Here is a 57,671-nt window from a genome sequence, read left to right on the forward strand (position 1 = left end):
TTACCTACCCCATTATCCGCGTACTTTTGCGCCCTAGAAATCAAGAAAGCCAGGTAGGAAACATCGTCCTACCTGGCTTAATTGCTCCTCCAGCTGGACTCGAACCAGCAACCCTTCGATTAACAGTCGAATGCTCTGCCATTGAGCTATGGAGGAATATCCACCGCACAGAACCGGCTAAACCGAACTTCGGCCATGCCGTTCCTTGCGACGGATAGATACTTTACCCAGACCCCTTGAAACTCACAAATCGCCAGGTCAAAGGTCAATTTAGACCTTCTTTTCCCACACGTCATGACACCGTTGTGAGTTCTCAGAGCCACGCAATCCACACAATCCACGCAACCTCGCACAGCGCCCACAAAGCTCCTACCAGTACTGAAAATGCTTTCCATCATGCACTTTTCATACCGCGTTCATACGATGGGGCTTATGTCTGAACAAACCAACGGAACCGAAAACACCGAGCAAACCGCACGCGTTGTTCGCGGCGTTATCGCCCGCGAAAAAGGCGCACCTGTAGAACTTACTGATATTCACATCCCGTCCCCGGGCCCGAACGATGTCATTGTTGACATCCAGGCCTGCGGTGTCTGCCATACAGACCTGGCTTACCGCGACGGCGATATCACCGACGAGTACCCGTTCTTCCTCGGCCACGAGGCCGCAGGCGTGATCTCCGAGATTGGCGAAGAGGTCACGCATGTTGCCGTCGGCGATTTCGTCGTCCTCAATTGGCGCGCCGTCTGTGGCGAGTGCCGCGCCTGCAAGCGCGGTGAGCCACAGTACTGCTTTAGCACTTTCAACGCCTCCAAGCCCATGACGCTTGCCGACGGCACCGTCCTCACCCCAGCACTTGGAATCGGCGCTTTTGCGGATGCCACCCTCGTCCACGAGGGCCAGTGCACCAAGGTCGATTCGGCAGCCGATCCGGCCGTTGCGGGCCTGCTGGGCTGCGGTGTCATGGCCGGCATCGGTGCGGCTATTAACACCGGCGAGGTCAAGCGCGGTGAATCGGTAGCCGTCATCGGCTGCGGTGGCGTTGGTACGGCCGCTATCGCCGGTGCCAAGCTGGCCGGCGCTAGCAAGATTATTGCCATCGATATCTCGAACGAGAAGCTGGACACCGCCCGCGAATTCGGCGCGACCGAGACCATTAACTCTGCGGAGCTGGCTAAGAGCGATAAGGGCACCGGGGAAGAGGATTCCGTCGTTAAGCGAGTGCGTGAGCTGACCGACGGTTTCGGTGCTGATGTCGTGATTGATGCGGTCGGCCGTCCGGAAACCTACAAGCAGGCGTTCTACGCCCGTGACCTGGCTGGACGCGTTGTTCTGGTCGGCGTTCCGGCGCCGACAATGGAGCTGGATATCCCGCTGGCGGATGTGTTTAGCCGCGGTGGTGCGTTGAAGTCGTCCTGGTACGGCGACTGCCTGCCAGAGCGCGACTTCCCGATGCTGGTGGATCTGTCGTTGCAGAACCGCCTGCCACTAGAGGGCTTCGTGACGGAGCGCATTGGCATTGAGGATGTTGATGAGGCCTTCGAAACCATGAAGGCCGGTAAGGTACTGCGATCGGTGGTGACGCTGTGAACAAGGATTTGAGGGTTGACCACGTTCTCACGTCGGGCACGTTCTCGCTCGATGGTGGCACGTGGGACGTAGACAACAACGTATGGGTGCTCGGCGATGACCGTGAGGTCATTGTCATCGACGCGGCGCATGAGGCGCAGCCGATTATCGATGCGGTGGATGGTCGCAAGGTAAAGGCCATCGTGTGCACCCACGCACACAACGACCACATCACTGTGGCCCCTGAACTGCAGGAGAAGCTCGACGCTCCCCTGCTCGTCCACCCGGGCGACCAGATGCTGTGGGAGCAGTCCTGGCCGGATCTGGCGCACGAGGATCTCGCGCATGGTCAGCGCCTGGAGATTGCGGGCACGGAGGTTGTCATTATTAACACTCCGGGCCACTCCCCTGGCTCGTGCTGTCTGTACGTACCGGAGGCCGCGGAGCTGTTCTCTGGTGACACGCTGTTTTCCGGCGGTCCGGGGGCGACCGGTCGGTCCTACTCGGATTTCGACACGATTATTAACTCCATCCGCGACAATCTGCTGACTCTGCCTGCGGAAACGACTGTCCGCACGGGTCATGGCGACCACACGACGATTGGCCGCGAGGCTCCGCACTTGGAAGAGTGGATTCGCCGCGGCTACTAGTCGCTAGCCACTAGCTACTCAAACACGACCTTGACCGCCTCTGCTTGCAGTTCGCGGCGGTACTGCTCCATCGCGAGCAGGTCCGCGAACAGCGAGTTGTAGGCGGTTTCGTCGTCTGAGGGGCGCATTCGTGAGAGCATCGCCTTCAGCTGTGCAATTTGGTCACCGACCCACACCTCCTGCAACCGCGCCAGAATCGCCTGCGCATACGGGCGCAGCGTCTCTGCATCGACGGCGATTTGCTCCACGCCCAGCTCAGTCACGAGATGCTTGACGACGTCCTCCCGCGCCTGATCCATAATTGCGGTCGCCCAACTATGTGGCTGTGTGGCCGCTTCCCCGCAGGCACCACCTGCAGCCATGATGGCATCGAATACCGCCCGGTAGGTCGGATGCCCAAAGGTCTCGGGTGCGAGCGCATCGAATACCGGGCCGGTGGTGGCGGGCTCTTGAATTGCCAACTTGAGAGCCTCACGCTGCGCATAGAGCACAGGGTCCCGCGGGTTTGGATACGGCAGTGCCGGGTTGCGCCGGCGCCGCGCTTCCTCTGCCTCTTCGCGGGCACGGGCCTCTTCTTGGCGACGCTGGTAGGGAGTGCGCTTTTCATTCTGTGGCCGACTGGCCTCCTCGCGGACGCGCTGCACCAGCTCGGCTTCATCATTCCAGCCAATCCAGCCGGCAACTTCGCGGGCATACTCATCGCGCAACGCCGCGTCCTTGAGCTGGGCCAGGACAGGCACCACTCGGCGCAGCCCGGAGACCCTGCCATTAGCGGTGGTCAGGTCATAGTCGGCCAGAAGTGTGCGGAGGACAAATTCGATCAATGGCCGTCGTGAAGCAACGAGATCGCGGACTGCGGCCTCGCCCTTCTTCTGGCGCAGATCACACGGATCCATGCCGTCCGGCGCGACCGCGACGTAGGACTGGCCGGTGAAGTTCTGCTCCCCCTCGAAGGCGCGCATGGCGGCCTTTTGCCCTGCCTCGTCGCCGTCGAAGGTGTAGATGAGTTCGCCGCGGAAGAAGTTGTCGTCGAGCATGAGACGACGCAGCAGCTGGAGGTGCTCCTCGCCGAAAGCGGTGCCACAGGACGCGACGGCTGTGGTCACGCCCGAGGCGTGCATGGCCATGACGTCGGTGTAGCCCTCCACGATTACAGCCTGATGACCAGCGGCAATGTCTTTCTTTGCCAGATCCAAGCCGAAGAGGACCTTGGACTTCTTGTACAGCATGGTCTCGGGCGTGTTCATGTACTTGCCCAGATTGTCATCGTCGAAAAGCTTGCGGGCACCAAAGCCGATGACATCGCCGGACATATTGCGGATCGGCCACATGAGACGACGGTGAAAACGATCGATCGGCCCCATGCGCCCCATCTTGGAAAGACCCGCCTTGTCCAACTCCTCGAAGCTAAAGCCCAGGCGCTGCAGGTGCTTGGTTAGTGTGTCCCAGCCGGCCGGCGAGTAACCACAGCCGAACTGGGCCGCGTGCTCGGCGGTGAAGCCGCGGTTTTCCAGAAACTCGCGCGCTGGCGCTGCCGCTGGAGTGGAGAACTGTTCGCGGTAGAACTTCTGTGCCTCGCGGTTTGCGGCGATGAGACGCTGGCGAGTTCCCGGTTCCTCGCGACGGCCCGTGCCGCCGCCCTCATAGTTAATGTGGAAGCCAATTTTCTCCGCACAGGCTTCGACAGCCTCCGGGAAAGACAGGTGTTCCATCTCCATGAGGAAGCTGAATACATCACCACCCTTGCCGGTGGAAAAGCAGTGGTAGTAGCCATGATTGGGGCGTACGTGGAACGACGGCGTGCGCTCGTCTTTAAAAGGCGATAGCCCTTTCAGAGAATCCGCGCCAGCCGGTTTGAGGTTCACGTATTCTGCAACGATCTCCTCAATCGGAGTCCGCTCGCGGATTGCCGCGATATCGGAGTCCGGAATTCTTCCCCTAGCCATGAAAATAACCTTACCCAACCCGTCCAATCGACTCCGCCGTAGAGGTTTCGCTTGCCGACGAGCCTCCCGCGCCCAACCCAAAAACGTGCCGGCGGCGACAGATATGGAAAGATACTAGCCATGGCTGAGTGGAAGAAGATTGCGAGCGGCGTAGGCGCTGCCGCCCTGGTGCTGGCTGGTAGTTATTTCGGGCTCGATGGCGGAGATCAGAACTCTACGGCATCCGAGAACTCACAGGGGTCGCAGGATTCCACTGCCTCCAGCGCGAAACCAGGCCCTAAACCTGGCCCCAACTCGGGCAGCAATAAGGCTGGCACCAAGGGTGCTACCTGCGCAGTAGATACCCTGCCGCAGGAGGCCGACGATGTTATCGACCGCATCCTGACCGACCAGGACCACATCTATTCGCGGCACGACGGCAAGCACTTCGGCAACTACGAGGGACGCCTGCCGAAGGAGCGCGGTGACTACTACCGCGAATACACCGTGACCACCCCGGGCAATTCCAGCCGCGGTGCACGCCGCATCGTTGTCGGCGGCGGTTCCGAAAACGATCCGGATGTCTGGTACTACACCGATGACCACTATGAGAGCTTCTGCGAAATTCCTGACGCGGAGGACTGAGCCAAAGTATTACTGCGGAATCAGCGCTACCCGATAAAACCGAGTTGATTTGCGCTTCGGGCAACAAGAACGATGCCAATTATTGCTGCCACCCACAAAACAGTGACCTTTGTTTCATATTCCAACCGGGGGATAACACTCACTACCCGGTTATAGACCTTGTCTCCGAAGGCCGCGAAGAGCACTCCAACAATGACTGCGGGCGAAATCATCACTACACAGTAGAGCGCAAGGATAAGCAGTTGCACTGCGAAAGGCACTGCCATCGATTCAATAATTCCGATTGCCGCCAAGTACGGCAACATCGTACCGACCTCGACAACTGCTGCCGCTAAGGCCAACCCCACCATCGCTGGGAGACCGGCAGAACCTTTTTTAGTGTCCTCCGACCGAGATTCAAGTATCTCTTCGACAGTCCGTTTCTTGGGATTCGGTGCCAGGATTCCGTAAGCAGCTAACAGAATACCCAAGACCATCATCACCCAACTGAACCAAGTGTTGGATGCAATGCCCGAGACTGCGTCTAAAGCCTGACGCAGGCCGAAAAAGAGCGCGATGCCAACCGCAAAGTAGGACAAGACAATTGTCCCTAAATAAGTAACGTATTCGGCACCCCTCATCCTCCGCCAGACGATGAGCAGCACTACTGGAATCAGCAGGGTTCCAGCACTGAGACTGTCAAGAAGCGCAAGCCCCACAAGAACAAGATAGTCCATCTCCATCACTCCCTCGTACATTCGTATAGTAAACTATCATACAGTCGTACGGGAAGTGGCGCGAATGAAACCCCAAAGGAGTTTTAGGATATGAGCATGATGTCACCTCAAGAAAAAGCCATTTCCGATGCAGCAATCAAAGTAATTGTTAACCAGGGGTTCGACGTTGTCAGCGTTCGAAAAGTGGCTCAACAGGCGGGCGTAGCCCCTGGAACAGTGCAGTATTTTATGGGCACGAAAGACGAACTACTCAGCAGGGCACTTCTGCGCTCGGCAGCACGACAGCATGAAAGAGTCTCGTCGCTACGCTTTCAATCGAATACCTCGCCGCTAGAACGGCTCCACCGCTCCCTGCTCGAACTACTCCCCATCGGCCCAATACAGCGCGAAGACGCAGCACTGTGGGTTATCCTCGGTGCCGCTGCATCAACACGCAAAGTCCTGGCCCAGGAGCACCAGAACGAACTCAGTAGATTCCAGGACCATCTCATTTCAGCACTGTCCGCCGCAGACGTCCCTGGAGATATAGCTCAGACGGCCCGGCTCATCACAGCTATCGTAAATGGACTAGCCCTCGATTACATGCATGCGAAGCCCGACGCAGAGACTACGAAGGCGCTTTCCGATGACCTCAGTAGTAGCCTTCAGCGGATACTTCAAAAATAGTAATCGCTGACAGCACTACCCCCACGCCGCAGCCACACCAGCAATCTGGCGATCAAGCCGCTCTACACGCGATTCCGTCATCGACGCTAGCTGATCAACGATAACCCGCAGCCGCGCTTGGTCACTCTCCGCCCGGGAATAGAGCCACTGGAACATCGGATCAAGCGTCCCTGGAGCACCTTCCTGCAGATACTCGGCCACCCGGAAAAGACGATCGCGTTCACGCTCCTGACGGCGAATATGACGCGGAAGATCCATCACATACAGCACGGCGATGGTCTTCAGCATGGTGACCTCCGCCAGAATCGAGCTGGGCACCGCGAGGTCCGCGTCGTAACGCCCGAGCGGAAGCGTCGACCCGGAGGCAGCACGCGTACCCGCGACGGAAGCCGTGACGAAACGGCCGACCAGCTCCGAAGTCATACGTTTCAGCGCTACCAACGAGCGCAGCGAACCATCATAGGACGCCGCAGCTGATACCACCGGCAAGCTGGCAAGACGCCCGGCAGCCTCGACGAGCTCCGCTGGATCGCCACCAAATGCGGCAGCACCCTTGTCAGCGAGCGCGGCCAGTTCCACCGTGTCCCACAGAACACCCAGGTCAACGCGGCCAGAGACGATGCCATCCTCGACATCGTGGACGGAATAGGCGACATCGTCAGACCAGTCCATGATCTGCGCCTCAAGACACTGCTTGCCGTGCGGAACGCCCTGGCGAATCCACTGCAGGATCGCAGCATCTTCCTGGTAGGCGCCGTACTTGTGGCGGAGCTGACCATCGGGACCGATCGGTGTCCACGGGTACTTACAAGCCGCATCGAGCGCCGCCCGAGTGAGATTGAGTCCACAGGGCTCACCTGTACCATCGAGCACCTTCGGCTCGAGGCGAGTGAGAATACGCAGCGTCTGCGCGTTGCCCTCGAACCCGCCGCAACCAGCGGCAATCTCGTTGAGGGCACGCTCGCCGTTGTGGCCATACGGCGGATGCCCGATGTCATGGGTCAGACCGGCCAGCTCTGCGAGATCCTCATCTGCACCCAACTCGCTGGCGATTCCGCGGGAAATCTGCGCGACCTCCAGCGAGTGAGTCAGGCGTGTGCGCGGAGTATCGCCCTCCCCTGGCCCCACAACCTGGGTTTTGTCAGCCAGCCTGCGCAGCGCTGCGGAGTGCAGGACGCGGGCGCGATCTCGCGCAAACGCCGCCCGGTGGGTTTCCAAGGACTGCACCCCGGGCAGCAATGACTGCTTCGGAGACTCCTCGACAATACGAGCGAGTTCAAAAGATGAATACGAAAATTTACCGGCCACGTAATTATTGTTACGTATCCTTGTAGATATGTCTGACAGGAATCGCGTGTTTCGCCCCCTTTACCTTGCCGCATCGGGTGCTTTCCTCGGCCTGAGCATGCCGCTAATTACTGCCGCACTACCGGCACAGCCACCGGTTCACGCACCTGCTTCGCTGCTGGCACTCGCACCGTCAGCATCCCTGGCGCACGCCGAGGCACCGGCGGATGTGTCGGGCGAGGTGGCTGATCTCGCAGGTGTGCTGAGCGGCGGCGATGAAGCTCGTCTGAAGGAGCAGATTCAGCAGCTCAAGACAGAGAAGCGACTCCTGTTCTCGGTGTTTTACATCAAGAGCTTCGACGGCATTCAGGGCGAACAGTGGGCGCAGCAGGCCTGGGAGCACCTCGGAGCTGCCGACAACCGCGGTGTCCTGGTCGTCGCCGTGGAAGACCGAAACCTCGGCGCTTTCGTCGGAGACTCCTTCCCCCGCAACGCGGAGGCCATCAACAGAGCAGCTCAAGGGCAGTTGTTAGAGGATGACAACTGGGCAGCTGCGGGTGAAGCTGCCATCGCCGAGGCAGGCGGTGGCAGCGGCTCCGCCGGTGGGTGGGCACTCGGCGCCGGCCTCGGTGGTGCCGCCGTTGTCGGTGGCGCCACCTGGGCCGTGGGCCGCCGCAATAAGAAGAAGCGCGATGAGGAGGAGATCGCTCGTGGCCGCAACATCGACCCCAGGGATGTCTCTTCGCTGGACTCGCTGAGCACCAGCTCGCTCGATGTTCTTGCGCACGATGAGATTGTCAGTACCGATGAGTCCATTCGCAAGGCCAGCACCGAGCTCGACCTCGCTCGCGCTGAGTTCGGCACCGAACGCATCCGCACCTTCGACAACGCACTGAAGCACTCTCAGTCCACGCTCGAGCGCGCGTTTGCACTTCGCCAACAGCTTGACGACGGCTCCGTGACCGACGAAATCGAGCGCCGCAGTGTCCTGCTGGAGATTATCTCCACCTGTGGTGTTGCGGATGACCAGCTCGACGGCGAGGCCGCAAACTTCCAGAAGCTCCGCCAGGAGTTAATGAATGCTGAAGCGACCATTTCAAAGCTCACTCAGCGAAGTGTCGAGCTGCGTTCACGTATGCCGCGTGCCGGCGAAATTCTCGATGGTCTGCGCGCACGTTACGAAGAGCAGATGCTCAGCTCTGTGACCGACAATATCGACATGGCCACGGAGCACCTGAATCAGGCTGACCAGTCAATGTCTGAGGCCCGCCGCATCGCGGACCTACCTGCCGGTGAGCAAGGTGGTCTGATTGATGCGCTGTCGGCCACCGACTTTGCGCTCACACAGGCAGAGAGTCTTCTGGAGGCCATTGAACACGCCGATAGCGATATTCACGCTGCAGTCGCTGGACTGGCTTCCCTTATCGCCGAGGTCCGCGGTGAAATCGATGAGGCCTCGCACCTGATGTCGGCACCGCAAGGCGCCAACATCAACCGCGAGCGTCTCAATGCGGCCATCGAAGCAGGCCGTGAAGCACTCGGTGTGGCAGCCAATAAGTCCGAAGTGGATCCACTGAGTTCCTGGACCGCACTGACCGATGCCGATGAGCTACTCGACGAAGCCCTCGACTCCGCTCGAGACAAGGCCGCGTCGTTCGCCCGCGCTACCGCTACTTTGCAGCACAGCATGCAGGATGCCGACAATCACATTCGCGCCGCGGCTGACTTACTTGCTACCCGCCGCCGTGTGGTTGGCGCTGAGGCTCGCACTCGCCTCGCGGAGGCGCAGCGTGCTTACGGCTCTGCTCAGGGCTTGGCCAACGACGATCCGCGAAAGGCGTTGGCCTACGCACGTCGTGCGCGCAAGCTCGCGGCTGAGGCCGCTGACTTGGCCCGCCGTGACATCCGCCGCTACCAGGATCAGCGCCGCGGTGGCGGCAGCAACGGATCGATGGTCGCCGGCATGGTGCTGGGAAGCATGCTCAGCAACAACAGCGGCTTTGGTGGCAGCATCGGTGGCTTCGGCGGTTTCGGCGGAGGTTCGAGCCGACCAGGCGGCTCCGGCAGCACAATGGGCTTCTAGATTCCCGCCTAAATTCGCATCTGGCGTGGTCCATCCACAGACCACGTCGCCAGAGCGGCGGCAATCAGCCAGTCTTCGAAACTCCCCCGGAAGTCTCCTTTCTGGGCATAGACACCAAATACCCCTCGGCCTAGACTGTCCTCTCTGACGATTCGGGCGAGCTCATAGCCTGGCCGTTCGATGTCGAAGACCGTGCGAATTCCCCGTCCTTCTCTGTTTAGGACGAAAGAATCCCCCTCATCCGGATTCGTCATCACTAGCGCGTTCGTGCTAAAAAAGCGGGCTTTCACCTGCCAGCCACGCCCTTGTGGCGAGGTGATCCAGAAAGCACTAAAGACCCCGTCCTGACAGCTCCAGCCGTCGGACAGGGTCTTTTTGTACTCGTCGTAAACGACGCCGTCTGCAATAGTTGCTACACGATCCACACCCAAATCATATAGGCAATCAGCAAGAGCAAGCAGACAGTGAGAATCCAGGTAGAGGAAACCATGCGGGACTCCAGCACTCGACGAGCACTGTAGACCAGGAAGATCTTCTCCTCTTCCGGCAGCGCACGGCCCTCATCGGTGTCGAACTGCACCTCTGCGTGGCGCACGCCACGGGACGCACCGGTAAACTGGCCCCACTTCTCGCCGGTCTTCGCATTCTCGATGACGTAGTTCGTCGATCCCTCGCACACCAGCTTGCCTTCAGGACGCTCCGGCCCAAAGGTCACTGAAAGCTGCTTGGCTCGCGAAATCTTGTCACGGTCAGCAGCAACGGTCGAGAACACGCGGCCGTCGGGAAGCGTGGCGGAAACACGGTGATTAGCAGAGGCGTCAATGACCCACTCCCCTTCCGGGGTGTTGAGGCGATCGCCCTGCTCATCACGGATGTACGTGCCGACTTCGGTGCTTTCCTTCAGAATCGGCCAGGTTTGCTCGGATTTTTCCCGAGAACCGTCGCCGAGACTATAGGATTCCCAAAAAACTTCTTCGGCCATTAGCAGCCCACCAGGCGAGCTGCGAGGTAGCCTTCCAGCTCGTCAATCTTGACGCGCTCCTGCTCCATGGTGTCGCGGTCACGGACGGTCACAGCGTTGTCCTCGAGAGTATCGAAGTCAACGGTGACACAGAACGGAGTACCGATCTCATCCTGGCGACGGTAACGACGGCCGATAGCACCGGAGGTGTCGTAATCGACGGCCCAGTACTGGCGCAGCTTGTCGGCGACAGCCTCAGCAGTCGGAGTCAGGGTGTCCTTCTTCGACAGCGGCAAAACAGCAACCTTAACCGGCGACAGACGCGGGTCCAGCTTCAGCACAGTACGGGTGTCGGTGCCGCCCTTTGCGTTCGGCACCTCTTCCTCGGTGTAGGCATCGCACAGGAAGGCCATCAGGGCGCGGGTCAGACCGAAGGACGGCTCAATGACGTACGGAACGTACTTTTCGCCGGTGACCTGGTCGTGGTAACGCAGGTCTTCCTTGGAGTGCTCGATGTGGCAGCCGAGGTCGTAGTCCGTACGGTTGGCGACACCCATCAGCTCGCCCCACTCGTTGCCCTGGAAGTGGAAACGGTACTCGAAGTCGATTGTGCGTGCAGAGTAGTGAGCGCGCTCGTCCTTCGGAACGTCGAACTGACGCATGTTCTCCGGGTTAACGCCCAGGTCAATGAACCAGTTCCAGCAGGCGTCGACCCACTCATCGAACTTCTCTTCCGCCTCGTTCGGTGCGACGAAGTACTCGATCTCCATCTGCTCGAACTCGCGGGTACGGAAGATGAAGTTGCCCGGGGTGATCTCGTTACGGAATGCCTTACCGGTCTGGCCGATACCGAACGGTGGCTTCATACGAGCCGTGGTCATAACGTTCTTGAAGTTTACGAAGATACCCTGAGCGGTCTCCGGGCGCATGTAGTGCAGGCCCTGCTCATTGTCGACCGGGCCGAGGAAGGTCTTCATCAGACCGGAGAACATCTGCGGCTCGGTCCAGTTGCCCGGCTGACCGGTCTCCGGGTCCGGAACATCTGCCAGACCATTGGCCGGCGGGTGACCGTGCTTGGCCTCGTAGGCCTCCAGCAGGTGGTCAGCGCGGTAGCGCTTGTGGGTGTGCAGGGACTCCACCAGCGGGTCGGTGAAGGTAGCGACGTGGCCGGAAGCTTCCCAGACCTGGCGCGGCAGGATAATGGAGGAATCCAGGCCGACGACATCCTTACGACCGGTGACGAAGGTCTTCCACCACTGGCGCTTGATGTTTTCCTTCAGCTCCACACCCAGGGGACCGTAATCCCATGCCGAGCGGGTACCGCCGTAAATTTCACCACACGGGTAAACGAACCCCCTGCGCTTACACAGGTTGGCGACGGTATCGACAACTGACTTAGGTGCCACGGTCTAGACCACTCCTTATAAATGGCTTCGCATCGCACACCACACGCCTTTTCCGGGCACACAATTCAGCCCGTTCCGTGCGGCGAACGACATAATGAAAAGCAAAATGTACTGACCTCAACAGGCCAGTTAAAAGTTCCCCTATACTCTAGCGCATCTTGTCCAACCGATACCGGGTAGTGTCGGTTACATGGCTGGCGAAGATATGCACGAAGTTAGTTCTGGCGAAAACCCACGTGGTACGGGCTCCCCCGCTAGCACCGGGGCACACGCCTCCGCGCGGCCGGCCGCAACCCGCATCGGCCAGCGCAGTACTCGCCAACGCCGCGCCGTCGTGTCGATTATGAGTGAGGCCCCTAATTTTCGCTCCGCTGCTGACATTCATAAGTCGCTGACGGAACGTGGGGACAAGGTCGGCTTGACGACGGTCTATCGGACGCTCCAGTCCCTTGCAGAAATGGACATTGTCGATGTTCTGCACAATGCCTCCGGAGAGGCTCTCTACCGGCTGTGCGGTGACCACCACCATCATCACCTTGTCTGCACCGATTGCGGCAGCACCGTTGAAGTCGCCGGCGGCCCTGTCGAGCAGTGGGCTCACAGCCTGGCGGAGGAGCACGGTTTTAATCTAACCGGGCACACTGCTGAGGTCTTCGGCCTGTGCAGGGACTGCCAGAAGAAGTAGCCCGGGCTCCCTCCCCCCCCCCAAAAAAAAATATCGGCTCTAGGCCTTGCCGAACCTACGGTCGCGCTTGGCGTACTCCACCACTGCGGCGCGCATGTCATCCCGACCGAAATCCGGGAAAAGCTTGTCCTGATAGACCATCTCCGCATAGGCGGACTGCCAGATCAAGAAGTTGGACGTGCGCTGCTCGCCCGACGGACGCAAGAACAGATCAACATCCGGCATAGTCGGCTCATCCAGGAACTGTGCGAAAGACTTCTCGGTCAAGTCATATTCGCTGAGCTCCCCCGCTGCTGCCTGACGAGCAATCTCTCTAGCAGCATCAACAATTTCAGCGCGACCACCGTAGTTGACGCACATATACAGAGTTAGCGCGTCATTGTCCTTCGTCTGCTCCTCGGCAATCTCAAGTTCCTTAATCACCGAGCGCCACAGTCGCGGGCGACGCCCTGCCCAACGCACGCGAACGTTCTTCGAATCCAGCTCATCACGACGTCGGCGCAGCACGTCGCGATTAAAGCCCATGAGGAATCGGACCTCATCGACCGAACGGCGCCAATTCTCAGTGGAAAATGCGTAAGCCGACAGGTGCTTGACGCCCATCTCCAAACAAGCATCGACGCACTCCATCAGCACGGCCTCGCCACGCTTGTGTCCCTCGGTGCGTTTGAGCCCACGCTGTTCGGCCCATCTACCATTGCCGTCCATCACGAGCGCGATGTGATTGGGCACGAATTGCTGCGGTACAGGAGGATTCAACACGCTTCCTATTGTGCCCCACCGCTACTGCTTACTGCCAAAAAGCATCCACATGTTCCAGCGCCGGCACCCGGCGGCCCAGGTAGTACTGCAGGTACTTCGCCGTTAGGGTACGCGCCGTCGCAATCCGCCCCTCAAAATCGCTTGACGACGTATCGATGCCCGCCCATTGCTCATGAGCAAGCTGCCACATCAGATGCAGAACCTCGGTCGGCGGAGTATCTGCACCCGGTGGCCTGCAGTTGGTGCACACTGCTCCGCCCAGTGCGGGAGAAAACGCGTGGTGAGGGCCGGCTTTGCCGCAGCCTGCGCATTCAAAGAGGCTTGGCTGCCAACCGGCCTGCGCCATTGCTCGCAGAATGTAGGAGGTCAGCAACAAATCGGGGCGATGGCGACCGGCCGCAACGTCGTCGAGCGATTGAGTGGTGAGATCCCACAATTCGGGAGCCGGCACTTGCTCCTCGCCGACAATGCGTTCGGCGACGTCCAGGACTGCACACGCACAGGTGTAGCGCGCATAGTCGTCGACAAGCGGTGCTGCCCACGTGCGCACGGTATCTGCGCCTGCGATAGTGGACAGTCCTCGGCGTGGGTAGATGTTGACATCCACGTCGACGAATGGTGAGAGGCGCGAGCCGAAGCGGCTCTTCGCGCGCCGCACGCCTTTGGCGACACCGCGGACTAAGCCGTGGTCGCGGGTGAAAAGGACGATGATGCGGTCGGCTTCGCCGAGGTCGTAGCGGCGTACGACCAGCGCACGGTCGCGATACGGCTCGACCAACTTTTTAGAATCCCAACTTGCCCAGCTGCTTCGGGTCCGACTGCCAGTCCTTCAATACCTTCACCCGCAGGTCGAGGTAAACATTCTGACCGAGCAGCGCAATGAGTTCCTTACGAGCCTTATGAATGGTGGTGCCCATGCGTCGACCGTCGCGCCCCATGAGGATGGACTTCTGCCCCGAACGCTCGACATAGATAACGGCGTGGACATCCAGGACGCCTTCGCGGTCCTGGTTTGGCAGCACCTCATCAATCTGGACTGCCACGGAATGCGGCAACTCATCGCGCAGACCGCCGAGGGCCGCCTCGCGGATGAGCTCTGCCATCCGGGTGTGCAGATCCTCATCGGTGATGTGCCCCTTCGGGTACAGGCGCGGTCCCTCCGGCAACTGGGAAGCCATGACATCAATCAGCGTGTTGATGTTCTCGCCGGACTTCGACGACAGTGGCACCAGCTCGGCATCCGGACCGAGCAACTCCTGCAGCTCGATCAGGCGCTCAATAATGGTGTCGCGCGAGACCTTATCCACCTTGGACACAATGCCCATGATGTTCTTGCAACCTTTGGAGACGTTCTCGTAAATCCAGCGGTCACCGGGGCCAATTTTCTCGTCGGCAGGCACGACCATCGCGACCAAGTCCACATCGGAGTAGGTCTCCTGAACCATGTCATTCAGGCGCTCACCGAGCAGCGTGCGTGGCTTGTGCAGACCTGGCGTATCCACGACAACAATCTGACAGTTCTCGCGGTGGACTACACCTCGGACTGGATGACGCGTGGTTTCCGGCTGGTTAGCGGTAATAGCGATCTTCTCGCCCACCAGGGAATTGGTCAGCGTCGACTTACCGGTATTCGGACGCCCCACGATAGAGACGAACCCAGAGCGAAAGCCCTCCGGCGCACTGTAATCATCAGCATCTCCGCCAAGTCCAGCATTGGCCAGCATGTCATCAAGATTGCCCATCAGTATCTTCTTCCTCGGAGTAAAACTCCGCAGTCGGCTCCACCACCACAGTGCGTACCCGCATACGACCACGACGGTCACGCGAGCCCTCGGCGGTAAACTTCAGTCCTGCATATTCTACGTACGAACCGGGCAGTGGCACACGTCCAAGCTCATATGCCAACAGACCGGAGACCGTATCCACCTCATCGGTGACCTCGTCATCGAAGACGAGTTGGCGCCCGTGGGCTTCGTCGTAAAGCTCTATGAGCTCGCCCAAGCTGAGGCGCGCCTGCACGCGGTAGGAGGCATCCCCCAGTGGTTCGATGGGGGCCTGCTCGGCCTCGTCGTATTCGTCGGCAATCTCACCGACAATCTCCTCGAGGATGTCCTCAATAGAGATAAGACCGGCGACCGATCCATATTCGTCGATGAGAATGGCGATGTGATTGCGGGTGCGCTGCATTTCATCGAGCAGGTCATCCAGTGGCTTGGAATCGGGCACAAAAACGCAGTCACGCATGACCTCGGAGACGCGAACACCGCGACCGCCATCAGTACGCGAGTACGTCTGCTGGACAATGTCCTTCAAGTAAATGACGCCGACGATGTCCTCAACGCTCTCGCCAATCACCGGCAGTCGCGAGTGACCCGACTTCACGCATAGGGCCACTGCCTGACCACAGTGCTTATCCGCCTCAATCCACACCATCTCTGGGCGCGGAACCATAACAACGCGTGCCGACGTTTCCGCGAGATCGAACACAGACTGAATCATGCGGCGCTCATCGTGCTCCACAATGCCGCGCTCCTGGGCGATATCGACCATCTCGCGCAACTCGACTTCAGTGGCGAACGGGCCATCGCGGAAGCCACCACCAGGGGTGATGATGTTGCCGAACCAAATCAGCAACTTTTCCAGTGGCCCCAACACCTTGGCCATAAAACTCAGAACGACCGCGGTGGCGAGGGAAATCGAGTACGGATTCTTCCGACCCATCGTGCGGGAAAACACCCCGAGGACCAGGAAGGTGAACAGAGCCAACAACACCACTGCAGCCACAATGGCCCAGCGCTCCGGCTCGAAAAGCTTAAGACAAACTGCCGCAAGCGTCACTGCACCGATTGACTCGCACAGCGTACGCAAAATCACCAGCACATTGACGTGCCGAGCGCGATTTTCTACGACCTTGAGAAGCGCATTAGCACCTGCGACCTCGTCACGCTGCAGCTCTGCCACGCGCGCACGGGAAATGCCTGCGACCGCAGTTTCGACTGTGTTAAGTCCGCCAGCGCAGATCATCGCCACAACGGCGACAATTATCAAAGTGATCATCGCTCGTTAGAACGCTCCGGGAACGCATTGGGGTTAATTGGTTTTTCGGAAAAGCTCACGCCACGACGATCGATGTCGTCGTACCAATCCGCCAACAGGCCATTCTGCAGGGAGAACATCTGGCGCTCTTCCTCCGCCGTGACATGGTCATAACCCAACAGGTGCAGTACGCCGTGCACGGTGAGCAGTACCAACTCGTGGCTCAGCGGATGGCCTGCACGCTCCGCCTGCCCCGCGGCAAACTCCGGGCACAACACAATGTCGCCCAGCATCGCAGGCCCTGGGCTAGCTGCATCTGGTCGGCCAGAGCCAGGAGTGAGCTCATCCATCGGGAAGCTCATCACATCAGTCGGCCCCGGCAGATCCAGCCAGCGCACATGGAGGTCTTCGATCGTCTTCAAGTCGACAATGTGAATGCTCAGCTCAGCTGCCGGATGCACGTCCAGGCGGCCCAGCGCATAACGGGCAACGTCGATAAGCGACTCTTCATTGACGCCCTGACCGGACTCGTTGAAAACTTCAATGCTCATGTAATTTCAGCGTCCTTTATCGCTTTGTGGCGGACTGTCGCTTTTGTGGGGACTCGGCGCCCTGTTCAATACCTTCGTCATAGGCATCGTAGTCATCGTAGGCCTCGACAATTGCGGTTACCAGCGGGTTGCGCACCACATCCGCAGCCGCCAGCGCCGGAAAAGCGATTCCCGGCACACCGCGCAGCACCTCACGGGCGACAGCTAGACCGGACTTCTGCCCCCGAGGCAGGTCGACCTGGCTGGCGTCACCGGTGATGACCATCTTCGAACCGAAGCCCAGGCGGGTGAGGAACATTTTCATCTGCGCCGGAGTAGTGTTCTGTGCTTCGTCGAGAATGATGAACGCATTGTTCAAGGTACGACCGCGCATGTACGCCAGCGGTGCGACCTCCACTACCCCAGTTTCCATCAGCTTTGGAATCAGCTCTGGCTCAAGCATTTCGCGCATCGCATCGTGCAATGGGCGCAGGTAGGGGTCAATCTTCTCGTGCAGAGTACCCGGCAGGAAGCCCAGGTTCTCACCCGCCTCCACTGCGGGGCGAGTCAGAATAATGCGTTCTACCTGCTTATTCTTCAGTGCAGCAACCGCCTTGGCCATGGCCAAGAAGGTCTTGCCCGTACCGGCGGGGCCGATACCGAAAACAACGTTATAGCGGTCGATGGCATCGACGTAGTTCTTTTGTCCCTCGGTCTTGGGACGCACGGTCTTGCCACGATGTGTCACGATGCCGCCACCGAGCACCTCGCTGGCGGACTTCTCCCCGCGATCCACAATGCCCACCGCGTGCCGCACCGACTCCGGGGAGAGCTCGTGCCCACGACGGGCCATTGCCTCTAGCTCCTTGAACGCGCGGACAGCCAACGAAACATCCGCCGGAGCACCCTTGATTGTCACAACTCCGCCGCGGACATGAATATCCGCTGCCAGCAGAGATTCCAGCAGACGTAGGTTCTGATCCGCATGACCGACCACAATCGGCGCGAGATTGTCATCGAGCTCGACGACGGCAGTGGTACGAGCAGTTACTGAATACTTTGTCATTATGCGTCTATCCTACTGACCAGGCGTGGGTGCGCCGCCCCAGCGCTTTGTCAACGGGCCCAGTGCGCAAAGAGCAGCAGCTCCCGCGAGGGCGCTGCGGAGAACTGTCGGGCCGAGTACTACCGAGCTAGCACCTGCGGCGCGGAAGGCCTCGAGTTCCCCAGGGCTGACTCCCCCTTCTGGGCCGACGATGAAAAGAACCTTGTCAGCGTTTGCTGCCTGCGCGGCGAAGTCCACGAACGGAGCTGTTTCCTCCTCGTGCAAAACTGCTGCCACACCACCTGCTGACGTGGTTTCCCGGATGAGTTGCTCAATATCAGCGGAGCTATGCAGGTCAGCGACCGGCGGAATCCATGCACGACGAGCCTGCTTGGCTGCCTCGCGCGCAGCCGACTGCCACTTGGCGCGGGCCTTAGTGACCTTCGCGGTACCCTGCCATCGGGCCACACAATTCACGGCCGCCCAGGGGATAATCTCATCGACCCCGGCCTCGGTCATCAAATCGACCGCAAGCTCAGCACGATCCGACTTCGGCAGCGCCTGCACCACAGTGACGTGCGGGCGCGGACGTGGACGTTCCTCAGCGGCAACCACACGAACGTGAACCTCACGAGGGTCTACGTGCATGAGCTGTGCTCGCACCACCTTGTCCGCACCATTGGCAAGAAGGATCTCCGAGCCCTCCTTCAGCCTGCGAACGCTGATGTGTTTTGCCTCCGACCCGAGGATTCGAATGATTTCTTCCGGGCGCGGCAGCTCGGTGAACTCACCGAGGAATACGGGCAAACTCATGCGTGTTTCACACTCACTGGAGGGGGCTTTGGGTGGCTGTTTTAACGGCGGCGGAAACGGGAGAAGAAACCGTTGCGCTCACTCGAGTCTGACACCTTGGCATCATCATCGCGGTGCTCGCGTAGCTTCTCCAGCAGCTCGCGGGACTTGCGGTCCAGCTTCGTCGGCACCGTGACATCGACGTGTGCGACCACGTCGCCGTTGCCCTCGCCGCGCAGATGTGGCATACCCTTGCCCGACAGGCGAATCTGCTCTGCCGGCTGGGTGCCCGAATCAACCTTGATGGTCATTGGCTCGCCGAGTAGGTCGTCGACCTCAAACTCGGTACCAAGTGCGGCATCAGCCATGGGCACCTGGACGTTAAAGTGCAGGTCATCGCCCTCACGCTCGAATACCGGGTGCGGGTCCATGGCAACTTCCACGTAGAGGTCACCCGCCGGGCCACCGCCCGGACCGACCTCGCCCTGACCTGCCATGCGAATACGCATGCCATCAGAGATACCTGCCGGAACGTTTACCGTCAGATCACGGCGAGCGCGCACGCGGCCGTCGCCACCGCAGTTGTTACACGGATCGGGGATAATTTCGCCGGTGCCCTCACAAGTCGGGCACGGCCGCGAGGTCATCACATTGCCCAGGAAGGAACGCTGGACCTGCTGAATCTCGCCAGTACCATCACAGCTGGTACACATCTTCGGCTTGGACTTGGACTTCGAGCCAGTTCCCTCGCACTGCTCACACAGCACCGCGGTGTCCACCGTGATGGGCTTGCGGACACCGGTGAATGCCTCATCGAGGCCCAGCGAAATACGCAGCAGCGCATCTGCACCTGGCTGCACACGCGAGCGGCGCTGGCGGGTCCCGCCGGCACCGCCGAAAAATGCTTCGAAGATATCGCCGACTCCGCCGCCGCCGAAACCGCCGAAGCCACCGCCTGGCATACCGGCCTGCGGATTGAGAGGATCTCCTCCCATATCCACAATCCGGCGCTTTTCAGGATCCAGGAGGACCTCGTTCGCCTCAGAGGCCTCACGGAACTTCTCCGCAGCTTCTTCATCACCCGGATTACGGTCTGGGTGGTACTTGAGCGCCAGCTTTCGGTACGCCTTCTTAATCTCAGCGTCCGTAGCGTCCTTCTCCACTCCGAGGATGCCGTAATAGTCGCGTGCCAACTTTAGCTACTTCCTTTCAATACCCGGCCAACGTACTGTGCAACAGCAGCAACCGAGGAAATTGTTCCCGGATAATCCATAAATGTGGGGCCAACTACGCCCATGCCACCCAAAATTTCGGTGCCGGTGCCATAGCCAGTTGAAACAACTGAGGTAGCGCGCAGCTCCTCGTCCTCGTTTTCCTCACCGATGGAAACGCGAACGTGGTGCAGATCCTGCGCGGCCGACAGCAGTTTCAGTACGACCACCTGTTCTTCGAGAGCTTCAAGAACCATGGGCAACGTAGAAGGTAAGCGACCGGCCATATTACCACGGGTCAAATTCGATGCCCCGGCCAGGATGAGTCTGTCATTCGGCTTCTCAATCAACGACTCCACCAGCACCGTCGAGCAGCGAATAAGCACATCCCGCAAATCACGCGGGGCGTTAGCCGCAAGATCGGAAATCGCAATCGACGCGTCGGCAAGCGTGTGCCCCGACATTGCACGGTTGAAATGCTCACGCAAGAGCGGCACGAGATCGGGATCCATCGGTGCTGGCAGCTCAACATTGCGCTGCTCCACGCGCCCGGTGTCAGTGATGACTACCAGCAACAATCGCGCGTCGGCGAGCTGGACAACCTCGCAGTGCCGGACGCGGGAGACCTCCAGCGTCGGTACCTGCACCACTGCGACCTGACGGGTTAGCTGGGCCAGCAGCTGCACACTGCGACGCAGAACGTCCTCCAAATCGACGCCGCCTTCGAGGAACTCGAGGATAGCTCGGCGCTCAGCCCGGGACAGCGGCTTAATCTGCGAAAGATTGTCCACAAAAAGGCGGTAGCCCTTCTCAGTCGGGATACGCCCGGACGATGCATGTTCCTGCTGGATATAACCTTCAGCCTCCAGCACCGCCATGTCATTTCTAATGGTCGCCGAGGACACACCCAGATTGTGGCGCTCCACCAGAGCCTTCGAGCCAACGGGCTCCTGGGAAGCTACGTAATCCGAGACAATTGCCCGAAGAACTTCCTGCCTGCGCTTATCCGTCTGAGATGACATGCGGATAGTTTAACTAAGGATGTCAACAATTATTGCGTCGGCCAGCAAACGACCGCGATTGGTCAGCTGAATCCGCTGGCCACAATCGACGGAAACAAACTCCACCATGCCCGCTTCCGCTTGCCGACGTGCCTTGCCCAGCTCATCCTCTCCGAGCAGATTGGCATCGATACCCTCGGCCAAGCGGAGGCCCAGCATAATCTTCTCAGTGTGCCGATTCTCGGCCGTTAGCCCTTCTGAATCCTTAATCGGCAACTCTCCGCCGGAAATGGTCGCCGCGTAGCGAGCCGGATGCTTGACGTTGTAAAACCTCGTGCCATCCAGATGCGAATGGGCACCGGGGCCCGCACCCCACCAATTTCCATCGCGCCAGTAGAGCATATTGTGACGACATTGGCCGCCCGGTTTCGCCCAGTTGGACACCTCGTACCAGGAGAAACCGGCTTGACTCAGTGCGGCATCGATGCGCTCGTAGCGGTCGGCGAGATCGTCGTCGTCAGGCATCGGCAGCTCACCACGACGGACCTTACGCGCCATCGCAGTACCCGGCTCGACAATCAGCGAGTACGCCGAAACATGATCGACCTCCGTGGCCAGGACCGCCTCCAACGTCGTATCGAGATCCGCCATCGACTCCCCTGGCGTGCCATAGATAACGTCGAGGTTGATGTGCTCAAAACCGGCAGCGCGTGCCTCCGCCACTGCCGCCGCAGGACGCCCCGGCGTGTGCGTACGATCCAGAGTGGCCAGCACATGCGGCACAGCCGACTGCATGCCCAGACTCACCCGGGTAAACCCTGCCTCGGCCAGGCCTTCGAAAAACTCCGGGGAGGTCGACTCGGGATTCGACTCGGTGGTGACCTCAGCGTCGTCAGCAAGCCCAAAGCTGTTGCGCACACCGTCGAGCAGACGACGAAGACCACTCGCCCCCAACATCGACGGCGTACCCCCGCCGACGAATACGGTATCGGCGCCACGCGCTAGTTCGGGGTGCTTTACGACGGCCATCTCGAGCTCAGCCACGATGGCATCGAGGTAGTCTCCCTGCGTTGCGCCACTGCCCAGCTGACCTGGCGTGTACGTGTTGAAATCACAGTAGCCACAACGGGTGGCACAGAATGGGACGTGTAAGTAGACACCGAAGGAATCGGTGTGTGCGGAGGCTTCGCTCACGCATGCTCCTTGGCTCGACGTTGCTTGACGCGGCGGACAATTTCATCGATGCGGGCACGTTCCATCAGGAACTCCGGAGGCCTACGGCCGCGCAGCGCATTGGCAACTGCCGGATGAGTCTCGGGAACAGCAACACACCAAGCGGCGGCAGCGGACAGTGCTCGGCGGCCAGACTGCGCGTAAAGCTGCGGAAGCACCACACTACCGAGCTTCTCCACGCCTCGGATGTTTTCGGCGGAAACCCAGTCGGCGAGTTCCTCCAGGTAAGAAGCCACGGCATCGGAGCGAGCAATCATTGCCTGCGTGACCGTAGGGACTGCAACCGGATGCTTCAAAGGAGCCGGAATGAGCGACAGTGACTGCACATCCGGAGACTTCGGTGCCGGATGCGGGTGTCGACGCGGTGTCGAAGCGGAGGAAAGAGTACCGATGCGCCCCGAGCGAATGCCGGAGGTAAACGCTTGGCGTAGACCATCAAGTTCACCAATCAGAGGGCGGCAGTCCTCAACGGCCTCGTCGACGATGTCAGCGAGCTCGAGAACACATTCGTCCACCAGCTCACGATCTACATCAGCAACCGCCTGAGCGAGGTGCTCGATGTGTTCGGCAACTTCGTCACCAATGTCGTAGAGCTCTTGGGTCACTTCGCGCAGGCGTAGCCGAGCATCGAAGTGGTTAATCATTGCCCGCCCTCCCACGACATCTTCGGTGTCGGTGACATCATTGCAGTTTTCCGCTTCCGAGTACCGACGAACATTGACGAATGCCAACTTTCGAAAACTGAAAACTCCTTAAAAATTTCTAGCGCCCCTCACCTTAATGGGGTGAGGGGCGCTAGCGCGGTAACAACACGCTGCCGTTTTCTATCGGCAGCGGGCAGAACGTGAATTAACGCTGGTAGAGAGCCTCAATGTCACGCGAGTAGTTGTCCATGACAATGTTGCGCTTGACCTTCATGGTCGGGGTCAGCTCGCCGCTTTCCTCGGTGAAGTCACTGTCCAGAATATGAAACTTCTTAATAGCCTCTGCGTGAGAAACCAGCTCGTTAGCGGAGTTGACGGCGTCCTGAATCTCGGCGCGCAAAACTGCGCTGGAGGCAGCGAGTTCACGGATCGAGGTGTGCTCGGGGACGGAGTGCTCAATCTTCCACTTCTCCAGTGCCTCCTCATCGAGAGTGACCAACACGGAGACGAACGGACGACCATCGCCGATGACGACTGCCTGGGACACCAGCGGGTGCGCACGCATGCGGTCTTCCATCGGACCCGGCGCGACATTCTTACCACCTGCGGTGACAATGAGGTCCTTCTTGCGGCCGGTGATCTTCAGGTGGCCTTCTTCGGTCAGCTCACCGAGGTCACCAGTCTTAAACCATTCGCCGTCGATGAAGGCTTCCTTGGTTGCCTCTTCGTTCTTCCAGTAGCGGTCGAACACAACCGGACCACGGAGCAGAACTTCGCCGTCATCAGCGATAGCGGCGGAGCAACCACCGACCGGACGACCAACGGTACCAATAATCTGCTCGCTCGGGTTGTTCACGGTGACGGCAGCCGTGGACTCAGTCAGACCGTAGCCTTCGTAGACAGGCACACCGAGACCACGGAAGAAGTGCCCGAGGTCAGAGGACAGAGCCGAACCACCGGAAATGGTGTACTGCACGGCCTCACCCATAGCTGCGCGAATTTTCGAGAACAGCAGGCGATCGTAGAGCTGGCGACGCAGCTTCAAGACACGCGACGGACCTGCCGGAGTATCCAGCGCCTTGGAGTACTCGATGGCGGTGGCCTCAGCACGCTCGAACATGGCCAGACCGAATGCGCCCTTCTCCTTAGCGGAGGCGTAGGCGGAGTCACGAACCTTCTCGAACACGCGCGGCACACCGAGAATCATGTGCGGACGGGAACGCTGGAACTCCAGGGTGACGGTCTTGGTATCGGCCCAGTGAGACTGGGTAGCACCGGAAATCATCGAAGCCAGGGACACTGCGTGAGCCAACACGTGCGCCAACGGCAGGAAGGTCAGAATGCGGTTACCCGGACGGGCAATCAGGCCAATCTCGTTGGTGAGGATGGCGCGGGCCTCCGCCAGCCAGTTGCTGTGCAGGAGCACGCAGCCCTTCGGACGACCAGTGGTACCGGAGGTATAGATCACGGTTGCCAGGTCGTCGGCCTTGGTGTCCTTGATGCGACGCTCGACCTCGTCGCCGTCGATGTCACGGCCTTCGTAGCTAATGGTGTCAGTAGCGGAAGCGTTAATCTCCAGTACACGACGCAGCTGGGACTCACCCTCCGGGTTCTCGGTGCCCTTTTCGACCAGCAGAGGCTTCATGCGGTCGGTGTGCTCACGCGACTCGGTAAATGCGAAAACAGCACCGGAGTTTTCAATAATCCAACGAATCTGGCCAGACGAAGAAGAGCCGTAAATCGGGACAACAGCAGCGCCTGCCATCCAGATAGCGGTATTGATCAGGTTCCACTCGTAGCGAGTCTCACTGAGCAGCGCTACGCGGTCGCCCGGCTGAACACCGTTGGCAATTAGCCCCTTAGCGACGCCCTTTGCCTCGTCATAGAACTCCTGAGCAGTGACATTTACCCACTCAAAGTTCTTGGGGCGGGTGAAAAGCACCAGCTTCGGGCGCTTCTGCACCAGCTCCTGCAGCGAGGTAATAATCGTTTCGTCCTCGCCGATGACGTATTTCGCCTCGGTAGTATATTCACGCATCGAGTTACAAACCCCTACTTTCGGTAGTTCTGTCCGTCGTTGGTTTCGTTAGGAATCAACTTAGAACATCAAACCCTGCGCCGTTGTGATTTCAGTAAATATTTCGATAATGAAGTGATTTACCTTACTACTGGCAAAGTTTTTCTAAACTGGCATGATGGAAAGGGTGACACAGGCAGCTTCCAATCCTCCCCTTTCCTCTCCACTCGCCGACCTCGCTAAAGATGTCGGAGTTGGGGTTTCCTACTACTCCACCGAGGGCCAACTCGTGCACGTCTCTCGTGAGACAGTGCTAAAAACTCTCGCTGCTCTCGACATCGTTCTGGGCCCAGATCCCAGCGATGCCGACATCAACGACGCCCGTCGTGAGTGGGCAGACACGCAGTGGTCTCGCCTTCTCCCGCCCGTGGTAGTTACCCGCCAGGGCATCTTCCACCGAGTTCTCGTTCACGTACCGCACGGCAGCAATGTCAGCGTGACTGTGAAACTGGAGGACGGCGCAGAATGGCCCTGCGCTCAGGTGCACCACTTGGTACCGCCACGCCAGGTCGGCGATGTGTTGATGGGTGAAGCCGCCTTCGCAATTCCAGAGGACCTGCCACTTGGTTGGCATCGCTTGCGCGCAGTCAACGACGACAACGTCGCTGAGTGCGATGTGGCCGTAACCCCCAACCGTCTCGCCACTGCCGACAAGTACGTGCAGAATCCTGCGCATGGTGTCATGGCGCAGCTGTACTCGGTACGCTCCAGCCGCAGCTGGGGTATCGGCGATTTCGCTACCCTCGGCGACTTGGCACAGGTCAGTGCAGAGCACGCGGGCTCTGATTTCGTCCTCATCAATCCGTTGCACGCCGCAGAGCCACTGCCTCCGGTAGAAGACTCGCCGTACCTGCCCACCACGCGCCGCTATGTCAATCCGCTGTACGCGCGCCCAGAGCTTATCGACGAGTTCGGGTACCTGGACAAGGACGAGGCCGATGAAGCCCGTGCGCTAGCGAACTCTTTCCACCAGCTCAATCACAGCCCTGATGAGATTGACCGCAACCCCATCTACGCTGCAAAGCTCAAGGTATTGCGGGCAATTCACAAGATCCCCCTGTCCAGCGCACGCCAGGCGGAATTTGACCGTTGGCTGGAGGCCGAGGGCCGTGGCATATACGACTACGCGTCGTGGTGCACCGAGCGCGAGCTCGCGGATCGCGCTGCTGCCCGCGATGCTGCACGCGCTGCCACTTCCGATTCTGGTGCCGTAACCGAGAACGATATCGAGTTGGTTCCACCGTTGGGTAACCACGCCAGTGTCGAATCTCTGCGGGAGGAAATCTTCCAGTTCCACCTCTGGGTGCAGTGGATTCTCGATCAGCAGCTCGGCCAGGCACAAGAGGCAGCCCTGGATGCGGGTATGCGCATCGGCATCATGGCCGACCTTGCCGTCGGTGTACACCCCGGCGGTGCGGATGCCGAGAACCTTGCGGATTGGCTCGCTCCTGCTATCTCTGTTGGCGCACCGCCAGACGGTTTTAACCAGCGCGGCCAAGACTGGTCGCAGCCGCCGTGGAACCCGCACAAGCTAGCCGAGGCCGGCTACCGCCCCTGGCGCGACATGCTGCGCACAATCCTTCGCCACGCAGGTGGCATTCGTGTTGACCACGTGCTGGGTATGTTCCGCCTCTGGGTCATGCCGCGAATGGAGTCCCCCGTCAATGGCACCTACCTGTACTTCGACCACGAGGCCATGGTCGGCATTCTCGCACTTGAGGCCGAGCTCGCTGGGGCCCTCGTCGTAGGTGAAGACCTGGGCACTTTCGAGCCGTGGGTGCAGGACTACCTGGCCTCGCGGGGCATCATGGGCACCTCAATCGTGTGGTTTGAATCCGAGGGCGACCAGCCGAAACCACCGAGCGCTTACCGCAGCCTGTGCCTGTCCTCCGTCACCACGCACGATTTGCCGCCGACGGCAGGCTACCTCGCAGGCGAGCACATCAAGCTGCGGGAACGCCTGGGGCTATTGCTTTCCGACGTCGCGGAGGAAGACCGCCGGGACTTCGAGTGGATTCGAAAGGTTCTGGGCGCTGCCAAGGAAGCTGGCTGCTTTGGTGACACGGCTGCGGCGGACATGGATGTTCATTCCCTTACCCGCGATAATCTGCCACCAATTGACGCACTGGTCACGGGGCTGCACCGCTTCCTCGACCAGACACCATCCGCGCTGAAGTGTGAGGCCTTGGTGGACATGGTCGGCGATCGTCGTACCCAGAACCAGCCGGGCACGAGCCACGACCAATACCCGAACTGGTGCATTCCGCTAACCGATGCCGAGGGCAAGGCCGTGCTTGTCGAGGACCTGCCTCGCTTCCCCGGATTTAAGCGTTAATTGGTTCGAGAACGCTTAGTCCCTCATTTTTGCTGTTCACCGATCTTTCAAGTTATGTGCCCGGCACTAAAACCGAGGCTAAAACTGGAAATCGGTGACTGCACCAGCGATGAGGATGAGAAGAAGCAAAACGATTAGGGCAAGTAGGACCTTCGAGTGCCTCGACCGATGCATGCTAACTCAGCTCCCTACTGCGAAATATTTGCGAACTACCCAACTCTAGCCTGTTGGGCAAATTTCCTAATACTTTAAGACATACCTTAGGGCAGCGATAGCGACCCAACACTTAAAGGGGGCTTGTCCCAGCTCAATTCATCGGGACTCCCGGTGAGCTATCTACAGGCCACTACCTCATCGGCTACTAGCTCTCGCTGCCCGCTCCTCGACGCTCCTGCGAACGCTCCCGCCAGCGCACTGACCTCTGCCACAGGCGACCGCTGACAACATCGATTGCGCCAACGAGAACGAAAGCAACAAACCCTCCGACTACCAGCAGAACCACGCATAGCACGCTGACCTGCGCAAGCAGTGGCAATTGGATAAGCCACTGCCCTACTCTGTCGAATACTTCTGCCATGAGTGTCAACCTACCCTGCCGGTGACCGGAATAACCAGTGGGCGGCGGTCGCGGCGCTCGTCGTAAAGCGTGAAGCTAGGCATCAGTGCCCGACAGCCCGCGGCGTTCGAGGAGCGGCTGGATGTCCTTGTCGCGGCCTCGGAAAGCGCGGTAGGCGGCCATAAAATCGATGGCGCCACCACGGGAGAGAATCTCCTCGCGGAAGTGGCTGCCGCCGCTGATTGTGGCACCGCCGTTGTCGGTGAACCAACCGAAACCGTCCGCGTCGAGAACCTCTGCCCACAGGTAGGAGTAATAGCCCGCCGAGTAACCACCGGCGAAGATGTGGTTGAAGTAGCGGGAGCGGTAACGCGGAGCCAGGTGGGGAACGTCGAGGCCGAGTTCGGCAAGTGCTTCCGCTTCGAAGGCATCAACATCAGTGACCTGAGCTGCTTCCTCCTCGGTGAGGCTGTGCCAGGCCAGATCGATGGCGCACGCGGCGAGGTACTCAACCGTGGCGAATCCCTCACCAGCGGTGCGGGCCTTCTTCACCGACTCGACTAGCTCGGCCGGGATCGGCTCACCGGTACGAACGTGGACGGCGTAATTGGCCAGAATGGACGGTTCAAGCGCCCAGTTCTCGTTGATCTGGGAGGGGAATTCCACGAAGTCGCGCGGGACGTTAGTGCCCGAGAAGGTCGGGTATGTGACGTCGGAAAGCAGACCGTGGAGGGCGTGCCCGAACTCGTGGAAAGCAGTGGTGACCTCGTCGAGCGTCAGTAGCACCGGGGTGCCCGGTTCGGTTTCGGCGATGTTCATCACGTTGACCACGACTGGCAGGCGCCCCAGCAGACGGGACTGGTCCCTAAACGAGCTCATCCACGCACCACCGCGCTTGGTCGGACGCGAGAAGTAGTCCGTAATAATCAGGCCGATGGTCTCGCCTCCGCCCTGGCGTACCTCCCACACGGTCGTGCCCGGCGCGTATCCCTGCAGGTCCTCGCGCTTGACTACCTCGATGCCATAGAGCTTGCGGGCAGCGTAGAACACGCCGTCTTCGATAACACGGTGGAGCTCGAAGTAGTTCTTGAGTTCCTCCGTGTCGACTGCGAATTCTTCCGCTTTACGACGGCGCTCCCAGTATGGCCAGTCAGCGCCCGTGACCGTCTCATCGCCAGCCAGATCAGCGACCCGCTTGTACTCGCCTTCAGCATTCGCAATGGCAGCTGGCGCCAGGTCTGCAATGAGCTTCCGAGCAGCTTCTGCGGTGGTTGCCGTCTCCTTGGCAATGACGTAATCCGCATGCGTGTCGTAGCCGAGCAGCTTGGCACGGCGGGCACGCAGGCGTGCCATTTCCAGCACAATGTCGGAGTTGTCGAACTTGCCGGAGGCAGCACCCGCACGCCCCAGTGAGGCTTCGTAGAGCTTGGCGCGAGTAGCCGGATTATCCAGGTCAGCCAGCTGTGCCGGAGTTGACGGTAGGTCCAGCGGAATCAGCCACGGCGCATCGGTGTCGGCCTTTTTCGCGTAGGCGGCGAAGGACGCAATGGCGTCGTCGGAAAGCCCGGCGAGCTCCTCGCGGTCGTAGATTTCCACGGCGCGCGCAACGGTGTCCTTCAGCAGGTTTTCGCCGAAAGCCGTGGAAAGCTCAGAGAGGCGGGAATTGATGCGGCTGAGCTCGGCTTTGTCCTCGTCGCTGAGGTCCGCACCGGCGCGCTGGAAGTCTTCGCGGACTTTCTTCAGCAGCAGCTTCGCCTCTTCCGGGGTGGCGGCATCGTCAACGCTGTCAATGGCATTGATGCGCTGCCACAGGTCACTGCGCATGCGAATCTGATCCAGGTGTGCTGTGAGCTGCGGGGCGATCTCGGCTTCAATTTCCATGCGGACGTCGGTGGCGTCCGTCCCGGCAACGTTGAAGAAATAAGCAGCGACGCGGTCCAGATCTTGGCCCGCCTTCTCCATTGCCTCGATGGTGTTAACGAAGGTCGGAGCCTCCGACGACGTGGCGATGGCGTCAATCTCGCGCGCATGGCTGCGCATTGCTTCGCTAAAAGCCTCGCGGACGTGGCTGTCATCGATTGCCGCAAAATCTGGCAATTCGCAGAACAATTCCGACGGTGTCAACAGTGGATTTCGTGCATCATTGGTCATAGTGAATTCAACTGTAGCGTGCTCGAAAAACCAGAGTGCGCCTACCGTCTGAAACAGACTCCCCGCCCTTCTGGCAGGACCAACCGTGACGAGGAGGCGTTTTCCGCCATGACAGAGACGACTATTTCCGCTCCCTGCGGGAGGCTAACCGGCCGTATTCACGATGGCGCAATACAAGTTTTCAATATCGATTACGCAGATGCTGCTCCGTTCGCCGCGTCGGCACCGGTGGCAGACGGCCCACAGTCGGGCACTCGGCGCTGTGAACCCGAGCGCGAATTAGTTCTCACCGTCACCGCACCGGCTGAGCCCGCGGACGCCTCCTATCCGGTATTGCTGTGGATTCACGGTGGTAGCTACGAGTTTGGGCATCCCTCCGAACCCTGGACGGACGCGACGGCCTTCGCACAGGCGGGCATCGTCACCGTTTCGCTTGGATACCGCAAGGGCCTCGAGGGCTTCTGGCGTGACAGTGAAACAGAGACCTACCGGGCCATTGATGACCTGTATCTGGGGCTGCAGTGGGCTCGTCGTAACGCGCCTGCCTTCGGCGGCGATATCGACAACATCACTATCTCGGGGCAATCGGCGGGTGCGGCGCTGGCGCTCACTCTGGCTGCCGACGATCGCACGCGCGGCCAGATCCAACGCACCATTGCCATGTCGCCGGCCTTCTCGCTGCTGTCGGGCTCGCGCCTCCGCCGCACGTTGGCCGGCATCGGCGTGGGACGTGTGCCGTCCACCGACGTCTTTTCGCGTGCCGACGAACGCAGGGTCGCTCGGGCCCAGAAATTGGTGTCGGCATCCTCGCCTTCGGATCCGGCAATTGGGCCTCGCTTCGACAGCTTTGCTCCCACACTGCCGACGATGGTGACCGCCACCAGCGAAGAGTTCTTCTCAGAACCGCCGGTTGTGGCGATGGACAAGTTGCCCATGCGAGAGTGGATGGCTCGGCGCTACGCCAAGGGGCATCGCGGCCACGGCGAATTTCCGGCCACCGCCTATGCCGAGCGTCCGATGGGGAATGTCATTTCTGACTCAGCGATTCGCTCATACGCTGTTAAAGTCGCCGAACGGTCCGTGGCGGCTGAGCTGGATGTGTGGGCGGCACAGTTCGAACCGGGAGAAGGGTTGGGCTATGCACCTGCTGGCCGCACCAGTGGTGCTCCGCACTGCATCGACATTGCACGCTTCTTCGGTATGAAAGAACCCAACCATCCATTCCACCAAGTGGCGGTCGAGTTCATCCGCGAAGGCACCTCACACATGCCCCGCTACAACGACGACCGCAAGGTGACCACCTTTGCTGGCGCTGACGCCCAGGCAGTCGAGGACATTGCCATCGATGCGTGGGCGGCTCCGCGCCAGCTCTTTGGCGCATAAGGCATAAGGCGGGTGAGGCTTGCGCTGGTTAGCGCTGTGCTGTTGTGCTCAACAACTGAGCCCAGCGACTTAAGCTGGCAAAGTCTGCATGTACCGATAAATCTCGACGCAGACCAAAATGGTGATCAGCGTGATAAGTACTGCTATGAGTTTCCTGCGATCCATAGCCACCGTTCTTACCGAAGCACCAGGCCAGACGCAAGCTTTACCCTCTGTGGTTAACTGTCAACTATGGAGCCGCTTGATTTATTAGTCCCCGAGAATTCCGCGCTGCAGCCGGTCGACCCCGCGCTGGCTAAGGTGAAGCGAGTCGCGCACGCCGCTCCCCTGCTAGTTATCACGATTGCATCCGTCGTCGCCGCTGTGATGTGGACTCCGTGGATGTGGTTGGGCGTCCTCGCCTGCGTGCTCTACTTCGCATATATCTACTGGCTCATCGGTCGACGAGTTCGTGCCCACCGATACCTCGAAGAGGACAACGACTTCATTGTTGCGTCCGGACGCTGGTGGCGCTCGGTCACTGTCGTCCCTTACGGACGAATCCAGTTCATCGACATCGATGAAGGACCTCTCCTTCGACTATTCGGACTGGCAACGCTGAAGCTCAACACAGCATCGGCGAGCTCGGATGCAGCCGTCCACGGTTTGCCACGTGAAGAAGCGCTCGCCCTGCGCGCTCGTCTATCTCAGCGCGCCCACGACCGGATGGCGGGTCTCTAAATGAGGCATAGAGTTCATCCCCTATCTCCGCTGCTCAAAAGCTTTGCCACAATCGCTGCGGTGACTGCATTCGCAGTCGCGAATCAGTGGCAGTTGGCCGTTGCGGTCGTGACTCAGCTCTACGACTGGGCATGGCTCGGTCTCCTTGTCGGTACCGGTGCGGTCGCCATAATTATTGGTCTGATTGCATTTTTCTCGTGGCTGTCCTGGCGGTATACGTTCTACGAGCTCACCGACGATGAGGTTCGCTACGGCTCCGGATGGCTACTGCGTTCTCGACGCGCGGCACGGCTCGACCGCGTGCAGGCGGTGGATATCAACCAACCATTGTTGGCGCGCATTTTCGGGCTCGCCGAAATTGTCATTGAAACAGCCGGCGGCTCCGATTCACACTTCACAATCAAATACCTCACTCCCCCGCAGTGCGAACAGTTCCGCGCTGACGTGTTGGGTGAGGTAGAAAAGCTGGACACCGAGCTGGCACGTTCGCTTTACGACGGCGACAGCTCCACCGCGCCCCTCGACTCCGGCGCTCACATGTCCTCTCGCATGCCCGAAGCGAAGACCATCTTTGGCCCGGTCGATGTCGGACGGCTGATTGCATCCGTGGCCATTGGACCCGGTCTTTTCGTCGGCATAGCTCTCATCCTCCTCGCCGTTGTCTCTGCGCTGTTTACCGACCTCATCGTAGAAATCCTCAGCGGAGTAACCATCACTACTCTGATTGTGATTGGCAGTTTCGCTGTCGGCCTTTTCGGGGTACTAAATCAGTCGTGGGATTTCACGCTGAAGGTATCGTCGGAAAGCAGGCGTCTGGCGATTACCGCCGGACTGTTGTCGACGCGCGCTCAGACCATTCCCATTGATCGCATTCATGGCTTTAAAGTGGTGCAACCGCTCTGGTGGCGTCCGTGGAGATGGTCCCGTGCGGATGTCTCGGTGGCGGGCTATGGCCTGGACAGCACACAGTCGAACAACACACTGGTGCCAGTGGCACCGGCACCGGAGACGGACGCGATTGTCGATTACCTGATGAATGAGATTGCGGGACCGTCCTCCGCGGATGACCTGTTGGGCTCCTGGCAGACTCCACGCACGGCATGGTGGCTCAGCCCAATTGACTGGAAATTCCAAAAGGTGCAGGCCACGCGGCGGGGTCTTTTAGTGACAAAGGGCCGGTTCTGGCATACGCGGTTCATCGTTCCCTGGCAGCGTATTCAAGGACATACACTGATTATTTCTCCGCTGAAGAAAGCGGCGGGAGTGGCAAACGTGCGAATCGACATGGTGCCGGGAGCGGTCACTCCGGTGGCAACGGAGTTGAAGTTGGATGATGCGTACCAGCTCACCGCGCTGATTCAGGAACACAAGGTTGTTTAGAATGCTATTTAATGAGGTCTCCCAGGACGGCCGTCTCGCGCGGTCTTGTGGGATCTCGCAGGAAAACTCTCTCTGCAGGCTAGTGGCATAGTCATTACGCTGGGATGCATGACTATCGCCAAGGAAGATTACGAGTGGTACCGCAGCGCGGTGTTCTATGAGGTGCTCGTCCGGGCCTTCTTCGACTCCGACAACAACGGCTCCGGCGACCTCAAAGGGCTGACGGAGAAGCTCGATTATCTGCAATGGCTGGGCGTTGACTGCCTCTGGCTGCCGCCTTTCTACGACTCCCCGCTGCGCGACGGCGGTTACGATATCCGCGACTTCCGCGCCGTGCTCGACGAGTTTGGCACGGTCGAGGATTTTAAGGTGCTTCTCGACGAGGCCCATGCGCGCGGTATCCGCGTTATTACTGACCTGGTGATGAACCACACCTCCGATACCCATGAGTGGTTTCAGCAGTCGCGCACTGATCCGGATGGCCCCTACGGCGGCTTTTATGTCTGGACTGATGACCCGGACACTTACTCGGGCGCACGCATTATCTTTGTCGATACCGAGGATTCCAACTGGACCTATGACCCGGTGCGTGGCCAGTACTACTGGCACCGCTTCTTCTCCCACCAGCCGGATTTGAACTATGACAATCCGGCGGTGCAAGAAGCGATGCTCGATGTGCTGCGCTTCTGGTCCGATCTCGGCATCGATGGCTTCCGCCTCGACGCTGTTCCCTACCTCTTCGAACGCGAAGGTACTAACTGCGAGAATCTGCCCGAGACCCACGCTTTTCTGAAGCGCTGCCGCAAGGTCATGGATGAGGAATACCCGGGTCGCGTCCTGCTGGCGGAGGCCAACCAGTGGCCCTCCGATGTGGTGGAATACTTCGGCGACCCGGAGGTCGGTGGCGACGAGTGCCACATGGCTTTCCACTTCCCACTCATGCCACGCATTTTCATGGCGGTGCGCAAGCAGTCCCGCTTCCCCATCTCGGAGATCCTGGAGTCCACGCCAGAGATTCCGTCTTCGGCTCAGTGGGGCATTTTCCTGCGCAACCACGATGAGCTGACGCTGGAAATGGTCACCGATGCCGAGCGCGACTACATGTACGCCGAGTATGCGCACGATCCGCGGATGAAGGCCAACATCGGCATTCGCCGTCGTCTAGCGCCACTGCTGCAAAATGACCGCACTCAGCTCGAGCTTTTCAATGCCCTGCTACTCTCCCTGCCAGGTTCGCCGGTGCTCTACTACGGGGACGAAATTGGTATGGGCGACAACATTTGGCTCGGTGACCGCGATGGTGTGCGCACACCGATGCAGTGGTCACCCGACCGCAACGCCGGGTTCTCCAAGGCCGACCCCGGTCGGCTCTATCTGCCGACCATTCAGGATGCGACCTACGGTTACCAGGCGGTCAATGTCGAGAACCAAGCGAGCTACTCCAATTCGCTGTTGAATTGGGTGCGTCGACTGATTCAGGTCCGCAAGCGCTATGAGGCTTTTGGCCTCGGTGATTTCCGCGAGCTGAATAGCGATACCGCCTCTGTTCTGACCTATCTGCGCACATACGGCGACGAAGTGCTGCTGTGCGTCAACAACCTGTCCTCTTACCCCGCGGCCGTCTCACTGGATCTGTCCGAGTTCGCCGGTGCCACCCCGGTAGAGCTCACGGGTTCGGTTCCCTTCCCCACAATTGGCACCGATTCCTACCAGATCACGCTTCCTGGCCACGGTTTCTACTGGTTCGAAATCCAGCTTCCACCTGAGACAAACCTCGAATCGAGCGCCTCGATGTCGGCACCGACAATCCCGGTTGCGCAGGCGATATCGGACGCGCCGGTGACGTCATCACGCGAGCACTCAGGCACCGCCGCCGATGCCGCCGCCGATGCCGTCACAAACGCCGATAATAAAGAGTGATCTTTTAAGTCCCGAAAGGCGAACGAACTAAAATGACTATTCCCACCGCCGAATTCATTGCCGAAGAGCTGGCAGACACACTGGTCAAGATGCGCTTTTTCGCTGACAAGGTCTCTGACATCGACCACGTCGAGATCCTCGCGCTTGACCCCGTACTGCGCGACAATCCCGACAGTCCCGATGTCGATATCGCATTGGTGAGGGTGCACACCGCACATTCTGCACCGACCTATCAGCTGCCCATCGCTTGGGCGGAGGACGTCCCCGATGGCCACGAGCAGTCCCTGCTGGTTCGCGCGGAGGGCATCGTCGGCTACGACGCTCTGATTGATTCGGATGCCATCACAGCACTCGGCCAGAAGCTTTCCGACGAAGGCAAGCTCGGCCGCATGGAACTGCGACGTGTGCCGGGCTCTGAACAGCTCCGTCCGGAATCCGGCCGCCCCATGGGAGTCGAACAGTCGAATACCTCGGTCATTTTCGACGACCGCGTGATGTGCAAGTTCTTCCGTCGCCTCTACCCCGGCACTAATGCCGATGTGGAGCTGCTGGCCGCACTCGCCCAGGCAGATTGCAAGTTCGTCCCTGAGCTCTACTCCTGGGTAGAGACCACCATTGGCGAAGACGCCTACACCACCGCCATGCTGCAGGAATTCGCACCGAACTCGGTCGATGGCTGGGAGCTGGCTCTTGGCGCAGTGCGCGATGCCATCCGCGACAGTCAGACCCCGCTGGAAGATTTGGGCACCGACTTTACATCCGAAGCGCGTGCGCTCGGCGAAGCAGTGGCCTCGGTACACAGCAGCCTCGCTGCCGCTGTCGCGGTAAAGAAGCGTCTGACCGGTGCGGAGCTGGTAGCCCCACTGCGAGCTCGCCTGGACTTCGTCGCTGGTGTGGTGCCACAAATTGCTGAGGTCAAGGATAAAGCGCAGGCTATCTTCGATCGCGCAGAGGCTGCGGTTCCGGAAGGTGGCGCCGTCGTCCAGCGAATCCACGGTGATCTGCACTTGGGGCAGGTATTGCGCACGCCGAGCTCTTGGCGCTTGATTGACTTCGAAGGCGAGCCGTCGCGCCCGTGGGAGGAGCGTCGTCTGCCGGATCACCGCCTACGCGATATCGCCGGCATGATTCGCTCCTTCGATTACGCCGCTCACTACCCGCTGCTGACCGGACGTGAAGACACCGAGGCGGCTACCGAGCGTGTTGAGCAGTGGGCTCGCCGCAATATCGATGCCTTCTTGGAGGGTTATGGCGATGCCAGTGACCCGACGCTACTGGAGGCCTTTGTACTGGATAAGGCCATCTACGAGTGCCTTTACGAAGCGCAGAACCGCCCCAACTGGCTGCCGCTGCCGCTTGGTGCTGTGCACTCGCTGTTAGGATAGGGCTTTTGTCGCAGTAATTTCATAGCGGGAGTGATCCTCCCGCAAGATAGAGGTCTTTCGTGCGTCTGCTCAGCAGAATCCTGTCCACTACACGAGTGCTCTGGCCTTTCTATATCGGGGTCATCATCTGTTCGCTGGCCACCGCCGCCGCGTCGTTGATTAGCCCCTTCCTCATCCGCGATGCCACCGACGCCATCGTCGGCGCGGTATCCAGCGATGAAGGCTTGAGCCAAGCGGCGATGTCCGACACCACTCGCACCGTAATCTGGCTGGTCATCGGGCTGCTAATCGCAGATCTGATGCAAACCATCGTGCATAACATCGGTGGTTACCTGGGCGATGTGATGACTGCGCGCATGCGCGAGATTCTGTCGACCCGCTACTATGCAAAGCTGCTGTCGCTGCCGCAACGCTATTTCGACAGTCAGGTCACCGGCACAATTATCGCCCGCCTGGAACGCTCGATTACCAATATCACGCAGTTCCTCCAGGCGTTTTCCAACAACTTCTTCCCGATGCTGTTGACCGTCGGCGCGGTACTGGGCATCACCGCCTGGCACTACTGGCCCCTGGCGATGCTATTAATTATCGTTTTCCCGGTCTACACCCTGCTGACCGCGCTGACCTCGAAGCGCTGGCAGAAGATTGAAGCGAAAAAGAACGAACAAATCGATATCGCCGGTGGCCGTTTTGCCGAGGTCATCGGCCAAGTCAAGGTTGTCCGCTCCTTCACTGCGGAGCTGCGCGAAATCGCTTTCTTTGGTTCCCGCTTCCGCCGCACCATCTCCCTGACCCGCGATCAGTCAACGTGGTGGCACCGCATGGATGCCCTTCGCGGGGGCATTTTGAACATCATCTTCGCAGGCATCTACCTGCTGCTTTTCCTGCGTACGCTGTCGGGAGAATTCTCCATCGGCACCATGGTCATGCTCATTCAGCTGATTAACATGGCGCGCCAACCAGTGACCATGATGAGCTTCCTGGTCGACGCTGCCCAGCGCGCAGTCGCCGGTTCGCGGGACTACTTCAAGGTCATGGAGCTTACTCCAGAGACCCGCACGCAGCCGGAGCTGCTCAGTGCAGCGACCGCGAATAACGGCGACTTCGACTCCGCGTCCGTTGGTTCCACCGCAGACGCAGAGTCCGTCGACAGCGCCCACCGTTCCTCCCTGGAACGCGCAGCCGAACAGGAGGCAATTGGCGCTCCCATTGTCGACTTCGACGCAGTGGATTTTGCCTACGAAGAGGACAAGACGGTGCTCTCCAATGTCAGCTTCCAGGCGTACTCGGGCCAGAAAATCGCCCTGGTCGGCGAGTCGGGTGGCGGCAAGTCCACCATCGTCAACTTGCTGCTCGGCTTCTACGCCCCGACCGCAGGCCGATTGAGCGTGCTGGGTTCGGATGTCTCCGAGGTTTCCGGTTCCACTCTGCGTGCTGGCTCTGCCGTCGTGTTCCAGGACTCGTCACTGTTCTCCGGCACGATTCGGGAGAACATCGCCTACGGCAAACCCAACGCCACCGACGAAGAAATCATTGCCGCCGCGAAGAAGGCCAACGCCGACGACTTCATCCGCAGCTTCGCCGACGGCTACGACACCACTATCGGCGAGCGAGGTCTGAAGCTCTCGGGTGGCCAGAAGCAGCGCATCGCCATCGCGCGCGCAATTTTGAAGGATGCTCCCCTGCTCATCCTGGACGAAGCCACTTCGGCGCTGGACACCAAGGCCGAACGCGAAGTTCAGCGAGGCTTGGACAAGCTGATGGAGGGACGCACAACGGTTATCATCGCCCACCGCCTGTCCACAATTTCCGATGTGGACACCATCGTGACGCTGCGTGACGGTCACGTCGACGAGGTGGGAGCACCCGCAGAATTGGCGCAGACTGACGGTATCTACGCCGAGCTGCTACGTCTGACGGCTTCGGCCTCGGCGGCGGATCGTCTGCGCCTGAAGAAATACGGCATCAAGGGGTAACGCGCCGTCGTCAAGCATGCAGGAAACGCTTGACGACGGGCACCCCTGCGCCCTTTTACGGACGGGGAACGATGTAGCGGCCAGCGCCCGGAACAATTTCGACGGTGACCGGCATCGGGAACATGAGGTCGCCGTCAGCGTAGGCATTCATCTGGCGTGGCGGGCCGATGTATTCCACGTAAGCCTTCTTGGCGCGGTAGGTGCTGACCTCCCCGATTTTTTCAACGGTGCCGTCGAACACGGACTTGAAGGCCAGGGCGGCCTTGATGCGCCCGGCTTTGCCGATGACAGTGATGTCCATCAGTCCGTCGGAGTGGTCTGCGGACGGGCAAATCTTCATCCCACCGCCGTAAGAACGGGTGTTGCCGAAGGCGGCCAGCGTGATTGGATCTTCGAGAACCCGATCGTCATCCAGCGTGATGCGGAATGGCAGCGAGTGGAAAGCCAAGAACTCGCGGACGATAGCCAGGTTGTAGCGGTTGCGGCCATGCGGCCAGGTCATCTGATTGACGCGGTCGGAGACAATCGAGTCGAAGCCGGCACACATGATAGTGCCGAACCAGCGCTGCTCCCCTGCCTCATTGATGATGCGGCCGAGGTCAGTGGTCGTCCAGAAGCCATCGGCGATAACGTGAGCGGCATCGCGAGCATTGCCACGCGGCAGATTGTATTCGCGACCGTGGTCGTTTCCGGTGCCGGCCGGGATAATACCGAGGGGGATGCCGGTCTGTGCCTGCTCCTGCAGTGCGAGGTTAATCATGCCGTCGCCACCACAGACTGCCAGGGCATCAATTCGGCCGTCAGCGATGACCTCACGAATGAGCTTGCGGGCGTCGTCGGGGTTAGCACCTTGGAGAGCGATGACATCGATGCCGCGATCCGCGAACACCCGGCTCGCCCGGGCAGACGCAATCTGCGAGGCGCCATGACCCGCGTGGGGGTTAGTGACCAGAGCAAGGGTACGAATCTCAGTTGTTCCCAGCGGGTAGTTGAGGTCCTTGTCGTTAGCGTTCATCGAAGAAATACCTACTTTTACGTGGGCTTTTGACCGGTCAATACTGGCCTTTATGGGAGTGCGTTAATGCATCTAACTAAAGCTTACCAAGATTGATTGACATTTTTTGAGAAAACGTAACGTAATACCGCTATAATAAAAGATGTAAAGATGTGCTTCCGCGCAAGTTACATATAATTCCGCAGTTCAGACTCGCAGCACCGATGCCCAAGGAGAAGCTCAGGATGTCTAACAAGCTCACGATTCCGTACCGCATGCGCTGGTGGGGCTGGGGTGTTGACGGCAACGACAAGCCAATCACCACGGCCAGCGAGAAGCTGCTGCAGCGCGAAATCGGTATGTCGTTGGACGCAAACAACCCGCCGCGAAACATCGCCGACGTCACCATTCCCGATAGTCGCCTCAGCGCCGAGGATATCGAAGCCCTGGGCGCTGTTGTCGGCGCGGATGCCGTCGCCACCGACCACGACACCCGAGTCAAGCACGCGGTCGGCCGGTCCTACCCCGACCTGGTTCGCCTTCGCGCAGCCAAGCTCGATGTCGCCCCAGATGCTGTAGTGCTACCGAAAACTGAAAAGCACATCGAAGACCTGTTCAAGGTATGCGCTGAGCGCAAGATTGCAGTCGTCCCCTTCGGTGGTGGCACCTCGGTCGTCGGCGGCGTGGAGGCTGTTGACGGAGGCATGGGTAAGGCCATCGCAGTGTCCATGACCGCCTTTAACAAGATCATCGACATCGACAAAGTCGCTGGCACTGTCACCGCCCAGACCGGCGTTTTCGGCCCCGACCTGGAAAAGGAGCTGTCCAAGGCCGGCTTCACCGCTGGTCACTTCCCGCAGTCCTTCGAGTACTCCACTGTCGGCGGTTGGGTTTCCTGCCGCTCGGCAGGCCAAGAATCCTCTGGTTACGGTCGTATCGACCGCAACGTGATTGGCATGCGCGTCGTCACGCCAGCCGGCACCATGGAATTCCGCGACATGCCGTCGTCGGCATCCGGCCCGAACCCGCGTGAGCTTTTCCTGGGTTCGGAGGGCACCCTGGGCATCATCACGCATGTGACGATTGCCCTGAATCAGCGTCCACAAAAGGAGATGCTCTTCGACACCTACTTCTTCAACTCCTTTGAGGAAGCCGCCGAGGAGCTGCGCAAACTGGAGCAGAGCGGCAATATCCCGCACCTAGCACGCATCTCCGACGAGAAGGAGACGCTGTTCGGCCTCACTCAGCTGGGCTCCGCCAGCATGTCTGAGAAGGTCACAAAGTACCTGAAGCTGCGTGGCATCGACACCCCGTGCATGGTGATTTTTGGCTTTGCGCAGACGGATCCGGTCGGCGCCCGCGTCACCCGTGAGCGCCTGGCCGCTCGCCTGCTGACCAAGAAGTGCGTCCGCATGGGCTCCATCCCGGGCATGGCTTGGGTTAACCACCGCTTCTCCTCGCCGTACCTGCGCGATGTCATGATGACTCGCCGCGTCGGCGTCGACACCCTGGAGACCGCCACCACCTGGGATAACGCCGCTACACTGCGCCGCGAAATCGCCTCCGCAATGGAAGCCGCTGGCGAGACGCACGGCACCCCGGTGTACGTCTTCTGCCACATCTCGCACATGTACGAATCCGGCTGCTCGCTGTACTTCACGTACTTCTTCCGCGAGACCGAGGGCGAGATTCTCCAGCAGTGGATGGACATCAAGACCGCGGCGTCGGAGGCCATGATGAACTTTGGCGGCACCATCACGCACCACCATGGCATTGGCCAGGATCACAGCCCGCAGTACTACGAGGAGAACACCGAGTTGTTCGCCAAGGTTATGCGTGCAATTAAGGACGAACTCGACCCTGCTGGCATCCTCAACCCGGGCAAGTTGGCTACCGGTCCGCGCTCCTTGGAAGAGCGTTACGACGGCAACATGATTTAACCCTGTTGCCGCCGGCTTCGGCTAGCGAGCTAGACTGACCAGTTCGCTGGCGTAGATTTCCGGCGACGTTGGGCCGTCATAAATAAACAGTGAAACGTAATCGTCAAGGGTAAAAGATTCAAGTGCTGCGGTCATTGTCGCTGTCGCTTCTTCCTGGGATCCCAAGCGAAGATGCCCGGATAGTGGGATGGTCGGCTCAATCGGTGCGATTTCGTCCGTGCGACCGCAAACAGCGTGGCGTTTTAAATACCTAAGCGTGCTTTTCTAGTTACGACCTGTCTGGGGTGGCACGGACTGGAGACAGCAGCAACACATCTGCAGCGATGGTGCAATAGCAGCGAAAGCTCGGTTCATGGACTCAGAGCGGTTGGACGCTGGGTGCATAGCCATCGAGGTGTCTCCTTCCTTGTAATCCCGGGAAATGATTCGCAACTAAGAAAGATCTCTTGAATCAATATCCGTGCCGGTCGTTGATAATGAACAACTTAGTCTATTTCTAAGCGCCTTGCAATGGGGTACGCCCGAAATAGTTCACACTCACTACGCACTCCACAACTTCATCACTTACGCCAGATAGTTTCATCACTATTACCGTCTCCGGGAAAGTCGAGGAAGAAAGACTATGACTGCCACGCACGCTCCTCAGCGCGATCGCTCAGCTGCGGTTTTGAACAAGGCTCGTCGGCAAGCGGACTTGAATCGTCTACGCGAAGAAACCGCTAAGGGCGATATCCCTGATCTGCTGGTCATCGGCGCCGGTATCACTGGTGTCGGCATCGCTTTAGATGCGGCGTCGAGGGGTTTGAAAACCGTTCTCGTCGAATCGAAGGACCTCGCTTTCGGCACCTCTCGTTGGTCATCGAAGCTCGCCCACGGCGGACTGCGCTATCTTGCCAGTGGCAATGTCGGTATCGCTCGCCGCTCAGCTATTGAACGTGGTGCGCTGCTCGACGTCACCGCTCCGCACCTGGTGCATAACCTGCCACAGGTTGTACCGGTGATGGACAAATTCGCACCGTTGACCCGGGTTTTGCCGCGTTTAGGCTTCTTGGCCGGTGACTTTCTACGCATTATCGCTGGTACCTCCGCCACTACTCTGCCGTTGTCCCGCACTGTCAGTTCCCGCCGAGTCAGCCAGCTTTCGCCGACGGTCCGTAAGCGCGACGTGAAATTCGGCTACGTCAACTACGACGGTCAGTTGCGTGACGACGCACGCTTGGTCACCGCTATCGCTCGAACTGCCGCCAGCTACGGTGCAACTATTCTGACCCGGGTGCGCTGCGAGAACGCCTCTGGAACGAGCGCCACACTAATCGACGAGCTCACTGGCGATTCCTTCGAGCTGCCGGCTCACGCTGTGGTCAATGCCACTGGTGTGTGGGCCGCAGACCTAGCGACGAACATCAAGATTCGCCCATCTCGCGGCACGCACCTGGTTCTTGACGCCGCGAAGCTAGGCAACCCTACCGGCTCTCTGACGGTACCGGTTCCTGGTCACACCAACCGTTTCTGTTTTGTCCTGCCCGCAGAGCACAACCGCGTCTACATTGGCCTGACCGACGAGGATGCACCGGGCCCGATTCCGGACGAGCCGGAAGTACCGGAGGATGACATCGTTTTTCTGCTCGATGTCATCAACCAGGCCCTCGAGGTTCCGCTCACTCGCGACGATGTCATCGGCGCTTTCGCCGGTCTGCGTCCTCTCATCGACACCGGCGAGGCGCATACCGCGGATCTCTCCCGCGAGCACGCCTTATTGGAGGCCCCGAACGGCCTGATTTCCATTACTGGGGGAAAGCTCACCGAGTACCGTCTAATGGCGGAGCAAACCGTGGACAAGGTTGCGGAAAAGCTCGGTGTTTCGCTTGCTCCGTGCTCCACCCGCACCATCCCTGTGCTGGGCTCCGAGCCAGAGGAGCTCGACCGCGCTCGCACCGCTGCCGCTGCCGGCCGTATCCCGATGCCGCTGTTTAACCGCTACGGTGCCGAATCCTTCGAGGTCATCGAATCCTGTCCGCTCGACCGACCGCTCGACCCGGTAGCGGAGGGTCTCGATGTCACCCGCGCCGAGTTCGCCTGGCATGTGACGCACGAGGGAGCTCTCAGCGTCGACGATATTCTCGATCGCCGCACACGTCTGGGGCTGGTCAAGGCTGATCGCGAAGCTGCCCTGCCAGCTGCTCAGGAGGCACTGGGGCTGGCCTAGCGCTGGCCATTGCCGCGGCTGCTTCTGATGCGGCCGTAGCTACTGGTTAAAGCAGAGGTCTTCGGACTTCCCGCTTTTTCTGTATACACGGAAACTATGAGTGTAAATAACGCTGTCACTTTCCCCTCCCTCGATGAACTCCGCTCCCGCAGGACAGTCAAATGGACCGCATATTCACCGGACGTGCTGCCACTGTGGGTCGCCGAATCCGATGCCACAACCTGCCCTGCCGTCAGTGCCGCAATCGACGAGGCGTGTCAGCGCGAACAATTCGGATACCTCTCGCAGGACATCACCGCGCTTACGACCGCAACCGCAGACTTTTCTGCACAACGCTACGGATGGCGCCCGAACCCCGACAATATCTTTGCCGTCGCTGACGTCGTCCGCGGTGTCACACTCGCGGTTGAACGCTTCACCCGCCCCGATTCCGCAATTGTCGTCCCCACTCCCGCCTACATGCCGTTTTTCCAGGTAGGTCCCGCGCTGGGACGCGAGACAGTGTGCATTCCCACGCTTGCCGACGGCCCGGATCTCGGCGCCCTCGAACGCGCCTTCGCCGACGGTGCCGGTTGCCTAATCTTGTGTAACCCGAATAATCCTCTCGGCTTTACCTACTCCCCCGAAAAACTGCGTGAGATTACCGATTTAGCCGCTCGCTTTGGTGCGCGCGTTATCTCAGACGAGATTCACGGCCCAGTTGTTCTAGATGGCACTCACACTCCAACCGCGTCGGTGTCGGATACCGCGGCGGCCGTGACTATCACGGTGACTGCTACCTCGAAGGGCTGGAATACCGCCGGCCTCAAGTGTGCGCAAATCATCTTTAACGACGAAGATGCCAAAACCTGGCTGGAGCTGCCCTTCATTGTTCGCGAAGGCGCTTCTATTCTTGGTGTCGCCGCGACCACCGCCGCCTACCGCGATGGCGTGCCCTGGCTGGACAATTTTGTCGATGTCCTGCGCACCAACCGTGAGACTCTGCGAACACGTTTGTCCACTATTGCGCCACAGGCTCGCTTTACCCCACCGCAAGCATCATTTTTGGCGTGGTTGGACTTGGGTGACGTGCCTGGTGTTGACAGTGAGGACCCAGCTGCGTGGCTGGTTGAAAACGCCAAAATAGCACTCAACCCCGGCTTCGCATTCGGCGAAGGCGGGGTTGGGCATGTGCGGCTTAACTTTGCGACCTCCCCGGAAATCCTCGGTGAGGCCCTGGACCGTCTTGACGCGGCCCTGCGCTTGTAGTTGACGTTTTAGTTGGTGACAGTGACGCTGCCGTCGGCGTTGACAACAACGTTGGAGGCCAGAGCGCGAGCCAGGTTCATGCGAACGTGCTGGCCCTCACCGTCAGTGCGATCGAGCGGGTAGCCGGATGGGATTGCGGTCTGAGCGAGGACGGAGCTGCGCTGTTCCTCAGTCAGCTGCGGGAAGCGGGTCTCCAGCAAACCTGCGTAACGCTTCGGAACAACAACTGGCTCGTTAGCCGGGCCAACCTGCTTGAAGTCGTAGGTCATGCGTTCGGTGTACTGCTGAACGGCAGCTGCGGTGCTCATGTACGGAGTGTCCTTGGCAACGCAGTTGGCGATGGTGTCGCTACAGCGGTACTCGAGCTCCGTACGCAGCTCATCCATGGCTTCTTCGATGAGTGGGCGGAACTCTGGGTCTGCCCAACGATCAGCTGCGGCCTGGTTGCCCATCATGCGGCCGCCCATAACGTCCAGCGGGTAGTGGACGCCCATGACAAGGCGAGAATGACCAGCCTCGGACGCACGCGCCTGAATCTGCGGTGCAACCTCCGGCAGCATCATAGCCAGCATGGTTGAAGTCCATGCAGCCTTGTTGGTGTGGCCCGACGGGTAGGACGGGGTGGTCGAGTACGGGTCGTCCTGACCTTCGCGGTAGTAGCGCTCGATGCGCTCCGGCGCCACCACAAATGGGCGATCGTAGCCGTAGACGTACTTCTCGAAGAAGGTCGAGCTGACCAGACCGCCGCCGCGAGCAAGGTTGCCGGACAGCAGGGCCTTTACCTTCGGCAGGCGATCCTCGTCGTAGGCATCACGGAAGTGCTGGCCCAGGTTTGCACCGAAAGCAGTGGAAATATTGGCCAGTGGGTCCAGGTAGTCGTCATCAAGAGCGAGTTCCTGTGCCTGCGGGTCATTCTTGGCAGCGTTGTTAATGCGGACGACCGTTTCGAGGTTCTGGTCCATAACCTCTGGGTGGTTCTTCTCCAGCTCCACGAAAGGATGCACAACGTAGAAGTAGAACCAGTTATCGGTGGCGGCATCCGACGGGTACGCGCGTGCAATCTGGTCCGGGCGATACGAGGTTGGCTTCGGCGCATTCGGGTCGGTGTTTTCACCGGAAGATGACGGCAGCGAGATGGAATCCGGGACCTCGAAGCCACCGCCGGGGAGCTTGATTCCATCTGGAGCTGCCACATTAGCTGGAAGATCAGAAACAGAGTCCAGGCGGTTGCCGAGCTCGGCCAACGGGTTGACCGGAGCTGCCACGGCCGTTGCCGGTGTAAGCCCCATTACAACTGCCATTGCTGCGGTAGCAGCGCCGACGCGAGTACGTGTTGCAGTGCGCTTGTGCGGCTTCAAAGAAGACACTGAAGCATTCCTTTCCAGATTGCTGCGTGGGAGGCACCAGTTGTGAAGTGCTCTATAAGCCAAGGTCTGACAAAATCTTCACTTATGTTAAGCGCACTGTGAGGTTTCGGCGCGTTGAAAAGAAACAAGTTTTCAAAATGCTAGGGCCAATCGTGGGAACTTTCCCCCTTAGACTCCGGGTTTTCACTGATAAATGCATAAAAGAAACCGGTTGGCGGGACAAAAGCCCGTCAACCGGTAAGAATTCAATACTCGCCCCAAACGGGGCTAAAAGCGTGGACTACTTGGAGTAGTCGTAGAAGCCACGGCCGGACTTGCGACCGAAGTGACCCGCCTCAACCATGCGCTTGAGCAGCGGAGGTGCCGCGTAAGTCGGCTCCTTGTACTCATCGAACATGGCATCGGCAATGAACTTGATGGTGTCCAGACCAACCATGTCGGCCAGAGTCAGCGGACCCATCGGGTGCGCACAGCCATTGACCATTCCGGCATCGATGTCTTCTGCAGTAGCAATGCCGTCCTGCAGCATGCGAATAGCGCCGAGGATGTACGGAACCAGCAGGGCGTTAACAATGAAGCCCGAGCGATCCTTAGCGCGAATGACGGTCTTGCCCAGCGCCTCGGAAGCGTACTCGTACGCACGCTCCGACTGAACATCACCGGTCGTCAGAGTAACGACATGCTCTACCAGAGGCAGAACCGGAACCGGGTTGAAGAAGTGCAGACCCATGACGCGCTCCGGGCGCTTGGTAGCTGCAGCAATGGACTGAATCGGCAGCGAGGAGGTGTTGGAAGCCAGGATGGCATCTTCCGACTCAACAATTTCATCGAGCTGCGAGAATACGCTGGCCTTTACTTCTGGGTTCTCCACGATGGCCTCGATGACCAGCTCACGGTCAGCGAAGTCTTCCAGCTTGGTGGTGAAGCTAATACGCCCCAGAATCTCATCACGTGCAGACTGCTCTAGCTTGCCACGGGAAACGGCCTTATCCAGCGACTTTTCAATACGGGCGCGACCGGACTCAAGGAACTCCTCCTTGGCCTCCCAGACCTTGACATCGCTACCGGCCTTCGCACAGACCTCAATAATTCCGGAGCCCATCTGACCGGCGCCGACGATACCTACTCGCGAGATACTATTTGCCATTGGCGTGTTTTCCTACCTTCTACTCTGGGTTATTAGTCAGCATTGTGCTTCATCCGAGTGCGCATTCGCTTGACGACGATCACAGCGCACTGGCTTTATCTACACGCTACTCACTTCCCCGGTTCCCCGGGCACGCTTTGCAGGACTTTTTACTTGAATTTCCCCCACGAGGTCTGGGCAGCGGCTAGAACTGCATACGTTTTTCCAGCGCCTGCTGAATATCTTCCAGCTGCTGCTGAGAAGAGCGTGCCAACTCTTGCAGGTCGTTTCCGCCATGCTTTTCCAGTTCTTCCCACTGGCCGAGCACCTTATCCAGGCTGCCTTCCATCAACGTCAGATAAGCCATATCTGCGTGCGGCCCCTCCTCGTTTTCGAGGCGAGTCATGGTGGCGGTGTCGAGCTTGGTCTCAGACGGATCGACATCGACGCCGAGGGTCTTGACTAGCTGTGCTTCCTCTTCAGCAAAGATTGGCTCCGCCTGCTGCGCAATCTTTCGGGTCTCTTCCGAGACCGTTTCCTTCGCAATTAGCGTCTGCGATGCTGTCTTCAGCGCCGCAGTATCTGCCGCCAGCTGAGCCAAGTTATCCCGAATGGCGGCGGTGGAGGCAACAGCACTCTGCTCCTGGCTTGACTGATTCTGGTTGCTCTCCAGGGCTGCCTCATCGCTATCCCCACAAGCACTGAGACCAACGACGAGAGCAGAGGCCAGCACAGCGGAGCCAATACGCAGGCCACGTCCAATCAGGGAATAGGTGTCGCTACTGGAAGCGGCTGCGCTATCGCGAATGGTGTCTGAGGACATTAGTCGACCTGCAGCTCGCCCATGCGATCCCAGTCCTGCTTATCTGGCAGCACCTGCGAGACAATCTTCGGGGTCTCAGCGAGCAGCGGCTTCATCGCCTCCAGGCCCTTGGCGAAGTGCTCGGAATTGACGTGGGCTTCACCAGCGTCATCATCGAACGCCTCGACGAGGATGTACTGGTTGGGGTCTTCTACGCTGCGAGACCATTCAAACCACTTGTTGCCAGCCTCTGCGCGGGTGGCAGCGGTGAACTCAGCGACGTGGTCCATCCATTCGTCGGCAAACTCCGGCTTAACTTGGTAATTCACAACGATAAAAATCATGTCGCCCACTGTATGCGCGTCCAAGCAGAATTGCACCCTTCGACGAATAGAGTTTCGCTGAGAATTTTTCTTACGCTGACCTCAGGTGACAGTTATATTGGTTTGTATGATGAACACTCCGCTCATTCTCACCTACCAAGATAAGACCCCACGCATTCACTCCAGCGCCTGGATTGCGCCCGGCGCGGTCATTATCGGTGATGTCGAAATCGGTGCGGATAGCTCCGTGTTCTACGGTTCTGTTCTCCGAGGAGACGTCGCACCGATCCGCATCGGCCAGCGCACCAATATTCAGGACAACTCCACAGTCCATGTCGACCGAGGTGTGCCCACAATTCTCGGCGATGATGTCACCGTCGGACACATGGCCTTGGTCCACGGCACCACGGTTGAAAATGGTTGCCTCATCGGCATGAAGTCCACCCTGCTTTCGCGTTCCCGTATCGGCGCTGGCAGCCTCATTGCTGCAGGTGCCGTGGTGTTGGAAGATCAGATTATCGACCCCAGGTCGCTGGCTGCAGGCGTTCCCGCCAAGGTGCGTCGTGAACTCTCCGCCGAGGAAGCAGAGGGCTTCATCGCCCATGCAGGGCGTTATGTGGAAACAGCGTCCAACCACCGCCACCTCCGCGAGGTCGACCTGGATATGGTGACTTTTAACTAGGCGGCTGCCGAGGCGCCTAGCTAAGCGGCTAGGCGGATTGTTTGACGGTCAACGTCGCAGCACTACACCACTGTCGCGCCCGCCGCGGCCAATTCCGCTAGTGCAGCCTTGCCGCGCTCCGGGTCCACCGCCGCGACCTGATTGCTCAGAACACGAACGGAAAAGCCCTCCTTGAGGCCATCGAGCACTGTGGCGCGGACGCAGTGGTCAGTCGCAACTCCCACCACATCGATTTCTTCGATGTCAGAGGCGCGGAGAGCGTCGGCAAGCGAAACGCCAGCCTCCGTTGTTCCCTCGAAACCGGAGTAGGCGGCGGCGTACTCCCCTTTTGTGACATCGATACGCACAGCAGCGGGGTTGAGCTGCTCAAAAAACGCGATGGCGCGCTGCATGCCGGGGTGAATCTCTGCGCCCGGGGTACCTGCAACACAGTGTTTCGGCCAGGTATCGACGAAATCCGGGGTTTCAGAGAAATGCGTGCCCGGGTCGATGTGATTGTCACGGGTGGTCGCAAGAACCGAGTACTTGTTAACCGTGCCCGCAACATGCAGATATGTAGCGGTGCACGCTGCCTCAGCACCGACGACGGCAAGTGCGCCACCCGCGGAAAAATCATTCTGAGCGTCGACTACTACCAGTGCCATGCGGGGACGCGCCGGGCGCTGTTGTTCCTCGGAGTGGGCATCGTTGCTGGTGTCTGCCGCGGTGCCAGCGTTGTCCGAGTTGTCCGCATTGACCTGTCGGTAGATTTCGGAGAAGGAAGCGTTCATGGCCTATATCTTGCCACGTGCTCACATTCAGAGAAGCACGTGAACTATCGGCCGGACATCGACGCCCTACCGACAACACAGAGTCAATCCGGGAAAGCGGTTAAAATTGCTCCGGTAATTCTTTGATACGACGACGGCTCCTGGTCGCGTCCTCCAATACGGGAGGTTTTTATGGCAGGCGGACTTGTCGCGCTGCTTGACGACGTTGCCACGATTGCACGCGCTGCAGCGGCAACAACAGACGATATTGCGGCTGCGGCCGGCAAAGCTAGCGCTAAAGCCGCCGGTGTTGTGGTTGACGACGCTGCGGTGACACCTAAATTCGTCGAGGGTGTCTCGCCGAAACGCGAGCTGCCGATTATTTGGCGTATCGCCAAGGGCTCCTTGGTCAATAAAATTGTCATTATTCTGCCGATTGCATTGCTGCTAAGTCAGTTTCTGCCCTGGGCGCTGACGCCGATTTTGATGCTCGGTGGCTCCTACCTGTGCTTTGAGGGCATGGAAAAGGTCTGGGAGAAGATTAAGCACCGAATCTCTCCCGATCAGACTGAGCAGGAGCGGATGGAGGCGGCGACTAACCGCACACCTCAGAATGAAGATTCGCTGGTGAAGTCTGCAATTTTCACAGACTTGATTCTCTCTGCGGAAATCATGGTGATTTCTCTCAATGAGGTCGCTGATCAGCCGCTGCTCAATCGCGCGCTGATTCTTATTGTGGTGGCACTCATCATCACGCTTGCGGTCTACGGCGTGGTGGGCCTCTTGGTCAAGATTGATGACATTGGCCTGCACCTGCAGTCCAAGAAGTCAACCGGTATCAGCAAGTTTGGTGCTGCGCTGGTCAAAGCCATGCCAATCGTTCTGAACACGATCGGCATTATCGGCACGTTTGCCATGTTGTGGGTCGGTGGACACATCATGGTGGTCGGCCTCGACGAGCTGGGCTGGCATCTCCCCTACCAGCTGGTCCACAACCTTGAGCAGCAGTTTACCGGCGGCTTCCTCGGCTGGTTGGCCAACACCACCGGCTCACTGATCTTCGGCACCATCTGGGGCGCAATCATTGTGGCGATTGTCGCCGTGCTGCCATTCGGCCACGGCAAGCACAACAAGTCTGACGCTTAGGAGTACGTGACCTCGCCGTCGACGTAGACCCAACGTCGCGCACGACGAACAAAACGGGAACGCTCGTGCATCGTGCCGACACCGTCATGGTCATGAAAAGCCGCTTCAAATTCCACGATGCCTTCGCGGTCATCCTCGCCGCCATCGACAGCGTTGATGATGGTGAGTCCTTCCCATTCCACACCGTCATCGACATTGATAACTTCCGGGCGGTAGCGCGGATGCCACGTCCGCCAGATGTAATCCGCCTCGTGGGCAGCGTAAGCGCTGTACCTCGCTGCCATCAGCTCAGCTGCGGTCACCGCCTCCCGCTCACCGCGGTGCAGCGGGCCACAGCACTGCCCGTAGAGTCCCCCACCACACGGGCACAAATCGGAATCAGTAACGCGGGCGCGAGCGAAAAATGCGTTCCCGCTTCCTGCTCTAGCACCGTTTCCTGCTACCAATCCAGACTCCGTTACAGCACTATTTTCTCTTACCTGCCGACCCATAATCGCCAGCCCCTCCCCAATCTCGCACGTGGTACTAAACACGTCCTAACAACGTCTTTACATACCTACCAATTGGCCCGCAGCACCGCTAGTCGGCTTAGCCCCGAGAGGCTTGACGACGGCTACCGCGTCGCCCTCGGCATTCCTTCCGCAAAGCCCGCAGCGGATTGAATTCCCACCACTGCCCGCTCAGCGAACTGCTCGATGGTGGCCGAACCCGCGTATGTGAACGAAGAACGTACGCCCGAGATAATGCGATCGATCTGGTCCTCCACGCCTTCGCGGCCTGGCTCCAGGTAGATTTTCGCAGTCGAGATGCCCTCTTCGAACATCTCGCGCCGGGCCTTCTCAAAGGCCTCTACCTGTGCATTTCGGCTCTCCACCGCACGGTGTGAAGCCATGCCAAAGGACTCCTTGAACATGCGCCCGTCGACGTCCTTTTGGACATCCCCTGGGGACTCGAAAGTACCGGCAAACCACGAGCCAATCATCACGTTGGACGCACCCGCAGCCAACGCAAGCGCAACATCGCGAGGATCCTTCACTCCACCATCAGCCCAGACATGCACGCCGCATTCACGGGCAGCTGCAGCGCATTCGAGCACGGCAGAAAACTGTGGACGCCCAACTCCGGTCTGCATTCGGGTTGTGCACATCGCACCCGGACCGACGCCGACCTTAATAATGTCGGCTCCCGCCTCCGCTAGGTCGCGAACACCATTGGCGGTCACGACATTGCCAGCGGCAATTGGCACAGGTGGGTTGAGCGCGCGGACTCGTCGTAAAGCACGGAGCATCGATTCCTGATGACCGTGGGCGGTATCGACAACGAGCACGTCGGCACCTGCGTCGAGCAGTGTCTTCGCGCGCCCTTCAACATCACCGTTGATGCCAAGCGCCGCACCGACGCGCAGCTTGCCCTCAGCGTCGACAGCGGGCTTGTAAAGCGTCGCACGCAGCGCGCCCTTACGCGTGAGAATACCCACCAGCGCGCCATCGGCGTCCACCACTGGAGCGAGTTTGCGCCCGGAAGCAGTGAGCTGGTCAAAAGCGTCACGGGGCTCAATATCGGCCGGAAGCGTAAATAGCGAAGTGGACATGAGCGTCCCCACCTGCGCAAAGTTGTCAACGCCCGCCAGATCACGGCCGGTAATCAGCCCAACCGGTTTGTTGTCTTCCACCACCACTGCCGCACCGTGCGCGCGCTTCGGCAGAAGATGGCGCGCATACCCCGCGGTGTGGTGAGGCTTGACGACGATCGGAGTGTCGAAAACCAGCCCAGCGGACTTGACCTTGCGGATGGTCTCAGCGGCAATGTCAGCTGGGACGTCCTGCGGCAGGATGGCAATTCCGCCTCGGCGAGCGGTGGTTTCGGCCATCCGGCGACCGGAGATGGCCGTCATATTGGAGACGACAATCGGAATGGTTGTGCCGGTGCCATCATCGGTGGCCAAATCGACACCCATGCGAGAGCCGACGGATGACTTTGACGGCACCATGAAGACATCGCTGTAGGTCAACTCGTAGGGCGCGGACTGATTGTTGAGGAATTTCACACACCCCAGGATATGCCGATTTTTCCGGCGCGCACGGTGAGAGTGCACAGAGGTGAGCATCAGTGGCTGACCTCGCCTGGTGTAGGTTCGAACGGGACTCCATTGACTCAACCGGGATTTTTCAGCCCAGGAAAGATGCTTAGCAGAATCTGATGAAAACGCCGATCAAAGATTACTTGTCCGAAATCGTCGAATCCGTCCGCCCCGATGAGTCTGGCGAGGTAGCGGACTATATTCCCACCCTTGCCCAAGCTAATCCCGACCGCCTGGCACTTGCTATGACCACCGTGTCAGGTCGCACCTACGCCACGGGCGACACCGATACTGAATTCACCATTCAGTCGATGTCCAAGCCCTTCGCTTATGCCGCAGCCATCACCGAGCACGGCACAGACAAAATCGACAGCATTGTGGGCACCGAACCTTCCGGTGAGGCCTTCAACGAGCTGTCGCTGGAGCAGGGCACGCACCGACCAAAGAATCCGATGATTAATGTCGGTGCACTGACCATCAACCAGTTCGTATGCCAGCCAGGTGCCAACTGGAAGACTCGCACCAAGCACATGGTGGAGCTTCTCTCAACTTTGGCTGGCCGTAAGCTCCGCGTTGACTACGATGCCTATGAATGCGAAATGGACACTGCCCATCGAAACATGTCCATCGCACATATGCTGGCAGCTTACGGTTTCATCGAAACCACGCCCCACGATGCTGTCCGCGGCTACACCGCACAGTGCTCCGTGCTGGTCAACACTCGCGATGTCGCCATGATGACCGCAGTGTTGGCCAACGGTGGCGTTAACCCGGTCACCAATCAGACTGTGCTCGGCCGCTCGGTTGTTCGCAGAGTCTTGTCCGTGATGGCTATTGCCGGCATGTATGACGAGGCCGGTGAATGGTTTACCGAGGTCGGGATTCCCGCCAAGAGCGGTGTCGCCGGCGGCTTGCTGGGAGCGCTGCCTGGACAGGCGGGTCTTGCAGCCTTTTCGCCGCGATTGAACGACCACGGCAACAGCGTCCGCAGCATTGCCATCTTCCGGAAGCTCTCCGAAGATTTGGGTCTTCATCTCATGGATGCCGATGCGATTGGTTCGCGTGCGCTGCGCGGTACGCGCGTCAGCAATGGCCGCTCGATCATCGAGATTCAGGGCCCAGTCAACTTCACTGCGGCCGAGATCATTCTCAACAGGTTGGCGACTTCCACACCGTCGGAAAGCGAAGTTGTCTTCGACGTCAGCCGCGTTGGCATTGTCAACCCGGTGGGACGCACGTTGATTCTGGAAGCGATGCGACGTCTGAGCCATGACGGCAAGGAGATCTTGTTCTACGACCCGGAGGGCGTACTGCCGAACCCAGATATGGGCGAGGGGCTGCTGCCAGTCATCCTCCAGGATGCGCCGTAAACTGCGCTAACCGAAATCCAATATGGTGACGTTCGGGTAGTCTTGAACGATCGTAACGCCCGAAAGGCAGCAGCGCGAGAACAACCGGAGGGATGTAAATGCAGGTCAGCGATGTGGCATTAGTCTTCGAGGGCGGAGGGACTCGCAATAGTTACACGGCACCTTTCGTCGAGCGGCTACTTCGCGAGAGCATCGATGTCGGCTGGGTCGGTGGCGTAAGCGCCGGCGCCTCTCACGTGGTCAATTACCTTTCCCGGGATATCCAGCGCTCTATAAATAGCTTCACTGACTTCATCGCGCAGCCGGACAGCAGTGGCTGGCGCCCAATGTTGCGCGGGCGCGGCTATTTCGATGCCGAGTACATCTATGAAGACGCGGGACTTCCCGACGGCGCCATGCCCCTGGATTACGAGACTTTTAAGAACAATCCAACTCCCTACCGGATTTCTGCTGTCCGAGCGGATACGGGCGAGACCATCAACTGGGGGCCAGACGATATCCCAGATCTACCTACGCTGATGAAGTACACTCGCGCCAGTTCGACCATTCCGGGCGTCATGCGTATGCCCTATATTGATGGCGTTCCGTTCGTCGACGGTGCACTGGGATCATCAGGTGGCATTCCCATTAATGCCGCCGAAGCAGATGGTTTCAAGAAGTTCCTCATCGTTCTGACTCGCCCGAAGGGATTCCGTCGCACCGCCCCTAAGCGCCCACAGCTACTGCGCCAGATTTTCCGCAGTAACCCGGTGGTGGCTGAGCTGCTTATCACTAGACACGAGCGCTACAACGCCTCTCTCGATTGGGCTGCTGAGCTTGAACGAAAAGGCCAAGCATATGTTTTCTACGCCAATAACATGAGTATCACAAAGGCGGAGCGGAGACGGTCGAAGCTGCTGCACAACTACGAGCTCGGCCGGGCGCAAGCTGATGCCGAATGGCCAGCAATTCGAGAGTTCATGGGCTTATAGCTTCCGCCACCTTTAGGAAGCTTTTCGTTCATTCCTCTTTACTGTGTACGTAACCTTGTGTTAACCTTTGCGTAGCGAACAACCTCGTTAGGTAAGGCTCCTATATCCACATAGGCCGCTGCCCTGCACTTTATCGAGAGTTTCGAAAGACTCTCGAAGCAAGGGTCCATCTCAAGTGGCCACCTTTAGTTACGGCATTACATTGCCAACACTCTTAGGCGGGGAGCCATAATTTTTCAATCAACAGAAATTCCCTCCTAGCAAAGGAGCTGGGATACCTGGAAAAGGATCCACAATGACACAGACACAGAACACCATCGCCAACTTCTTCAAGCCGAAGTCTTCAATCAGCCCGTACAGCCTCCTGCCTGACACCGTAAGCATGCACATGACGGATTCTTACGTTGCACTGCCGGAGGACATCACGGTCGGTGAGGCACTGAGCACCTACGCAGCCGAATTTGCTGGTCTCGATGACGATACCTGTGTCTTCCTCGTCGACGATGAAGGCTACCTGACCAGCGATATTACGCTGAAGGAACTCCGTGAGTACGCCGACCGCGATGCCTACATGAACACCGTCGGCGCCCCGGTGAAGGTCTTTGTCAAGCCCGAGGATCCAGCTGCAATCAGGGCTCGCCAGCTTATTGACGGGCCACTCAGCGAGCTGCCCGTCGTCCGCAGCGGCAAGCTGGTAGGTGTCCTCACCGACCGCATCTCTGAGCGCATTCTTGGCAGGACAAAGGCAGCTAAGAAGTCAAAGAAGTCCAAGGGATTCTTCTCGCCGATTACCGCGTTCTTCGGCGCCGCCAATAACTAGGGCGACTAACTTGGGTAGACGACCCGAGTGACTCAATAGGCCAGCTAGCGTTTGTTAGCTGGCCTATTGTTGTTACCACACTGTTCTATCCCCACAGATGAGAGCCCTCAGGAGGCAACCGTGATACGAGACTGGATTCGGGTAGCCCTGGGCATGTTCGCGGTTGCGTTTGGAGCCAACCTCTTCGCACCACTCTTGCCCGCGTATCGAATAACCGATGCTCTCAACCAGTCCCAGGTCACCTTTCTCTTCGCCATCTACGTCGCAGGACTCATCCCCGCGCTACTCATCTGCGGCCCACTTTCCGACCGGCTCGGCCGTCGCGCCATCATCCGGCCTGCACTCATAACCTCTGTCGTTGGCTCAGCCGTCCTACTCACCGGCATCTGGTTCCACTTCCCATCACTTCTGGTAGGACGTCTTATCATCGGCATTTCGATGGGCATGGTAATGGCCGCCGGTGCCTCGTGGATCAAAGAAATTGCGCCCGTCGCACCTCAAATTTCTGCCCGGCGCGCAACCGTTGCACTCTCCGCCGGATTCTCCCTCGGCCCCCTGGCTTCCGGGTTGGTCGCAGAATTCACCCCGCGCCCTGATGTCATCCCCTATCTTGTTCATCTCGCACTGCTGCTGTTTATCGCACCAATAACATGGAACGCTTCCGGAGGACTTCCAAACGCAGCGCACAGCGACTCTCCGCAACGGTTCTTCTCCTCCGCCACGCTTAGCCCGAGGTTCCTGTGGGCAGTCGCCGCTTGGGCACCGTGGGTCTTCGGCGCTGCGTGCACATCCTTCGTCGTCCTGCCAACAATCGCCGAATCCCGCTACCCCATCGCCTTCGCCGGGCTCATCGCCTGTATCACGATGGGCACCGGCGTTTTGGTGCAACCACTGGTCACTCGCATCAGTTCCAGCAGCTTTATCCCGCCAGCTATTTTCGGTCTTGGCTTAACGACGGTCGGAATGCTGCTCAGCCTTATCGTCGCACTCACCCAGAATGTGTGGAGCGTTTTCCCCGCTGCTCTGGCCCTCGGTGCCGCGTACGGCGTGATGATGGTCTCCGGCCTCCGCGAAGTGCAAATTATCGCACCGCCTGCCGAGCTGGGCGCTGCGACTG

General features: G+C 59.3%; 50 protein-coding genes and 1 tRNA gene (1 of these 51 running past the window's edge). 22 read left to right on the forward strand and 29 right to left on the reverse strand.

All coding sequences use genetic code 11. The features are described from left to right. Nucleotides 1-84: 84 nt before the first annotated feature. A tRNA-Asn gene (locus tag CRD20_RS01960) sits at nucleotides 85-156 on the reverse strand. A gap of 276 nt (nucleotides 157-432) precedes the next feature. On the opposite strand from CRD20_RS01960, the gene CRD20_RS01965 reads away from it, so the two are divergent. Next, nucleotides 433-1,590: an S-(hydroxymethyl)mycothiol dehydrogenase gene (locus CRD20_RS01965; RefSeq protein ID WP_187404752.1), complete on the forward strand. Its 1,158-nt coding sequence runs from the start codon at nucleotides 433-435 to the stop codon at nucleotides 1,588-1,590. After that, the gene (locus tag CRD20_RS01970; RefSeq protein ID WP_048732678.1) at nucleotides 1,587-2,219 is read left to right on the forward strand and encodes an MBL fold metallo-hydrolase; all 633 of its coding nucleotides are present in this window, start codon (nucleotides 1,587-1,589) and stop codon (nucleotides 2,217-2,219) included. The genes CRD20_RS01965 and CRD20_RS01970 overlap by 4 nt, the downstream gene beginning before the upstream one ends. Nucleotides 2,220-2,233: 14 nt before the next feature. Here the strand turns inward: CRD20_RS01970 and dnaG are convergent, their stop codons facing one another. Then, nucleotides 2,234-4,165, reverse strand: coding sequence for a DNA primase (gene dnaG / locus CRD20_RS01975; protein WP_080969560.1), 1,932 nt, complete (start codon nucleotides 4,163-4,165; stop codon nucleotides 2,234-2,236). Between the two features lie 120 nt (nucleotides 4,166-4,285). Between dnaG and CRD20_RS01980 the strand changes: the two genes are divergently transcribed. After that, nucleotides 4,286-4,789: a ribonuclease domain-containing protein gene (locus tag CRD20_RS01980; RefSeq protein WP_016423103.1), complete on the forward strand. Its 504-nt coding sequence runs from the start codon at nucleotides 4,286-4,288 to the stop codon at nucleotides 4,787-4,789. Between the two features lie 26 nt (nucleotides 4,790-4,815). Here CRD20_RS01980 and CRD20_RS01985 read toward each other — a convergent pair whose 3' ends face one another. Beyond that, nucleotides 4,816-5,511 (reverse strand): GAP family protein, encoded by a 696-nt coding sequence (locus CRD20_RS01985; protein ID WP_016423104.1) that lies wholly within the window; start codon nucleotides 5,509-5,511, stop codon nucleotides 4,816-4,818. 84 nt (nucleotides 5,512-5,595) lie between these two features. Here CRD20_RS01985 and CRD20_RS01990 point away from each other — a divergent pair, with 84 nt between their 5' ends. Then, entirely contained in the window at nucleotides 5,596-6,171 is a 576-nt protein-coding gene (locus CRD20_RS01990; protein ID WP_016423105.1) for a TetR/AcrR family transcriptional regulator, read from the forward strand. Nucleotides 6,172-6,186: 15 nt separating this feature from the next. Here CRD20_RS01990 and CRD20_RS01995 read toward each other — a convergent pair whose 3' ends face one another. Continuing rightward, nucleotides 6,187-7,479, reverse strand: coding sequence for a deoxyguanosinetriphosphate triphosphohydrolase (locus CRD20_RS01995; RefSeq protein ID WP_048732682.1), 1,293 nt, complete (start codon nucleotides 7,477-7,479; stop codon nucleotides 6,187-6,189). Between the two features lie 28 nt (nucleotides 7,480-7,507). On the opposite strand from CRD20_RS01995, the gene CRD20_RS02000 reads away from it, so the two are divergent. After that, nucleotides 7,508-9,541: a TPM domain-containing protein gene (locus CRD20_RS02000; RefSeq protein ID WP_222866155.1), complete on the forward strand. Its 2,034-nt coding sequence runs from the start codon at nucleotides 7,508-7,510 to the stop codon at nucleotides 9,539-9,541. An 8-nt stretch (nucleotides 9,542-9,549) separates the two neighbouring features. On the opposite strand, the gene CRD20_RS02005 is transcribed toward CRD20_RS02000, so the two are convergent. The 3 genes from CRD20_RS02005 to CRD20_RS02015 are packed head-to-tail and all read right to left on the reverse strand — an operon-like array spanning nucleotide 9,550 to nucleotide 11,908. Beyond that, on the reverse strand, nucleotides 9,550-9,966 hold the full coding sequence (locus CRD20_RS02005; RefSeq protein WP_187404753.1) for a hypothetical protein: 417 nt from the start codon (nucleotides 9,964-9,966) through the stop codon (nucleotides 9,550-9,552). Then, the gene (locus CRD20_RS02010) at nucleotides 9,954-10,523 is read right to left on the reverse strand and encodes a hypothetical protein (protein ID WP_049170730.1); all 570 of its coding nucleotides are present in this window, start codon (nucleotides 10,521-10,523) and stop codon (nucleotides 9,954-9,956) included. The genes CRD20_RS02005 and CRD20_RS02010 overlap by 13 nt, the downstream gene beginning before the upstream one ends. Next, the gene (locus CRD20_RS02015) at nucleotides 10,523-11,908 is read right to left on the reverse strand and encodes a glycine--tRNA ligase (RefSeq protein WP_049189626.1); all 1,386 of its coding nucleotides are present in this window, start codon (nucleotides 11,906-11,908) and stop codon (nucleotides 10,523-10,525) included. Before CRD20_RS02015 ends, CRD20_RS02010 begins: the two co-directional genes overlap by 1 nt. 190 nt (nucleotides 11,909-12,098) lie before the next feature. Between CRD20_RS02015 and CRD20_RS02020 the strand changes: the two genes are divergently transcribed. Continuing rightward, nucleotides 12,099-12,593, forward strand: a complete 495-nt coding sequence (locus CRD20_RS02020) for a Fur family transcriptional regulator (RefSeq protein WP_016423111.1) — start codon at nucleotides 12,099-12,101, stop codon at nucleotides 12,591-12,593. 39 nt (nucleotides 12,594-12,632) lie between these two features. Here the strand turns inward: CRD20_RS02020 and CRD20_RS02025 are convergent, their stop codons facing one another. The 12 genes from CRD20_RS02025 to CRD20_RS02080 all read right to left on the reverse strand — a co-directional run bounded on the left by CRD20_RS02025 (nucleotide 12,633) and on the right by CRD20_RS02080 (nucleotide 24,885). Then, nucleotides 12,633-13,355 (reverse strand): isoprenyl transferase, encoded by a 723-nt coding sequence (locus CRD20_RS02025; RefSeq protein WP_016423112.1) that lies wholly within the window; start codon nucleotides 13,353-13,355, stop codon nucleotides 12,633-12,635. 28 nt (nucleotides 13,356-13,383) lie between these two features. Next, nucleotides 13,384-14,133 (reverse strand): DNA repair protein RecO, encoded by a 750-nt coding sequence (gene recO, locus CRD20_RS02030; RefSeq protein WP_070549895.1) that lies wholly within the window; start codon nucleotides 14,131-14,133, stop codon nucleotides 13,384-13,386. A 4-nt stretch (nucleotides 14,134-14,137) separates the two neighbouring features. After that, a complete protein-coding gene (gene era, locus CRD20_RS02035) occupies nucleotides 14,138-15,079 on the reverse strand; it encodes a GTPase Era (protein WP_042389423.1) in 942 nt (313 codons plus the stop codon). A gap of 4 nt (nucleotides 15,080-15,083) precedes the next feature. Further along, nucleotides 15,084-16,412, reverse strand: coding sequence for a hemolysin family protein (locus CRD20_RS02040; RefSeq protein WP_016423115.1), 1,329 nt, complete (start codon nucleotides 16,410-16,412; stop codon nucleotides 15,084-15,086). Beyond that, complete coding sequence (ybeY, locus tag CRD20_RS02045) at nucleotides 16,409-16,942, reverse strand: rRNA maturation RNase YbeY (RefSeq protein ID WP_005511056.1); 534 nt, start codon at nucleotides 16,940-16,942, stop codon at nucleotides 16,409-16,411. Before ybeY ends, CRD20_RS02040 begins: the two co-directional genes overlap by 4 nt. 16 nt (nucleotides 16,943-16,958) lie before the next feature. Beyond that, on the reverse strand, nucleotides 16,959-17,987 hold the full coding sequence (locus tag CRD20_RS02050) for a PhoH family protein (RefSeq protein WP_187404754.1): 1,029 nt from the start codon (nucleotides 17,985-17,987) through the stop codon (nucleotides 16,959-16,961). A gap of 12 nt (nucleotides 17,988-17,999) precedes the next feature. Continuing rightward, entirely contained in the window at nucleotides 18,000-18,779 is a 780-nt protein-coding gene (locus tag CRD20_RS02055; RefSeq protein ID WP_069359237.1) for a 16S rRNA (uracil(1498)-N(3))-methyltransferase, read from the reverse strand. A gap of 41 nt (nucleotides 18,780-18,820) precedes the next feature. Next, the gene (gene dnaJ / locus CRD20_RS02060) at nucleotides 18,821-19,951 is read right to left on the reverse strand and encodes a molecular chaperone DnaJ (RefSeq protein WP_016423118.1); all 1,131 of its coding nucleotides are present in this window, start codon (nucleotides 19,949-19,951) and stop codon (nucleotides 18,821-18,823) included. Nucleotides 19,952-19,953: 2 nt separating this feature from the next. Further along, nucleotides 19,954-20,991, reverse strand: a complete 1,038-nt coding sequence (hrcA, locus tag CRD20_RS02065; protein WP_016423119.1) for a heat-inducible transcriptional repressor HrcA — start codon at nucleotides 20,989-20,991, stop codon at nucleotides 19,954-19,956. Between the two features lie 9 nt (nucleotides 20,992-21,000). Continuing rightward, nucleotides 21,001-22,164: a radical SAM family heme chaperone HemW gene (gene hemW, locus CRD20_RS02070; protein WP_016423120.1), complete on the reverse strand. Its 1,164-nt coding sequence runs from the start codon at nucleotides 22,162-22,164 to the stop codon at nucleotides 21,001-21,003. Beyond that, a complete protein-coding gene (locus CRD20_RS02075; RefSeq protein ID WP_224783736.1) occupies nucleotides 22,161-22,934 on the reverse strand; it encodes a hypothetical protein in 774 nt (257 codons plus the stop codon). The genes hemW and CRD20_RS02075 overlap by 4 nt, the downstream gene beginning before the upstream one ends. A 118-nt stretch (nucleotides 22,935-23,052) precedes the next feature. Then, nucleotides 23,053-24,885 carry a long-chain fatty acid--CoA ligase gene (locus tag CRD20_RS02080; RefSeq protein ID WP_016423122.1) on the reverse strand — a complete coding sequence of 611 codons (1,833 nt, stop codon included), beginning with the start codon at nucleotides 24,883-24,885 and terminating at the stop codon, nucleotides 23,053-23,055. A gap of 154 nt (nucleotides 24,886-25,039) precedes the next feature. Between CRD20_RS02080 and malQ the strand changes: the two genes are divergently transcribed. After that, the gene (malQ, locus tag CRD20_RS02085) at nucleotides 25,040-27,259 is read left to right on the forward strand and encodes a 4-alpha-glucanotransferase (RefSeq protein ID WP_187404755.1); all 2,220 of its coding nucleotides are present in this window, start codon (nucleotides 25,040-25,042) and stop codon (nucleotides 27,257-27,259) included. Nucleotides 27,260-27,620: 361 nt separating this feature from the next. Here the strand turns inward: malQ and CRD20_RS02090 are convergent, their stop codons facing one another. Both CRD20_RS02090 and CRD20_RS02095 read right to left on the reverse strand, forming a co-directional pair. Then, complete coding sequence (locus tag CRD20_RS02090; RefSeq protein WP_070866660.1) at nucleotides 27,621-27,836, reverse strand: hypothetical protein; 216 nt, start codon at nucleotides 27,834-27,836, stop codon at nucleotides 27,621-27,623. 75 nt (nucleotides 27,837-27,911) lie between these two features. Further along, nucleotides 27,912-29,966, reverse strand: coding sequence for a M3 family metallopeptidase (locus CRD20_RS02095; protein WP_070600903.1), 2,055 nt, complete (start codon nucleotides 29,964-29,966; stop codon nucleotides 27,912-27,914). Between the two features lie 108 nt (nucleotides 29,967-30,074). On the opposite strand from CRD20_RS02095, the gene CRD20_RS02100 reads away from it, so the two are divergent. The 6 genes from CRD20_RS02100 (at nucleotide 30,075) to CRD20_RS02125 (ending at nucleotide 38,730) form a co-directional block, all read left to right on the forward strand. Beyond that, nucleotides 30,075-31,349, forward strand: coding sequence for a carboxylesterase family protein (locus CRD20_RS02100; protein WP_187404756.1), 1,275 nt, complete (start codon nucleotides 30,075-30,077; stop codon nucleotides 31,347-31,349). A gap of 231 nt (nucleotides 31,350-31,580) precedes the next feature. Continuing rightward, nucleotides 31,581-32,069, forward strand: coding sequence for a PH domain-containing protein (locus CRD20_RS02105; RefSeq protein ID WP_049170706.1), 489 nt, complete (start codon nucleotides 31,581-31,583; stop codon nucleotides 32,067-32,069). A gap of 60 nt (nucleotides 32,070-32,129) precedes the next feature. Then, nucleotides 32,130-33,449: a PH domain-containing protein gene (locus tag CRD20_RS02110; RefSeq protein ID WP_049189390.1), complete on the forward strand. Its 1,320-nt coding sequence runs from the start codon at nucleotides 32,130-32,132 to the stop codon at nucleotides 33,447-33,449. A 108-nt stretch (nucleotides 33,450-33,557) separates the two neighbouring features. After that, the gene (treS, locus tag CRD20_RS02115) at nucleotides 33,558-35,369 is read left to right on the forward strand and encodes a maltose alpha-D-glucosyltransferase (protein WP_049189389.1); all 1,812 of its coding nucleotides are present in this window, start codon (nucleotides 33,558-33,560) and stop codon (nucleotides 35,367-35,369) included. Between the two features lie 32 nt (nucleotides 35,370-35,401). Further along, the gene (locus CRD20_RS02120) at nucleotides 35,402-36,754 is read left to right on the forward strand and encodes a hypothetical protein (RefSeq protein ID WP_049189388.1); all 1,353 of its coding nucleotides are present in this window, start codon (nucleotides 35,402-35,404) and stop codon (nucleotides 36,752-36,754) included. Between the two features lie 59 nt (nucleotides 36,755-36,813). Beyond that, nucleotides 36,814-38,730: an ABC transporter ATP-binding protein gene (locus tag CRD20_RS02125; RefSeq protein ID WP_187404757.1), complete on the forward strand. Its 1,917-nt coding sequence runs from the start codon at nucleotides 36,814-36,816 to the stop codon at nucleotides 38,728-38,730. A 55-nt stretch (nucleotides 38,731-38,785) separates the two neighbouring features. Here CRD20_RS02125 and CRD20_RS02130 read toward each other — a convergent pair whose 3' ends face one another. Continuing rightward, nucleotides 38,786-39,745: a diacylglycerol kinase gene (locus CRD20_RS02130; RefSeq protein WP_049192863.1), complete on the reverse strand. Its 960-nt coding sequence runs from the start codon at nucleotides 39,743-39,745 to the stop codon at nucleotides 38,786-38,788. Between the two features lie 224 nt (nucleotides 39,746-39,969). Between CRD20_RS02130 and CRD20_RS02135 the strand changes: the two genes are divergently transcribed. From CRD20_RS02135 to CRD20_RS02145, 3 genes are all read left to right on the forward strand, one after another. Further along, the gene (locus tag CRD20_RS02135; protein WP_187404758.1) at nucleotides 39,970-41,664 is read left to right on the forward strand and encodes an FAD-binding oxidoreductase; all 1,695 of its coding nucleotides are present in this window, start codon (nucleotides 39,970-39,972) and stop codon (nucleotides 41,662-41,664) included. A gap of 622 nt (nucleotides 41,665-42,286) precedes the next feature. After that, nucleotides 42,287-43,870, forward strand: a complete 1,584-nt coding sequence (locus CRD20_RS02140) for a glycerol-3-phosphate dehydrogenase/oxidase (RefSeq protein WP_070653222.1) — start codon at nucleotides 42,287-42,289, stop codon at nucleotides 43,868-43,870. A gap of 96 nt (nucleotides 43,871-43,966) precedes the next feature. Next, a complete protein-coding gene (locus CRD20_RS02145) occupies nucleotides 43,967-45,118 on the forward strand; it encodes a MalY/PatB family protein (protein WP_016423135.1) in 1,152 nt (383 codons plus the stop codon). An 8-nt stretch (nucleotides 45,119-45,126) separates the two neighbouring features. Here the strand turns inward: CRD20_RS02145 and CRD20_RS02150 are convergent, their stop codons facing one another. The 4 genes from CRD20_RS02150 to CRD20_RS02165 form a co-directional block, all read right to left on the reverse strand. Further along, nucleotides 45,127-46,485 (reverse strand): phosphatase PAP2 family protein, encoded by a 1,359-nt coding sequence (locus CRD20_RS02150; RefSeq protein ID WP_070653221.1) that lies wholly within the window; start codon nucleotides 46,483-46,485, stop codon nucleotides 45,127-45,129. Nucleotides 46,486-46,765: 280 nt separating this feature from the next. After that, complete coding sequence (locus CRD20_RS02155) at nucleotides 46,766-47,632, reverse strand: 3-hydroxybutyryl-CoA dehydrogenase (protein WP_016423138.1); 867 nt, start codon at nucleotides 47,630-47,632, stop codon at nucleotides 46,766-46,768. A gap of 184 nt (nucleotides 47,633-47,816) precedes the next feature. Then, on the reverse strand, nucleotides 47,817-48,434 hold the full coding sequence (locus tag CRD20_RS02160; protein ID WP_070827329.1) for a hypothetical protein: 618 nt from the start codon (nucleotides 48,432-48,434) through the stop codon (nucleotides 47,817-47,819). Next, entirely contained in the window at nucleotides 48,434-48,757 is a 324-nt protein-coding gene (locus tag CRD20_RS02165) for a putative quinol monooxygenase (protein ID WP_038629105.1), read from the reverse strand. The genes CRD20_RS02160 and CRD20_RS02165 overlap by 1 nt, the downstream gene beginning before the upstream one ends. A 106-nt stretch (nucleotides 48,758-48,863) precedes the next feature. Here CRD20_RS02165 and CRD20_RS02170 point away from each other — a divergent pair, with 106 nt between their 5' ends. After that, the gene (locus CRD20_RS02170; RefSeq protein WP_005510604.1) at nucleotides 48,864-49,418 is read left to right on the forward strand and encodes a gamma carbonic anhydrase family protein; all 555 of its coding nucleotides are present in this window, start codon (nucleotides 48,864-48,866) and stop codon (nucleotides 49,416-49,418) included. 62 nt (nucleotides 49,419-49,480) lie between these two features. Here the strand turns inward: CRD20_RS02170 and CRD20_RS02175 are convergent, their stop codons facing one another. Further along, complete coding sequence (locus CRD20_RS02175) at nucleotides 49,481-50,188, reverse strand: isochorismatase family protein (protein WP_187404759.1); 708 nt, start codon at nucleotides 50,186-50,188, stop codon at nucleotides 49,481-49,483. A 171-nt stretch (nucleotides 50,189-50,359) separates the two neighbouring features. Here CRD20_RS02175 and CRD20_RS02180 point away from each other — a divergent pair, with 171 nt between their 5' ends. After that, nucleotides 50,360-51,313: a DUF808 domain-containing protein gene (locus CRD20_RS02180; protein WP_070653217.1), complete on the forward strand. Its 954-nt coding sequence runs from the start codon at nucleotides 50,360-50,362 to the stop codon at nucleotides 51,311-51,313. On the opposite strand, the gene CRD20_RS02185 is transcribed toward CRD20_RS02180, so the two are convergent. Together CRD20_RS02185 and CRD20_RS02190 are read right to left on the reverse strand one after the other, a co-directional pair. After that, the gene (locus CRD20_RS02185; protein ID WP_088611608.1) at nucleotides 51,310-51,759 is read right to left on the reverse strand and encodes a YchJ family protein; all 450 of its coding nucleotides are present in this window, start codon (nucleotides 51,757-51,759) and stop codon (nucleotides 51,310-51,312) included. The genes CRD20_RS02180 and CRD20_RS02185 overlap by 4 nt on opposite strands. A 167-nt stretch (nucleotides 51,760-51,926) precedes the next feature. After that, nucleotides 51,927-53,360, reverse strand: a complete 1,434-nt coding sequence (locus tag CRD20_RS02190) for a GuaB1 family IMP dehydrogenase-related protein (protein WP_070438731.1) — start codon at nucleotides 53,358-53,360, stop codon at nucleotides 51,927-51,929. Between the two features lie 152 nt (nucleotides 53,361-53,512). Here CRD20_RS02190 and CRD20_RS02195 point away from each other — a divergent pair, with 152 nt between their 5' ends. The 4 genes from CRD20_RS02195 to CRD20_RS02210 form a co-directional block, all read left to right on the forward strand. Then, a complete protein-coding gene (locus CRD20_RS02195) occupies nucleotides 53,513-54,763 on the forward strand; it encodes a glutaminase (RefSeq protein ID WP_049189376.1) in 1,251 nt (416 codons plus the stop codon). 98 nt (nucleotides 54,764-54,861) lie between these two features. Beyond that, a complete protein-coding gene (locus tag CRD20_RS02200) occupies nucleotides 54,862-55,734 on the forward strand; it encodes a patatin family protein (protein WP_187404760.1) in 873 nt (290 codons plus the stop codon). A 295-nt stretch (nucleotides 55,735-56,029) separates the two neighbouring features. Continuing rightward, nucleotides 56,030-56,554, forward strand: coding sequence for a CBS domain-containing protein (locus tag CRD20_RS02205; protein ID WP_005510587.1), 525 nt, complete (start codon nucleotides 56,030-56,032; stop codon nucleotides 56,552-56,554). 153 nt (nucleotides 56,555-56,707) lie between these two features. Further along, nucleotides 56,708-57,671: the 5' portion of an MFS transporter gene (locus CRD20_RS02210; RefSeq protein WP_255468676.1), read on the forward strand. It continues 176 nt past the right edge of the window; 964 of the gene's 1,140 nt are visible here — the first part of the coding sequence; its start codon is at nucleotides 56,708-56,710; its stop codon lies beyond the right edge, outside the window.

Source organism: Corynebacterium sp. LK33 (genome assembly GCF_014334955.1).
GTDB classification, from domain to species: domain Bacteria; phylum Actinomycetota; class Actinomycetes; order Mycobacteriales; family Mycobacteriaceae; genus Corynebacterium; species Corynebacterium jeikeium_D.

What these genes read in the sequence shown, in the direction of transcription:
- CRD20_RS02020 (WP_016423111.1), top strand. Translation starts at nt 12,099, where the DNA reads ATGGCTGGCGAAGATATGCACGAAGTTAGTTCTGGCGAAAACCCACGT.
- CRD20_RS02140 (WP_070653222.1), top strand. Translation starts at nt 42,287, where the DNA reads ATGACTGCCACGCACGCTCCTCAGCGCGATCGCTCAGCTGCGGTTTTG.
- CRD20_RS02155 (WP_016423138.1), bottom strand. Translation starts at nt 47,632, where the DNA reads ATGGCAAATAGTATCTCGCGAGTAGGTATCGTCGGCGCCGGTCAGATG.
- CRD20_RS02010 (WP_049170730.1), bottom strand. Translation starts at nt 10,523, where the DNA reads ATGGCCGAAGAAGTTTTTTGGGAATCCTATAGTCTCGGCGACGGTTCT.
- CRD20_RS02095 (WP_070600903.1), bottom strand. Translation starts at nt 29,966, where the DNA reads ATGACCAATGATGCACGAAATCCACTGTTGACACCGTCGGAATTGTTC.
- CRD20_RS02180 (WP_070653217.1), top strand. Translation starts at nt 50,360, where the DNA reads ATGGCAGGCGGACTTGTCGCGCTGCTTGACGACGTTGCCACGATTGCA.
- CRD20_RS02040 (WP_016423115.1), bottom strand. Translation starts at nt 16,412, where the DNA reads ATGATCACTTTGATAATTGTCGCCGTTGTGGCGATGATCTGCGCTGGC.
- CRD20_RS01985 (WP_016423104.1), bottom strand. Translation starts at nt 5,511, where the DNA reads ATGGAGATGGACTATCTTGTTCTTGTGGGGCTTGCGCTTCTTGACAGT.
- CRD20_RS02145 (WP_016423135.1), top strand. Translation starts at nt 43,967, where the DNA reads ATGAGTGTAAATAACGCTGTCACTTTCCCCTCCCTCGATGAACTCCGC.
- hrcA (WP_016423119.1), bottom strand. Translation starts at nt 20,991, where the DNA reads ATGTCATCTCAGACGGATAAGCGCAGGCAGGAAGTTCTTCGGGCAATT.
- CRD20_RS01965 (WP_187404752.1), top strand. Translation starts at nt 433, where the DNA reads ATGTCTGAACAAACCAACGGAACCGAAAACACCGAGCAAACCGCACGC.
- era (WP_042389423.1), bottom strand. Translation starts at nt 15,079, where the DNA reads ATGCTGGCCAATGCTGGACTTGGCGGAGATGCTGATGATTACAGTGCG.
- CRD20_RS02160 (WP_070827329.1), bottom strand. Translation starts at nt 48,434, where the DNA reads ATGTCCTCAGACACCATTCGCGATAGCGCAGCCGCTTCCAGTAGCGAC.
- CRD20_RS02050 (WP_187404754.1), bottom strand. Translation starts at nt 17,987, where the DNA reads ATGACAAAGTATTCAGTAACTGCTCGTACCACTGCCGTCGTCGAGCTC.
- CRD20_RS02130 (WP_049192863.1), bottom strand. Translation starts at nt 39,745, where the DNA reads ATGAACGCTAACGACAAGGACCTCAACTACCCGCTGGGAACAACTGAG.
- CRD20_RS02135 (WP_187404758.1), top strand. Translation starts at nt 39,970, where the DNA reads ATGTCTAACAAGCTCACGATTCCGTACCGCATGCGCTGGTGGGGCTGG.
- malQ (WP_187404755.1), top strand. Translation starts at nt 25,040, where the DNA reads ATGATGGAAAGGGTGACACAGGCAGCTTCCAATCCTCCCCTTTCCTCT.
- CRD20_RS02100 (WP_187404756.1), top strand. Translation starts at nt 30,075, where the DNA reads ATGACAGAGACGACTATTTCCGCTCCCTGCGGGAGGCTAACCGGCCGT.
- CRD20_RS02055 (WP_069359237.1), bottom strand. Translation starts at nt 18,779, where the DNA reads ATGAGTTTGCCCGTATTCCTCGGTGAGTTCACCGAGCTGCCGCGCCCG.
- dnaG (WP_080969560.1), bottom strand. Translation starts at nt 4,165, where the DNA reads ATGGCTAGGGGAAGAATTCCGGACTCCGATATCGCGGCAATCCGCGAG.
- ybeY (WP_005511056.1), bottom strand. Translation starts at nt 16,942, where the DNA reads ATGAGCATTGAAGTTTTCAACGAGTCCGGTCAGGGCGTCAATGAAGAG.
- CRD20_RS02090 (WP_070866660.1), bottom strand. Translation starts at nt 27,836, where the DNA reads ATGGCAGAAGTATTCGACAGAGTAGGGCAGTGGCTTATCCAATTGCCA.
- CRD20_RS01990 (WP_016423105.1), top strand. Translation starts at nt 5,596, where the DNA reads ATGAGCATGATGTCACCTCAAGAAAAAGCCATTTCCGATGCAGCAATC.
- CRD20_RS02175 (WP_187404759.1), bottom strand. Translation starts at nt 50,188, where the DNA reads ATGAACGCTTCCTTCTCCGAAATCTACCGACAGGTCAATGCGGACAAC.
- CRD20_RS01980 (WP_016423103.1), top strand. Translation starts at nt 4,286, where the DNA reads ATGGCTGAGTGGAAGAAGATTGCGAGCGGCGTAGGCGCTGCCGCCCTG.
- CRD20_RS02195 (WP_049189376.1), top strand. Translation starts at nt 53,513, where the DNA reads ATGAAAACGCCGATCAAAGATTACTTGTCCGAAATCGTCGAATCCGTC.
- CRD20_RS02165 (WP_038629105.1), bottom strand. Translation starts at nt 48,757, where the DNA reads ATGATTTTTATCGTTGTGAATTACCAAGTTAAGCCGGAGTTTGCCGAC.
- CRD20_RS02205 (WP_005510587.1), top strand. Translation starts at nt 56,030, where the DNA reads ATGACACAGACACAGAACACCATCGCCAACTTCTTCAAGCCGAAGTCT.
- CRD20_RS02200 (WP_187404760.1), top strand. Translation starts at nt 54,862, where the DNA reads ATGCAGGTCAGCGATGTGGCATTAGTCTTCGAGGGCGGAGGGACTCGC.
- CRD20_RS02170 (WP_005510604.1), top strand. Translation starts at nt 48,864, where the DNA reads ATGATGAACACTCCGCTCATTCTCACCTACCAAGATAAGACCCCACGC.
- CRD20_RS02000 (WP_222866155.1), top strand. Translation starts at nt 7,508, where the DNA reads ATGTCTGACAGGAATCGCGTGTTTCGCCCCCTTTACCTTGCCGCATCG.
- CRD20_RS02080 (WP_016423122.1), bottom strand. Translation starts at nt 24,885, where the DNA reads ATGCGTGAATATACTACCGAGGCGAAATACGTCATCGGCGAGGACGAA.
- treS (WP_049189389.1), top strand. Translation starts at nt 33,558, where the DNA reads ATGACTATCGCCAAGGAAGATTACGAGTGGTACCGCAGCGCGGTGTTC.
- CRD20_RS02105 (WP_049170706.1), top strand. Translation starts at nt 31,581, where the DNA reads ATGGAGCCGCTTGATTTATTAGTCCCCGAGAATTCCGCGCTGCAGCCG.
- CRD20_RS02120 (WP_049189388.1), top strand. Translation starts at nt 35,402, where the DNA reads ATGACTATTCCCACCGCCGAATTCATTGCCGAAGAGCTGGCAGACACA.